This is a genomic window from Bartonella sp. AP36NXGY (assembly GCF_042195865.1).
GTDB lineage: Bacteria > Pseudomonadota > Alphaproteobacteria > Rhizobiales > Rhizobiaceae > Bartonella.
Window position 1 is genome coordinate 1 of record NZ_JBHIPD010000002.1, and the last position, 57,671, is coordinate 57,671.

At 37.0% G+C, this 57,671-nt stretch carries 47 protein-coding genes, 3 tRNA genes and 2 pseudogenes (1 of these 52 running past the window's edge); 9 read left to right on the plus strand and 43 right to left on the minus strand.

Annotated elements, in window-relative coordinates; translation table 11 throughout:
- The 3 genes and pseudogenes from ACFINX_RS00975 to ACFINX_RS00985 form a co-directional block, all read right to left on the minus strand.
- A pseudogene (locus ACFINX_RS00975) lies at positions 1–76 on the minus strand (elongation factor Tu); the annotation flags it as partial.
- A 181-nt stretch (positions 77–257) separates the two neighbouring features.
- Positions 258–331 (minus strand) — tRNA-Gly (locus ACFINX_RS00980).
- Positions 332–362: 31 nt separating this feature from the next.
- Positions 363–446 (minus strand) — tRNA-Tyr (locus ACFINX_RS00985).
- A gap of 205 nt (positions 447–651) precedes the next feature.
- Here ACFINX_RS00985 and ACFINX_RS00990 point away from each other — a divergent pair.
- Positions 652–1,482 (plus strand): TrmH family RNA methyltransferase, encoded by an 831-nt coding sequence (locus ACFINX_RS00990; RefSeq protein WP_375612889.1) that lies wholly within the window; start codon positions 652–654, stop codon positions 1,480–1,482.
- Here the strand turns inward: ACFINX_RS00990 and ACFINX_RS00995 are convergent.
- The 6 genes from ACFINX_RS00995 to ACFINX_RS01020 form a co-directional block, all read right to left on the minus strand.
- Entirely contained in the window at positions 1,479–2,210 is a 732-nt protein-coding gene (locus ACFINX_RS00995; protein ID WP_375649652.1) for a rhomboid family intramembrane serine protease, read from the minus strand. The genes ACFINX_RS00990 and ACFINX_RS00995 overlap by 4 nt on opposite strands.
- An 876-nt stretch (positions 2,211–3,086) precedes the next feature.
- Positions 3,087–3,512 (minus strand): DUF2155 domain-containing protein, encoded by a 426-nt coding sequence (locus tag ACFINX_RS01000; RefSeq protein WP_375611302.1) that lies wholly within the window; start codon positions 3,510–3,512, stop codon positions 3,087–3,089.
- A gap of 89 nt (positions 3,513–3,601) precedes the next feature.
- Positions 3,602–4,000, minus strand: coding sequence for an NADH:ubiquinone oxidoreductase subunit NDUFA12 (locus ACFINX_RS01005; RefSeq protein WP_375638123.1), 399 nt, complete (start codon positions 3,998–4,000; stop codon positions 3,602–3,604).
- A 181-nt stretch (positions 4,001–4,181) separates the two neighbouring features.
- Entirely contained in the window at positions 4,182–5,681 is a 1,500-nt protein-coding gene (gene gatB, locus ACFINX_RS01010) for an Asp-tRNA(Asn)/Glu-tRNA(Gln) amidotransferase subunit GatB (protein WP_375611286.1), read from the minus strand.
- Between the two features lie 130 nt (positions 5,682–5,811).
- Positions 5,812–7,239 carry a trigger factor gene (gene tig / locus ACFINX_RS01015; RefSeq protein ID WP_375612892.1) on the minus strand — a complete coding sequence of 476 codons (1,428 nt, stop codon included), beginning with the start codon at positions 7,237–7,239 and terminating at the stop codon, positions 5,812–5,814.
- Positions 7,240–7,374: 135 nt separating this feature from the next.
- Positions 7,375–7,457 (minus strand) — tRNA-Leu (locus ACFINX_RS01020).
- Between the two features lie 133 nt (positions 7,458–7,590).
- Here ACFINX_RS01020 and trmFO point away from each other — a divergent pair.
- Positions 7,591–9,000: a methylenetetrahydrofolate--tRNA-(uracil(54)-C(5))-methyltransferase (FADH(2)-oxidizing) TrmFO gene (trmFO, locus tag ACFINX_RS01025; protein WP_375638120.1), complete on the plus strand. Its 1,410-nt coding sequence runs from the start codon at positions 7,591–7,593 to the stop codon at positions 8,998–9,000.
- A gap of 1,047 nt (positions 9,001–10,047) precedes the next feature.
- Here trmFO and ACFINX_RS01030 read toward each other — a convergent pair.
- The 8 genes and pseudogenes from ACFINX_RS01030 to ACFINX_RS01065 form a co-directional block, all read right to left on the minus strand.
- The gene (locus ACFINX_RS01030; RefSeq protein WP_375611283.1) at positions 10,048–10,326 is read right to left on the minus strand and encodes an HU family DNA-binding protein; all 279 of its coding nucleotides are present in this window, start codon (positions 10,324–10,326) and stop codon (positions 10,048–10,050) included.
- Positions 10,327–10,555: 229 nt separating this feature from the next.
- Entirely contained in the window at positions 10,556–12,982 is a 2,427-nt protein-coding gene (lon, locus tag ACFINX_RS01035; protein ID WP_375628987.1) for an endopeptidase La, read from the minus strand.
- Positions 12,983–13,165: 183 nt separating this feature from the next.
- On the minus strand, positions 13,166–14,440 hold the full coding sequence (gene clpX / locus ACFINX_RS01040) for an ATP-dependent Clp protease ATP-binding subunit ClpX (protein ID WP_273723371.1): 1,275 nt from the start codon (positions 14,438–14,440) through the stop codon (positions 13,166–13,168).
- 182 nt (positions 14,441–14,622) lie between these two features.
- On the minus strand, positions 14,623–15,255 hold the full coding sequence (gene clpP / locus ACFINX_RS01045) for an ATP-dependent Clp endopeptidase proteolytic subunit ClpP (protein ID WP_375611281.1): 633 nt from the start codon (positions 15,253–15,255) through the stop codon (positions 14,623–14,625).
- A gap of 147 nt (positions 15,256–15,402) precedes the next feature.
- Positions 15,403–16,211 (minus strand): annotated as a pseudogene (locus tag ACFINX_RS01050) (hypothetical protein).
- Positions 16,212–16,221: 10 nt separating this feature from the next.
- Complete coding sequence (gene trkA, locus ACFINX_RS01055) at positions 16,222–17,598, minus strand: Trk system potassium transporter TrkA (RefSeq protein ID WP_375611279.1); 1,377 nt, start codon at positions 17,596–17,598, stop codon at positions 16,222–16,224.
- A gap of 4 nt (positions 17,599–17,602) precedes the next feature.
- A complete protein-coding gene (locus ACFINX_RS01060) occupies positions 17,603–18,961 on the minus strand; it encodes a sigma-54-dependent transcriptional regulator (RefSeq protein WP_375611278.1) in 1,359 nt (452 codons plus the stop codon).
- Between the two features lies 1 nt (position 18,962).
- A complete protein-coding gene (locus ACFINX_RS01065; RefSeq protein ID WP_375638119.1) occupies positions 18,963–21,230 on the minus strand; it encodes an ATP-binding protein in 2,268 nt (755 codons plus the stop codon).
- A 172-nt stretch (positions 21,231–21,402) separates the two neighbouring features.
- On the opposite strand from ACFINX_RS01065, the gene rirA reads away from it, so the two are divergent.
- The 3 genes from rirA to ACFINX_RS01080 are packed head-to-tail and all read left to right on the plus strand — an operon-like array spanning position 21,403 to position 23,546.
- Positions 21,403–21,846 (plus strand): iron-responsive transcriptional regulator RirA, encoded by a 444-nt coding sequence (gene rirA, locus ACFINX_RS01070; RefSeq protein ID WP_375611276.1) that lies wholly within the window; start codon positions 21,403–21,405, stop codon positions 21,844–21,846.
- Positions 21,847–21,870: 24 nt separating this feature from the next.
- Complete coding sequence (locus tag ACFINX_RS01075; protein ID WP_375613044.1) at positions 21,871–23,061, plus strand: bifunctional 2-C-methyl-D-erythritol 4-phosphate cytidylyltransferase/2-C-methyl-D-erythritol 2,4-cyclodiphosphate synthase; 1,191 nt, start codon at positions 21,871–21,873, stop codon at positions 23,059–23,061.
- A complete protein-coding gene (locus tag ACFINX_RS01080; protein WP_375628982.1) occupies positions 23,058–23,546 on the plus strand; it encodes a CinA family protein in 489 nt (162 codons plus the stop codon). Before ACFINX_RS01075 ends, ACFINX_RS01080 begins: the two co-directional genes overlap by 4 nt.
- Before the next feature lie 599 nt (positions 23,547–24,145).
- Here the strand turns inward: ACFINX_RS01080 and ACFINX_RS01085 are convergent.
- The 15 genes from ACFINX_RS01085 to tpiA form a co-directional block, all read right to left on the minus strand.
- Positions 24,146–24,607, minus strand: coding sequence for a type II toxin-antitoxin system RatA family toxin (locus ACFINX_RS01085; RefSeq protein ID WP_273791149.1), 462 nt, complete (start codon positions 24,605–24,607; stop codon positions 24,146–24,148).
- A 2-nt stretch (positions 24,608–24,609) separates the two neighbouring features.
- Positions 24,610–25,572 (minus strand): lipoyl synthase, encoded by a 963-nt coding sequence (gene lipA / locus ACFINX_RS01090; protein WP_375612897.1) that lies wholly within the window; start codon positions 25,570–25,572, stop codon positions 24,610–24,612.
- Positions 25,573–25,639: 67 nt separating this feature from the next.
- Entirely contained in the window at positions 25,640–27,100 is a 1,461-nt protein-coding gene (lpdA, locus tag ACFINX_RS01095) for a dihydrolipoyl dehydrogenase (RefSeq protein WP_375668178.1), read from the minus strand.
- A 222-nt stretch (positions 27,101–27,322) separates the two neighbouring features.
- Positions 27,323–28,666 (minus strand): pyruvate dehydrogenase complex dihydrolipoamide acetyltransferase, encoded by a 1,344-nt coding sequence (locus ACFINX_RS01100; protein WP_375638117.1) that lies wholly within the window; start codon positions 28,664–28,666, stop codon positions 27,323–27,325.
- Between the two features lie 14 nt (positions 28,667–28,680).
- Positions 28,681–30,048, minus strand: a complete 1,368-nt coding sequence (locus ACFINX_RS01105; RefSeq protein ID WP_375668179.1) for a pyruvate dehydrogenase complex E1 component subunit beta — start codon at positions 30,046–30,048, stop codon at positions 28,681–28,683.
- Between the two features lie 16 nt (positions 30,049–30,064).
- Positions 30,065–31,105, minus strand: a complete 1,041-nt coding sequence (pdhA, locus tag ACFINX_RS01110) for a pyruvate dehydrogenase (acetyl-transferring) E1 component subunit alpha (protein WP_375668180.1) — start codon at positions 31,103–31,105, stop codon at positions 30,065–30,067.
- A 135-nt stretch (positions 31,106–31,240) separates the two neighbouring features.
- Entirely contained in the window at positions 31,241–31,552 is a 312-nt protein-coding gene (locus ACFINX_RS01115) for a septum formation initiator family protein (RefSeq protein ID WP_375612902.1), read from the minus strand.
- Between the two features lie 181 nt (positions 31,553–31,733).
- Entirely contained in the window at positions 31,734–32,186 is a 453-nt protein-coding gene (locus ACFINX_RS01120; protein ID WP_375668181.1) for a TM2 domain-containing protein, read from the minus strand.
- A 383-nt stretch (positions 32,187–32,569) separates the two neighbouring features.
- A complete protein-coding gene (locus ACFINX_RS01125) occupies positions 32,570–32,980 on the minus strand; it encodes a TM2 domain-containing protein (protein ID WP_375668182.1) in 411 nt (136 codons plus the stop codon).
- Positions 32,981–33,359: 379 nt separating this feature from the next.
- On the minus strand, positions 33,360–33,767 hold the full coding sequence (locus tag ACFINX_RS01130) for a TM2 domain-containing protein (protein ID WP_375668183.1): 408 nt from the start codon (positions 33,765–33,767) through the stop codon (positions 33,360–33,362).
- A gap of 92 nt (positions 33,768–33,859) precedes the next feature.
- A complete protein-coding gene (eno, locus tag ACFINX_RS01135; protein WP_375668184.1) occupies positions 33,860–35,146 on the minus strand; it encodes a phosphopyruvate hydratase in 1,287 nt (428 codons plus the stop codon).
- 71 nt (positions 35,147–35,217) lie between these two features.
- Complete coding sequence (gene kdsA / locus ACFINX_RS01140) at positions 35,218–36,054, minus strand: 3-deoxy-8-phosphooctulonate synthase (RefSeq protein ID WP_375668185.1); 837 nt, start codon at positions 36,052–36,054, stop codon at positions 35,218–35,220.
- Positions 36,055–36,090: 36 nt separating this feature from the next.
- Positions 36,091–37,719 carry a CTP synthase gene (locus ACFINX_RS01145; RefSeq protein WP_375668186.1) on the minus strand — a complete coding sequence of 543 codons (1,629 nt, stop codon included), beginning with the start codon at positions 37,717–37,719 and terminating at the stop codon, positions 36,091–36,093.
- A 129-nt stretch (positions 37,720–37,848) separates the two neighbouring features.
- On the minus strand, positions 37,849–38,301 hold the full coding sequence (gene secG, locus ACFINX_RS01150; protein WP_375612906.1) for a preprotein translocase subunit SecG: 453 nt from the start codon (positions 38,299–38,301) through the stop codon (positions 37,849–37,851).
- A gap of 82 nt (positions 38,302–38,383) precedes the next feature.
- Entirely contained in the window at positions 38,384–39,148 is a 765-nt protein-coding gene (tpiA, locus tag ACFINX_RS01155) for a triose-phosphate isomerase (protein ID WP_375668187.1), read from the minus strand.
- 154 nt (positions 39,149–39,302) lie between these two features.
- On the opposite strand from tpiA, the gene ACFINX_RS01160 reads away from it, so the two are divergent.
- Positions 39,303–41,192 carry a peptidyl-prolyl cis-trans isomerase gene (locus ACFINX_RS01160; RefSeq protein ID WP_375668188.1) on the plus strand — a complete coding sequence of 630 codons (1,890 nt, stop codon included), beginning with the start codon at positions 39,303–39,305 and terminating at the stop codon, positions 41,190–41,192.
- Between the two features lie 912 nt (positions 41,193–42,104).
- Here ACFINX_RS01160 and ACFINX_RS01165 read toward each other — a convergent pair.
- The 9 genes from ACFINX_RS01165 to tatA all read right to left on the minus strand — a co-directional run bounded on the left by ACFINX_RS01165 (position 42,105) and on the right by tatA (position 50,849).
- Positions 42,105–42,965: a phytoene/squalene synthase family protein gene (locus ACFINX_RS01165; RefSeq protein ID WP_375611260.1), complete on the minus strand. Its 861-nt coding sequence runs from the start codon at positions 42,963–42,965 to the stop codon at positions 42,105–42,107.
- An 876-nt stretch (positions 42,966–43,841) separates the two neighbouring features.
- Entirely contained in the window at positions 43,842–44,228 is a 387-nt protein-coding gene (locus tag ACFINX_RS01170) for an Mth938-like domain-containing protein (RefSeq protein WP_375611259.1), read from the minus strand.
- Between the two features lie 462 nt (positions 44,229–44,690).
- Entirely contained in the window at positions 44,691–45,143 is a 453-nt protein-coding gene (gene yajC / locus ACFINX_RS01175; RefSeq protein ID WP_375668189.1) for a preprotein translocase subunit YajC, read from the minus strand.
- 698 nt (positions 45,144–45,841) lie between these two features.
- Positions 45,842–47,020 carry a peptidoglycan DD-metalloendopeptidase family protein gene (locus ACFINX_RS01180; RefSeq protein WP_375668190.1) on the minus strand — a complete coding sequence of 393 codons (1,179 nt, stop codon included), beginning with the start codon at positions 47,018–47,020 and terminating at the stop codon, positions 45,842–45,844.
- 155 nt (positions 47,021–47,175) lie between these two features.
- Positions 47,176–47,835, minus strand: a complete 660-nt coding sequence (locus ACFINX_RS01185; RefSeq protein ID WP_375622329.1) for a protein-L-isoaspartate(D-aspartate) O-methyltransferase — start codon at positions 47,833–47,835, stop codon at positions 47,176–47,178.
- Between the two features lie 133 nt (positions 47,836–47,968).
- Positions 47,969–49,246 (minus strand): serine--tRNA ligase, encoded by a 1,278-nt coding sequence (gene serS, locus ACFINX_RS01190; RefSeq protein WP_375668191.1) that lies wholly within the window; start codon positions 49,244–49,246, stop codon positions 47,969–47,971.
- 61 nt (positions 49,247–49,307) lie between these two features.
- Positions 49,308–50,090 (minus strand): twin-arginine translocase subunit TatC, encoded by a 783-nt coding sequence (gene tatC / locus ACFINX_RS01195; RefSeq protein WP_375612913.1) that lies wholly within the window; start codon positions 50,088–50,090, stop codon positions 49,308–49,310.
- On the minus strand, positions 50,087–50,491 hold the full coding sequence (locus ACFINX_RS01200) for a twin-arginine translocase subunit TatB (protein WP_375638106.1): 405 nt from the start codon (positions 50,489–50,491) through the stop codon (positions 50,087–50,089). Before ACFINX_RS01200 ends, tatC begins: the two co-directional genes overlap by 4 nt.
- Before the next feature lie 55 nt (positions 50,492–50,546).
- On the minus strand, positions 50,547–50,849 hold the full coding sequence (tatA, locus tag ACFINX_RS01205; RefSeq protein ID WP_375612915.1) for a twin-arginine translocase TatA/TatE family subunit: 303 nt from the start codon (positions 50,847–50,849) through the stop codon (positions 50,547–50,549).
- A gap of 1,632 nt (positions 50,850–52,481) precedes the next feature.
- Here tatA and ACFINX_RS01210 point away from each other — a divergent pair.
- The 3 genes from ACFINX_RS01210 (at position 52,482) to pgsA (ending at position 56,374) form a co-directional block, all read left to right on the plus strand.
- A complete protein-coding gene (locus tag ACFINX_RS01210; protein ID WP_375665854.1) occupies positions 52,482–53,345 on the plus strand; it encodes a 23S rRNA (adenine(2030)-N(6))-methyltransferase RlmJ in 864 nt (287 codons plus the stop codon).
- A 395-nt stretch (positions 53,346–53,740) separates the two neighbouring features.
- Positions 53,741–55,720 (plus strand): excinuclease ABC subunit UvrC, encoded by a 1,980-nt coding sequence (gene uvrC / locus ACFINX_RS01215; RefSeq protein ID WP_375668192.1) that lies wholly within the window; start codon positions 53,741–53,743, stop codon positions 55,718–55,720.
- Between the two features lie 72 nt (positions 55,721–55,792).
- Positions 55,793–56,374, plus strand: coding sequence for a CDP-diacylglycerol--glycerol-3-phosphate 3-phosphatidyltransferase (gene pgsA / locus ACFINX_RS01220; protein WP_273723320.1), 582 nt, complete (start codon positions 55,793–55,795; stop codon positions 56,372–56,374).
- 329 nt (positions 56,375–56,703) lie between these two features.
- Here the strand turns inward: pgsA and ndk are convergent, their stop codons facing one another.
- Together ndk and bafA are read right to left on the minus strand one after the other, a co-directional pair.
- Positions 56,704–57,126: a nucleoside-diphosphate kinase gene (gene ndk, locus ACFINX_RS01225; protein WP_375668193.1), complete on the minus strand. Its 423-nt coding sequence runs from the start codon at positions 57,124–57,126 to the stop codon at positions 56,704–56,706.
- Between the two features lie 267 nt (positions 57,127–57,393).
- Positions 57,394–57,671, minus strand: the final stretch of a protein-coding gene (gene bafA / locus ACFINX_RS01230) for a BafA family autotransporter (RefSeq protein WP_375668194.1). It continues 2,299 nt past the right edge of the window; the window shows 278 of its 2,577 coding nt (coding positions 2,300–2,577); the start codon falls outside the window, past its right edge; it ends in the stop codon at positions 57,394–57,396.

Sequence of the window (57,671 nt, forward strand, 5' to 3'; positions counted from 1 at the left end):
TCTTCCCATGATCAACGTGACCAATCGTACCAATATTAACATGCGGTTTTGTTCGTTCAAACTTGCTCTTCGCCATTGCTATTAATCTCTTGTTTTATTCCCTATTTTTATTAGCACCTAGGGACAGTTCTGCAAAACTTAAGTCTGACCAGACTGTAAACAGCCCAATCACCACAACTCTTAGACGGAAAACCCCACCAAATCTATAAATGGAATATCCTCCATCATACCTATTTGCCCAATCATCAACAACCATTTGGAGCGGGTAGCGGGAATCGAACCCGCATATTCAGCTTGGAAGGCTGCTGCTCTACCATTGAGCTATACCCGCATGACCCACGTACTAACTCTCCTTCGATGAATGGTGGAGGGGGTTGGATTCGAACCAACGTAGCATACGCAACGGATTTACAGTCCGCCCCCTTTAACCACTCGGGCACCCCTCCATTACACCGATAAAGTCGCGCAATGAGACATCACGACAACCATCTTGAATACCCATTCAATTCAATCTGATTGCGAAGTGGTTATGACGATTACTATTGTATCTGTCAACAGAATAAATACAATTCTGTACAAATTTCCTGCTCATAATTTTAAATCATAGATTTTTTCTCTCTATTTTTCTTATTAACACGTTATAAAGAAGCTATGAAAGAAAAAACATCACAAAATTCTCATTATGCTCGTTTGCGTCGCCGATATCGCGATACAAAAGGCTCTCCTTCTCGATCTTTTACACACCCAAAGAAGAAAGCTGCTTCTTTACAGCAAGAGATCATCCATCTTTATGGCATTCATTCTGTTCAGGCTGCTTTAGAAAACCCAAAAAGAATTTTAAAATGTCTTTACGTTACACAAAATGCCTTAAAACGATTAAATATATCCGAATCAGATTATCCTTGCTCTGTTACATTATGCACCCCCAAATATCTTGATTCGCTTGTTGGAAGTGAGGCTGTTCATCAAGGTATTGTTTTGGAAACTCTCCCCCTCAAACCATGCAAACTGTCGGAACTAACCAATACTGATCTGGTCATTGTCATGGATCAAATTACCGATCCACATAATGTTGGCGCTATTATGCGCTCTGCAGTTGCATTGAAAGCTAAAGCACTTATTACAACTTGCCGTCACTCTCCCCACGAAAGCGGTGTTCTTGCGAAAGCGGCATCTGGAGCTCTGGAAATGATTCATTATATTACCGTACGAAACCTTGCTGAAGCTCTTCAAGAACTTCATCAAACAGGTTTTACAAGCTTTGGTCTCGATTCAGAAGGTGACCAACCTCTAGAAACAGCATTAACAGGGAATAAAATTGCTCTTGTTTTAGGAGCAGAAGGTAAAGGTTTACGTAAAAAAACACGCGAAACCGTTTGCGCTTTAACACGCCTTGACATGCCTGGAAATATTAAATCATTAAATGTTTCAAATGCAGCAACAATAGCTCTTTATGTGGCACATCAATATCTTAGATTCTAGTTTTTAATTTTTTGTGAAACATCAAAAAAACCAACCAACAAAAAACCCGCAAAAAACCCGCCAATATGAGCTTCCCATGCTATTGAGATGCCATTTTCTTCAAACAAAATAGAAGAAATACCTATGATCAAATCAGTCGTCAGCCATACACTCATATAAACAAGAACCCCCTTAGAACACAGAGCTTTTTTGACAGATAATAAAGGTCCTAAAAGTTTTTCGTTCTGCGCATTGACAGCTAGATTACCACTAGGAAAACCGTAACGTGCAATAGCACCCATCATTCCAGATACGGCACCTGACGCCCCAATAAGTGATATGGTACTTTCTTGATGAAATGTAAAATAAGTCAAAACAGAAATAACTGCCGTTAACACCCAAAAAATTAAAAAACGTAAAACACCAAAATGCCTTGCTAAAGGAGAACCGAAAACCAAAAGCCAAACCATATTAAGAGCAACATGTTTAAAACTACTATGCATAAATGAATAACTCACCATGGTATAACAAAATGCTACAGGATCCCTCTTAAACAATGCTGGTATAAATGAAAAAAGCTCAAGACTTTCAACATAAACATGATGAGAAAAAAAATACTGAGAAATGCAATAAAGACAAAAACAAAATGCTATCAAAACAACTATAATAAATGGAACATTCAATAAGGGTTCTTTAGGTTGTTTTGGCAATCGGGAAACATCATTATGGTGGTGACTAGAAACTTTCATTGTATAAAATCTCGTATTTTTTAGAAAATGGGTTATACTTTATACAAAATAAATATACCATTCCCAGTGATGCAGAATCTTCTCAACGCCTCTTCGAAACCCCTTTTTAAATTTTCAATAGCTCTATATGAAAACACGTGTATTTTATACAAAAGATTTTAAAAAGCATGGATATCAAGAATATGATTTACAAACTTAGTGGTATCCTACTTACTTAAATGTGAAGTTACCATGCAATATACAAGAACTTACGAATAGACAAACTCACTTATGAGGTGGTGTATAATAAAAATATATAAACATTATTTTCTTACTAGAAATATATTGATTATTGCATTTTTTAACCAAGCTATACTTCGATTGATAAACTTTAAAGAATCTTAAATCTCAATTTTTCCATTAATATGGCCTGCATTGCTTCTACGCTTTGAACGAAAAACGACATCTCTATGAGAAAAATACCAATACAGCGTTCTCTAGATATAATAATTAGTGTTTCATGATAAATTACTTACTTGATAATCTGTTTCCCACATACATGCAAAAGCGTCAGTTCATCTCTTTAACAAATATAAACAAGCCTTTCATTTCAACCTTTAACAGATATAATTCAAGAACTGTCTCTTATGAAACACTTAAAAAATATGTTGATTCTAATGATGCATCTTTGAATTTAAACAGTTCATGACGGAATTTTTTATTCCTTTTTTTAGACAGTGTTATTGACACATCCGCCACTTGTAACGCGCAAGAGAATAGTTTGGATTATTCAATATAAAAAAAATTAAATGAGGTAATCATAGGAATTTGCTATTAAGTTGTAAAATGATAAAGGACCATTATAAATCAATGTATTATAAATAGATAACACACTAATTATTGAAGAGGAAGATCTTGAGCATTCTGCTTGCAATCCTTTAACCACACATCATAAATAGGATGCTCAACAGCGTTCAAACCAGGACTATCTGCAAACATCCATCCTGTAAAAATACGCCGTATTTTTTTATCTAATGTTACTTCATTGACTTCAACAAAACCAGTTGTACGCGTGGGTTCATCTTTAGAGCTCGTATAACACGCACGTGGTGTTACCTGTAATGCGCCGTACTGATAAATTTTACCAAGAGTAACTTCAAAACGTGTGGTCCGTCCCGTGATTTTGTCAAGACCTGCAAAAACAGCAATTCCATTGCTAATACGCTCAGCCCGCACCCCATTATTTAAGGATAAAAACACTAAAATTTCCATAAAAAAAATATAAAAAAAATGCCTCGCCCCTAACAATAAAAAAAATCTCATCATATCAAAATCAATCGCACCTTAAAAAATAATTCTTTTCATAACATAGAGTCAAATAAGACAAAAATACACACGCACATTAAAACATGTTATTTTTTAGGTGACCACGCATCATAATCTTCATGCACACAAGAACGCTCTCCATTGGAGGTGATAGCCCCCTTTGGTCGATAGTTCTCATTTGTTCCTGTCATATTGGCAACATGTGGCTTTTCCCATTCATAAGGATGATAATCCTCTTGTGTTGGTGGACACTCACAGCGATGATGAATCCAGCCATGCCAACCTGGTGGAATAGTAGAGGCCTCAGAATAGCCTTTATAGATAACCCAACGGTGCGGATAACCATCCTTATGAAGTCCTCCTTCATAATATATATTTCCAAATTGATCTTCCCCTATCCGCTTACCTTTGCGCCATGTGAAAAAACGCGTACCAATGGTATTGCCATTCCACCATGTGAAGATTTGCTTAAAAAAACGAGCCATCTGCTATTCCATTCATTTAGTGCGTTCATGAAATTAATCGTTGGAATAAAATTATTAACGATTGAAATTATCGAAAAAGTTACTAGTAAATTCAACTACAATTCCAATTGATAGGTTAACGTGCTATCCTTTAATTTCAAGAAGATATCATATGTATGGCTTCTTCTCCACCCCATAAAATTTAATCTATGCCAAGTTTCATCTTAACCAATTCATTAACAGCTTGGGGATTTGCCTTACCACCTGTTACTTTCATTACCTGTCCAACAAACCAACCAGCTAAAGCAGGTTTGTGCTTTGCTTGCGCAACTTTATCAGAATTATTGGCAACGATCTCATCAACAGCTCTTTCAATAGCCTTTGTATCCGTTACCTGCTTCATATTTCGTTCTTCTACAATTTGGCGTGCATCTCCCCCCTCATTCCAAATAATCTCAAAAAGATCTTTGGCAATTTTTCCAGAAATAACTCCTTCTTTTATAAGATCAATAATGCTTCCCAATTGATTTGGCGATACTGGTGACTCTTCAATCTCACGATTATCTTTATTTAAAGCCCCTAAAAGGTCGTTAATCACCCAATTGGCAACTATTTTTCCATCACGCCCACGCGCTACCTCTTCAAAATAATCAGCAATAGCCTTTTCTGTCACAAGAATGGAAGCATCATACACTGTCAATCCCATTTCCTTAACAAAACGTGCTTTTATAGCGTCAGGCAACTCTGGTAAGTCTGCTGCCAAAGCATCCACAAATGCTTGATCAAATTCTAACGGTAAAAGATCAGGATCAGGAAAATAACGATAGTCATGCGCTTCTTCCTTTGAGCGCATAGAGCGCGTTTCACCTTTAGCGGCATCAAAAAGCCGAGTCTCTTGATCTATGACGCCTCCATCTTCTAAAATTGCGATCTGACGACGCGCTTCATATTCAATTGCTTGACCAATAAAGCGAATAGAATTCACATTTTTAATTTCACAGCGCGTTCCAAAATTTTCACCAGGACGACGAACAGATACATTGACATCTGCACGCATAGAACCTTCATCCATATTGCCATCGCAAGTGCCCAAATAACGAACAATCGTACGCAATTTTGTCATATAGGCTTTGGCTTCATCTGATGAGCGCATATCAGGCTTGGAAACAATTTCCATAAGAGCAACACCAGAACGATTAAGATCTACAAAAGACATTGTTGGATGTTGATCGTGCATCGATTTTCCAGCATCTTGTTCAAGATGCAACCTCTCAATTCCCACTTCAATATCCTCAAATTGGCCATTCGAATCTGGACCAACAGATATAATAATCTTTCCCTCTCCCACAATCGGATAGCGAAATTGAGAAATCTGATACCCCTGCGGTAAATCTGGATAAAAATAGTTTTTGCGATCAAAAACAGATCTTAAATTAATATGCGCCTTTAATCCTAACCCCGTTCGAACCGCTTGACGAACACATTCTTGATTAAGAACAGGTAACATACCTGGCATGGCTGCATCAATAAGTGATACATGACTGTTCGGCTCTGCACCAAATTTTGTTGATGCTCCTGAAAAAAGTTTTGAATTTGATATGATTTGCGCATGAACTTCCATGCCAATGATGACTTCCCAATCACCTGTAACTCCAGAAATAAAACGCTTAGAATCAGGAGTACGCGTATCAATGATGCTCATTGCCAATCCACTACCAATATTTTAAAATTTACTCATGGCTTATCTAAAACCATTCTCTCAGTGTAACCCCAGGACATAAATCTTACAACACAAGCCCGTTTCTATCGGGCTTGTTCTGTTTGCATAAATATTAAGCTTTTTTAGGAGCCTTTTTCTTAGCTGGTTTTTTCTCTGTAGACGTTTCTTTCACTGCAGACTTTTTCTTTGCCGGCTTTTCTTCAGGGATATCTGATTCGTCATATTCTTTCATCAACTCTTCAACCGTCACTTCTTTATCTGTGACTTTTATCTGTGCTAATAAATGATCAATGACCTTTTCTTCAAAAATCGGAGCACGTAGATTTTCAACAGCTTCCGGAGTCTTACGGAAAAAATCCATAATCTCTTTCTCTTGTCCAGGATACTGGCGAACCTGATCAAAAACTGCTGCTTTTAGCTCATCCTCACTAACTTTAACACCAACCTTCATTCCAATTTCAGAAAGCACCAAACCAAGACGAACACGACGCTGCGCAAGGACACGATATTCCTCCCGTGCCTTTTCTTCTGTAATACCTTCATCTTCAAAACTGCGCCCAGCCTTTTTCAAATCATCATTAACCTGAGCCCATATATTGTTAAACTCAACCTCTAAAAGTTCTTCAGGAATCTCAAAATTATAATCAGCATCTAAAGCATCAAGAATTTGACGCTTAACTTTTTGACGTGTCACTGAACCATATTGGCTTTCAATCTGCCCACGAACGACCTCACGTAAGCGATCTAGAGACTCTAAACCAACTTTTTGCGCTGCTTCATCATCAATTTTTAATTCATCTGGTTTAAAGACAGCTTTGACAGTAATGTCAAACTCTGCTTCCCGTCCCGCCAAATGTGCCGCACTGTAATTATCAGGAAATTTAACAAAAATCGTTTTTACATCCCCAGCTTTCACACCAACCAATTGCTCTTCAAAACCAGGAATAAATTGTTTTGCCCCAAGAATCAGTTGTGCATCACTATCTGCCCCACCTTCAAATGGAACGCCTTCAAGCTTACCTTGATAATCTATGGTAATGCGATCACCTTCTTCAGAATTCCCCTCTTTTAGAGAATAATTACGCGTAGAAGAAAGGACGCGATTGACTTGATCATCAATATCCTGTTCAGGAATAATTGCAATTTCACGGATAACCTTAATATGTTCAAAATCTTTAATGTCAATTTTTGGTAAAACTTCATACTTTAAACTAAAAGTAAAATCAGCTTTGCCATCTAGAATTTTTTCATCTTCATCTATATCAATTTTTGGCTGCATCGCTGCACGTTCATTGCGGTCCGCTAAAATAGAACGGGGTGCATCACTGAGTATCTCATTGAGAATCTCCGCCATAAAGGATTTACCATACATTTTTCGCAAATGCCCACTAGGCACTTTACCGGGACGAAAACCATTAAGCTTGATTTTTCCCTTGGTATCATCCAATCGTTCATTCAACTTTTCTTCTAAATCTTTCGCTGGAACCACGATCTTAATTTCGCGCTTCAGTCCTTCATTAAGCGTCTCGGTAACCTGCATTAAACACCTTCATTTTTCTAAGGAGAGGGATCAACCCACTCTAATAATCATTACATTCTAACACTTCGAGTGTTACATTTACCATGAAGCGGAATTTCAGACACGTAGAAATCCGTAGCACTTAAGGGATTGCTTTGGTGCGGATGGAGGGACTCGAACCCCCACGGTCTCCCGCCAGAACCTAAATCTGGTGCGTCTACCAATTTCGCCACATCCGCCAAACTGACAAGCTAATAACCTTATACAAGCGGCGTCTCTATACCATTAATTACAGAAAAAAAGCAAACAAATATATTAAAAAAAACAAAATCTACGCTTTTCATACACGGCTGCTTACGCTAAAAGTCGATTATGTTAAAGACATTTGATACTCCAATTCATATCATCGGTGGTGGCCTTGCAGGGTGTGAAGCAAGCTGGCAAATCGCTCAGTCAGGAATTTCTGTTATTTTGCATGAAATGCGCCCCCTAAAAAAATCAGATGCCCATAAAACCGATCATTTGGCAGAACTGGTTTGTTCAAATTCATTTCGTTGCGATGATTCATCAACAAATGCCGTAGGACTTCTCCATGCTGAAATGCGATTAGCGAAATCATTAATTATGAAAGCTGCTGATACCAATAAAGTCCCTGCAGGGAGTGCTCTTGCCGTTGACCGTGATGGATTTTCAAAAACCGTTACAACAGCACTAGAAAACCACCCTCTTATAACAATCAAACGTGAAGAAGTTCAAAAAATTCCTAAAGCTTGGCAACATGTTATCATTGCAACAGGTCCCCTTACCTCATCTGCACTTGCTCAAGAATTACAAGCAATAACCGGAACAGAATCGCTCTCTTTTTTTGATGCTATTGCACCTATTATCCATACCGACAGTATTGATATGAATATTTGTTGGTATCAGTCTCGCTATGATAAAATTGGTCCTGAAGGAACAGGAAAAGATTATCTTAATTGTCCCCTCAACAAAGAACAATATGAAACATTCGTTCAAGCGTTAAAAAATGCCGACAAAACAGAGTTTCGTGACTTTGAAAAAACACCCTATTTTGATGGGTGCCTACCCATTGAAATTATGGCTGAACGCGGACTTGAAACTTTAAGACATGGACCTATGAAACCTATGGGCTTAACCAATGCCCATAACCCTACAGTTAAACCTTATGCTGTTGTTCAATTACGCCAAGATAATAAACTTGGAACCCTTTACAATATGGTCGGCTTTCAAACAAAACTGAAATATGGTGAACAAATTCGCATTTTTAGAACGATTCCCGGTCTTGAAAAAGCAGAGTTTGCGCGTCTTGGTGGTCTTCACCGCAATACCTACCTCAACTCTCCAATCATTCTTGATCAAACCCTTCGTTTAAAACAAACAAAACGACTACGCTTTGCAGGACAAATTACCGGATGTGAAGGTTATGTAGAATCAGCTGCAATAGGGCTTCTTGCTGGACATTTTGCCGCTGCAGAATATCATCATAACTGTCCTTGCCTCCCCCCACAAACCACTGCATTCGGTGCCCTTTTGCATCATATTACGGGGGGGCATATTGTAATAGAAGAAACAGAAAGACAATCCTTTCAGCCAATGAATATCAATTTCGGACTCTTTCCCCCTATTACTTCTATTAAACATTCAGAAAAACGCTTACCAAGTAAAGAAAAAAAATTAGCAAAAAAGCAAGTTATAACAGCGAGAGCTCTCAATGATTGTATTCAGTGGTTAGCAAATAAAGAATCAAAGAGCTTCTGTTGATAAAAATCACACGATTCGCCTCTCTAATAAATCTCTATGACTCTCATGAAAAAGTCATTCTAAAGCCTTTTACTGTCTTCTCCAATCCATGAATACTTCTCTATGTTTCGTTATTTATTCTATAACGTAGATGCTATAAAAAACTTTATCGCTATAAAAAACTTTACCGCTATCAATGATTTAATATGATTTAATGACTAAAAACAAAATAATTATATAAACATATTATGAATAATCAAAATAAATAAATGGAAATACACAAGTAATACTGTACTATCTTTATTAATAGTTTTTATATTACGTAATGTATATTATTTTATAAGAGTAATTTTTCTGTTTTGTAACTTCCTCCCTCAAAATTTATGATCTTCTCTTATTTTAACTCTTGTATGATGAAGGAAAAATACTCGCTTGCATATCACAAGTGAAATAAAGATATGGAAAAAATATTTGTAGGATAGAGCTGGAGCTATCTCTCCCCTCTCAAATGCCAAGAAAAATCCCAATATTAAAAACCAAATCTGAATATCAAAAGATTTTTTTATTTCAGGATCTTATAATAAATCAATAAAATTATCCTCTTGGTGCGTCACAAGAAAGGTTGGCGTATAAGAGTAAAAGAATAAAACTATCCCTTATGCACTCGTCTCAGATATCTGGGGCTAGTCGCAACATTATAGGAACTGAGAAAATAGATAGCAAGGTGGCACCAACATGCACTTTTATTAAGCGTAAATGGTGATATATAATAACTTTTATGGACTTTACAGAGTTTTCCGCTTCATATTATTTACGGATCTTGTTTTGAAATAAATACCGTAACACTTCAGCGTAATAAAAGTTAATATTACATTTTATAAGCCATACCCGCGCTCAATTAATACAGTACAATATTTCATTGAAAAGACTAAAAACAATATATTTCAGCAATACATGAAAATAAAAAATATCGCAAGGATCTCAAAGTTTTATGTGAAAAACAAGCATAACACATGTGTTAAAAAAACCCGTTTATAAATAAATCGGGTTTTTTTAATGTAGCTTAAATTATTTTTTATTAACTGCTTCTTTAAGGCTTTTTCCTGCAGAAAATTTGGGTACAGAACGTGCTGGAATATCGATTTCAGCACCAGTTGAAGGATTACGCCCCTTTGTTGCAGCACGATGAGAAACTTCAAAAGTGCCAAAACCTGGAAGACGAACATCTCCCCCTGAAGCCAAAGCTTCTGTTACAGAAGCCATAAAAGCATCAACAACAGCACCAGCTTGCGCTTTCGAAACACCTGCCTTTTCAGCAACGGAGCTAACGAATTCACTTTTATTCATAAAATATTTCCTTTCCCTATATTACCTGAACATGACTTAATCATGTTATTGGTCAGTTTATTGAAAAGTACAGCAAACAGAAGTCTTATTTTTATCCAAAACATTGTTTTTTTAGCAATAATCACAGTTATTCACGGAATTTTTCACTTTTTCCAACAAAAAACAGAATAATAACCTCAACAACATCTTCTACCACCTAAAAAATGCCGTTATAAATGAGATAAGTGAATCAGTGCGCAATCTGTATTCCTTCACTATCACTGCTCTCTGACCGGATTGGCACAGCCCCTGTAGAGGGTTCTTTCCATTCAATAGTGTCTGGAAAACGAACCAAAGCGTGTTTCAAAACTTCACTCACATGATTTACCGGAATAATTTCCATATTATTTTTGACATCATCAGGAATATCAACCAAATCTTTTGCATTTTCTTCAGGAATAAGTACTTTTTTTATCCCTCCTCGAAGAGCTGCTAAGAGTTTTTCTTTTAATCCACCAATGGGTAAAACGCGTCCACGTAAAGTAATTTCACCAGTCATTGCAATATCTTTATGCACAGCTACTCCTGTAAGGACCGAAACAATTGCTGTCACCATTGCAATCCCAGCCGATGGGCCATCTTTTGGTGTCGCACCCTCTGGAACATGAACATGGATATCGCGTTTTTCAAAAAGTGGAGGTTCAATACCAAAATCAACAGCACGAGAACGTACATAAGATGCTGCCGCTGAAATGGACTCTTTCATAATATCACGTAAATTTCCAGTTACAGTCATCTTCCCTTTGCCGGGCATCATAACTCCTTCAATAGTCAATAACTCTCCACCGACTTCTGTCCACGCAAGACCTGTTACAACACCAACTTGATTTTCTCCTTCAATCTGATTGTAATGATAACGTTTAACACCCAAGAAATCATGAATATTACTTTCTGTAACTTTTACAGATTTTTGATGTGTTTTGAGAATTTTTGTAACGGATTTGCGAGAAATTTTCATGAGTTCACGTTCAAGGTTACGAACGCCTGCCTCACGTGTATAAAACTGAATAATTGACCTTAGTGCTCCATCAGAAATACTGAGTTCTTTTTTAGACAAACAGTGATCTTTTAGTGCCTTTGGTAAAAGATGCTGTTTAACAATTTCCATTTTCTCACATTCAGTATAACCAGCGATACGAATAATTTCCATACGATCCATTAACGGACCTGGAATATTAAGCGTATTGGCAGTTGTGATAAACATGACATCAGAAAGATCATATTCAACTTCCAAATAGTGATCAATGAATGTACCATTTTGTTCAGGATCAAGAACTTCTAATAAAGCGGATGAAGGATCGCCACGAAAATCTTGGCCCATTTTATCAATTTCATCAAGCAAGAAAAGCGGATTAGATTTTTTTGCTTTTTTCATAGACTGGATAATTTTTCCAGGCATCGAGCCAATATATGTTCGGCGATGTCCACGAATTTCTGCTTCATCTCGGACACCTCCCAATGAGATACGAACATACTCACGTCCCGTTGCCTTTGCAATAGAGCGCGCTAATGATGTTTTCCCTACACCTGGAGGACCTAACAAACAAATAATGGGACCTTTTATCTTTGACGCGCGACTTTGTACGGCCAAATATTCAATAATTCGCTCCTTAACTTTCTCAAGACCAAAATGTTCATTATTCATGACCTTTTCAGCAAAATCTAAATTGTTTTTAATCTTAGATTTTTTACCCCAAGGCATTGCTAATAACCAATCAAGATAGTTACGTACAACTGTCGCTTCTGCAGACATCGGAGACATATTCCGTAATTTTCTCAATTCTGCTCCAGCTTTTTCCTGCGCTTCCTTGGATAGTTTTGTATTCTTGATACGCTCTTCTAATTCAGAGAGTTCATCTCGGCTATCATCACCTGCTCCTAACTCTTTTTGAATAGCCTTCATCTGCTCATTGAGATAATATTCTCGTTGGTTTTTTTCCATTTGCCGTTTAACATGCGAACGAATACGTTTTTCAACCTGCAAAACAGAAATTTCTCCTTCCATGAAGGACAAAACACGTTCAAGACGGGCCCGCACAGGTAAGAGCTCTAATATTTCCTGTTTTTCTGCCAGTTTAATCATCAAATGAGAAGCAATCGTATCGGCAAGCTTAGAAGGATTATCAAGCTGGCCAATCGCATTCACAACTTCAGGAGAGATTTTTTTATTAAGCTTTACATAGTTTTCAAAATAAGTAATCACTGACCTTGAAAGAGCTTCAATCTCAACATCACTCTCTCTAGGTTCTTCTGTAACAGTTGCAAAAGCCTGATGATAACCTTCACTTAAAGAAAATTGACTAATTTTTGCACGTGCAGTTCCTTCAACCAAAACCTTTACAGTACCATCAGGAAGCTTTAAAAGTTGAAGAATATTAGCAAATGTACCAATATGATAAACATCCTCTGATTTTGGATCGTCATCAGAAGCATTTTTTTGTGTCACCAATAGTATTTGCTTATCAACCGCCATCGTTTCTTCAAGAGCACGAATTGATTTTTCGCGGCCCACAAAAAGTGGAACAATCATATGGGGGAAGACAACAATATCACGAAGAGGTAAAACAGCATAAACCCCATCTCTTACTTCATCTGTCTTTTCATCAATATATTGCATAACTCTCCTTTCTGGAGCCTATGAGCTATCTACAACAATTAGCCCACCTTTAGAAAATCTCAGCTCTTCACTGTACATGAAGTGGTAATTACTCATACATAAATCAAGCATTATAATGATATTATTAGAAACACCTATCAAATACCGTTCACTACCACCTTTTATATTGTGCATCGCACAATGTCATGCTGATACATTTTCTTTATCTTCTGCACGTTCTGAGTAAATATAAAGAGGACGCGCTTTACCATCAACGACATCACTCGAAATAACCACTTTTTGAACGCCTTCAAGAGCCGGTAGCTCAAACATCGTCTCAAGAAGGATCTTCTCCATAATAGAACGTAAACCACGAGCACCAGTTTTACGTTCAATTGCTTTCTTTGCAATAACACGTAAAGCATCTTCATGAAATGCTAACTCAACATTCTCCATTTCAAAAAGACGCTGATATTGCTTTACTAACGCATTTTTAGGTTGGGATAAAATTTGCATGAGGGCGTTAACATCTAAATCCTCTAAGGTAGCGACTATAGGAAGCCGCCCAATAAATTCTGGTATTAAACCAAATTTAATAAGATCTTCAGGCTCTAAATCACGAAAAATTTCACCGACACAACGCTCATCCGGAGCCTTAACAGTCGCAGAAAAACCAATAGAAGTTTTTTCACCACGCCCTGAAATAATCCGTTCTAAACCTGCAAAAGCTCCCCCACAAATGAATAAGATGTTTGTGGTGTCAACCTGAAGAAACTCTTGTTGCGGATGCTTACGTCCACCTTGAGGAGGAACAGAAGCAATCGTTCCTTCCATAATTTTTAATAATGCTTGCTGAACTCCTTCCCCCGAAACATCTCTTGTAATAGAAGGATTGTCTGCTTTACGAGAAATCTTATCAACCTCATCGATATAAACAATACCACGCTGTGCACGTTCAACATTATAATCTGCTGCTTGAAGGAGCTTAAGAATAATATTTTCAACATCTTCTCCCACATAACCCGCTTCAGTCAAAGTGGTCGCATCCGCCATCGTAAAAGGCACATCAATAATACGTGCTAATGTTTGTGCAAGATAAGTTTTACCACAACCCGTTGGACCAACAAGAAGAATATTTGATTTAGCCAACTCAATATCATTGCTTTTAGACTGATGCGCCAACCGTTTATAATGATTATGAACAGCAACAGAAAGAACACGCTTTGCATGCTGCTGACCAATAACATAGTCATCAAGAACTGTTATAATTTCCTGTGGCGTAGGAACACCATCACGCACCTTAACCCCAGAAGACTTATTTTCTTCCCGAATAATATCCATGCAAAGCTCTACACATTCATCACAGATAAATACAGTAGGCCCCGCAATGAGCTTACGCACCTCATGCTGACTCTTGCCGCAGAACGAGCAATAGAGAGTATTTTTTGATTCGTTCCCGCTATTGCTAATTTTGCTCATTTTTCTTTCCTTTCACCACAATATATGAACACTTTGCCTTTTCAAAGGAAGCCTTTCATCATGAAAACTAAAAGACATATAGAAAACCATGCATGTCTCAATACTTTTAGGTGTTTCTCTTATTTTGCGATATTTTTTATAAAACTCTTGATTTAAAGTAGCTGTTTTTTCTATAAAAATTCTTAATCTTTTTCTTCTTTTTCAGTTTCTGCACGGTATTGTATAACATCATCAACTAAGCCAAACGCTTTGGCTTCTTCTGCTGTCATAAAATGATCGCGATCGAGAGTTCTCTCTATAACCTCATAATCTTGACTCGTATGTTGAACATAAATTTCATTTAAACGCCGTTTCATCTTTATAATATCTTGCGCATGTCGCTCAATATCTGAAGCTTGACCTTGAAAACCACCAGATGGTTGATGCACCATAATACGTGCGTTTGGCAATGTAAAACGATGACCTTTTGCTCCAGCCGTTAATAATAAAGACCCCATAGATGCCGCTTGCCCCATGCAAAGCGTAGAAACAGGAGGGCGAATAAACTGCATAGTATCATAAATAGCCATACCAGATGTTACGACACCACCTGGAGAATTAATATAAAGACTAATTTCTTTTTTAGGATTTTCCGCTTCCAAAAAAAGCAATTGTGCACAAACAAGCATTGCCATACCATCTTCAACAGGTCCATTAATAAAAATAATCCGTTCCTTTAAAAGACGGGAAAAAATATCATAGGCCCGTTCACCACGATTTGTTTGTTCAATAACCATAGGAACAAGGCTTAATGCTGTTTTCATTGGATCACTCATATTTTTACTTTCCGTTCATATAACAACCGCTCTTTACACATTCAATGTTTTTGTCCATATGTTAACATTACTCTCTTGTGCAAGCTACAATCAAGAGATTGTATAAGATAGATTAAAATCTCAATAGTTAAAATAGCAATAATAACTCTACCTAAACAAATGATGAACATCCGGAATGCGAGATACCGCCCAATGGTAAAAACTTCCTTCCTGAGGTCTTTTCGTGGTCTTTGTCTTTCTGTGAATATGAAAACCTATCAAGCGTGAATCTGTAAGCGGCTTTACGCCAAAAGCTGGTTCAAAAATACGTTCAGTTTTTCGCCCAGTCCAATAATAAAAAGTTTCCTTTTCCTTTGCTTCATGAAAAAAAACATATTGTTTTGCTAATCGTGAAATACCATCATTGCCAAATATTGTAACGCCAAGATTTCCCGGTAAAATCGGCATTTTTTTCCTCTTTAACCAAAACGGTCTCCAAACACGACGCTTAAACCCAAGCCAATGAGGAATAATTTCTGCACCTGCCCAATAATCCTCAAATATTTTTATAATAGGGTTATTGGGCGGAAAATAAAGTGCAGAAACGCCTACTCTTGTATTATTTTCTCTTGCCAACCAAACCTTATCCGCATCTGGATGAAATTGTTTAACAAGGTAAACATCTGTATCTAACCAAACACCTTGTTGATATTTCATCAGCATAACACGAAAAAAATCCGAGAACTGAACAATTGTACACCCTAATTTATCATCAGAAAAATCGGAATCAAGGCGATAAATTGCTGAGCGTGGTAAAATTGATTCGGCTTCATGCAGCTCAACACCAGCAGGGAGATTATCTATTTTTTATCATAACTAAAAAGCTTAACGCGCTGTCCAGTTTTAACCATTGAAGACAAACAAAGCCTATCTACCAATCTTAATTGTCCACTATACCAAAAAGTACAAATATCCATAGATAATATATCAAAAATATTCTAAACTTACGCGAAAGAGTTGTTCAACATCACGAACCCTATCAGCAAGAGCAAAAATCACTATTCTATCACCAGACAAAATACGCGTATCTGCCGAAAGCTGTATTATTGTCTTATTGCGATAAATTGCACCAATTCTCAAACCATCTGATAAATTGAGCTCTGATAATGACTTACCAACCAATGAAGATGTTTGCATCACTTCAGCTTCAATAATTTCTGCTCGGCCATTAAAAACTGAATGAACAGAACGAATACGCCCACGGCGCATTTGTTGCAAAATTCTCGATATTGTAACGCTATGGGGATTAAGATATGCATCCACACCAACAGCACGACTAAATTCTTGATAGGCAACATTATTAATCAATACCATATTGGCTTTGCAGCCCAATCTTTTAGCAATAATAGCGCTTAAGAGATTAACCTGATCTTGATTGGTCAATGTAATCATTAAATCGGACTGATCAATTCCCGCATCTTGAAGAATCACTGGATCTAACACGTTACCGTATAAAACTGTTGTTTTTTCAAGCTGATCAGCAATTGTGAGGGCTCTTTCTCTATGCGCTTCTATGATCTTCAATTTTAATTTATGGAAACGCTTTTCAATAGCCTGTGCAACATAAAGGCCAATGTGGCCACCCCCTGCAATAATCATGCGGTGGGCATCTTGTTCTTTATGACCAAAAAGCCCAACAGCACGACGCATCTGTTCACGAGAAACAACAAGATAGGTTATATCACCAACGCGTAGTTGCGTTTCTGAATGTGCAACCAATAATTCCGCGCCACGTTTAATAGCAGTAACCGTCGTATGAAGATCTGGAAAAAGCTCTGTTAATTGACGCAAAGGTGTATTAATAACGGGACAATCTTCCATGCATTCCAAAGCTAGTGCCACAATATCATCATTACAAAAATAAAGAACATCTATTGCACCAGGTAAAGCAATACGGCGCAAAACCATTTCCCCAACTTCAACTTCTGGCGAAATAACCACATCAATGGGAATATTCTCTCTGGAAAAAAGCGTCTTATAACGTGGTTCTAAATAAGATTGTGAGCGAATACGAGCAATTTTTGTGGGCACATTAAATAATGAATGTGCTACTTGGCAAGCTACCATATTAACTTCATCAAACAAAGTGACAGCAATCAACATATCAGCTTTGTCTGCATCTGCAGCCAAAAGAACTTCAGGCCGTGAACCGTGACCAACAAAACCTCTCACATCCAATGTATCGCGAATCTTTTCAATTAATCTCGTTTCAATATCAATAACAGTAACATCGTGATTTTCAGCAGCAAGACGCTCTGCTATCCCATAACCAACCTGTCCTGCTCCACAAATAATAATACGCATCGCTTTAAGAAACTCCAAGCGCTTTAAGTTTACGGTGCAAAGCTGAACGCTCCATGCCTATAAATTCAGCAGTACGTGATATATTTCCACCCAAACGCCCAATCTGCGCCACTAAATATCTCTTTTCAAATAATTCTCGAGCTTCACGTAACGGCAAATCCATTATACTTTCATCTGAATCCATTTGAAGACGTGGCAAAGAATCACTTACTTCACTGGGAAGAAAGTCCGCTGTTATAGGACCATCACCATCCCGCACAAGAATAAGAAGACGCTCAATATTATTACGTAATTGCCGCACATTACCCGGCCAAGCGTGCGTTTGCAAAATAGCAATCACATCATCACTGATTGCACGCGGTTTAATCCCAACCTGCTGTGATATTGTTTTTACAAAATGATGTACAAGTTCTGGAATATCTTCACGACGCGCTGAAAGGGGCGGAACAACAATAGGAACAACGGAAAGACGGTGAAAAAGATCCTCCCTAAAGCGCCCATCAGAAATGAGGTTTTCAAGATTTTGCGCTGTCGAAGAAATGATACGGACATCCACCTTAACACGTTTTGTGCCGCCAATTCTCTCAAATGTTTGCCCCGTTAAAACCCGAAGAATCTTCCCTTGAGTCTCACGCGGCATATCAGCAATTTCATCAAGATATAAGATACCGCCATGAGCTTCCTCTAAGGCACCAATTTTACGCTCTCTTCCCTCCATTTCGCTGCCAAACAGCTCTATTTCCATTCTTTCCGGAGTAATCGTTGCAGCATTTATTGTAACAAATGGCCCATTCGAACGCGTTGAGAGCGCATGAATAGCTCGTGCAACAGTCTCTTTTCCTGCCCCTGAAGGACCTGTTATCATGATGCGACTATTGGTTGGTGCTACTTTTTCTATGATTTGACGCAAATTTTTTATAACTGTCGATTTTCCGAGCAACTCTAATGTCTCGTTCGAACGCTTTCGCAATTCTAAAAGCTCACGTTTTAAATTTGAATTTTCAAGTGTTCTCTCTGCAACCAATACAAGTCTATCAGCTTTAAAAGGTTTTTCAATGAAATCATATGCCCCTCGCTTTATAGCGGAAACAGCCGTCTCAATATTACCATGACCAGAGATCATAACGACCGGAAGAGCCGGATATTGTGTTTTAATTTCATCAAGCAGTGCTAAACCATCGAGACGACTACCCTGTAGCCAAATATCCAAAAAAATGAGCTTTGGAATACGCTCACTAATTTGAGCCAATGCTTCATCAGAGTTACAAGCAACACGCGTTTCATAACCTTCATCATCTAAAATACCAGCAACAAGCTCACGAATATCTGCTTCATCATCAACAATCAAGATATCTGATACCATACTATTCCCCTATCTTATGATTTATGGCTTGTATAATATTACCCTGCTTACCCCCATCCGCTGGAAATATCAAACGGATCATCGCACCACGACCTTCATAAAAACTCTCCGGTGCATCATGAAGCTCCATGAAACCACCGTGATCTTCAATAACTTTGCGCACAATAGCTAACCCCAGCCCTGTTCCTTTTTCCCGCGTTGTTATATAGGGTTCTAATAACTTTTGTCTTTGCTCTTTAGGAAGTCCTTTCCCGTTATCAACAACATCCACAACCACCCATTCTTCCTGACGATAAGAACGGATAAGAATATGACCGTGAATATTTTCCTCTCGCATAACTGAATCTATGGATTCGCTCGCGTTTTTGATAACATTGCAAAAAGCCTGTACAATGAGACGGTTATCAAATGCACCCATAAGTGGTAGAGTTCCTAAATCTTGCTCAAAATGAATATCATGTCGCGTCACCTCTATCAAGAAACATGCTTCGCGCAACAATTCTCGTATATCTAAAATATGCATTTTGGGTTTGGGCATACGTGCAAAAGAGGAAAACTCATCAACCATACGCCCAATATCTCCAACCTGCCGAATAATTGTGTCAATACACCGCTCAAAGACCTCTCTATCTTGTGTAATAGCTTTGTTATAACGTTTACGAATGCGTTCAGCGGATAACTGAATAGGTGTAAGAGGATTTTTAATTTCGTGTGCAATACGCCGCGCAATATCCGCCCACGCCGCTGTACGTTGCGCTGCAACAAGGTCTGTAATATCATCAATTGTTAGAACCCAAGATTGCCCTTGTCCATCATCCTCCTCCATCGTAACTTGGACATTACAGACACGCTCTTTTCCTGCAACGTTTAAAGTGACCTGCTCACGATGGTTTTTACGATCCAATGAACGCACAAACTGAAAAACCTGCCAAATTTCAGCGCTTAAAGATAAAAGACTTTTTCCAACAACGCGCTCTGAGCGAATATCAAACATCGCTTCAATAGACCGATTGATAATGGTGATATCACCATTATCATCTATACCTGCTACTCCCGCTGTTACACCCGATAACACAGCTTCAGAAAAACGCCGTCTTTCATCAATTTGATCACGCACTGCAATCAATTCATTACGCCGACTTTTCAATTCACTGACCATGTAATTAAAAGTTTTGGATAATTGCCCAATATCTCCATCTTTTGCTCGTACTGGCACGAAAATTTCCATATTTCCAGAAGCAACATCATCGGCAGCACTAATGAGAAGACGAATAGGACGTACTAAGCGATCAGCAACAGCAATAGCAGCCCAAATGGCTGATAAGAATAAACTAAAAAAAAGACACAAATAAAGCATACCAAATGCAATCTGTGTCAGCAGGCGATTCTCATTTAAATCACGATAACGATCTGTATTAACTTCTGTCAAACGCAAAGCAGATAAAACACCTTTATCAACGTCACGCACCAAATATAAAAATGTGTTTGGAATATTGGTAAATTTTAAAATAATACCAAAATAATCATGAATGCCTGGTTGAAAAGAAAAAGGTCTCGCACTGGTTGCACGTTCAATAAGATGAGAAGGAGGAATTGGCAGTTTATCTTCATCACCAAGAGCACTCGATACAAAAATAGCTCCACTAGAACTTAACAAAAATGCACCACGCAAATTGCGTCCTAGAGCATGACGCGTCAATTGCATCCTATATTCAGCTGGATTACGTTCTAAGAGTTTTTTGTTATCAAGTGCAAATGCCATCGCGTAGGATAAATTTTTTAAATTTTGGAGCATTTCATCTGCATAAGCATTTGCTAAATCAATAGAAGAGCCCACAATTTGCCGCGTTGTTGTATCAAACCATCGATCAAGTCCCAAATTTAGTGCTGGACCCGATACAAGAGCTACAGCAACAGCTGGCATTGTCGCAACAAGTGCAAACAATGAAATAAGGCGCACATGAAGACGCGATCCTGCACGCCTTGAACGCCAAGCACGAATGATCGGTATCATCTCATAAAAAACGATGACAATAAGCCCTAAAACCCAAAAACTATTAATTCCTATAAGAATAAGGGTTACTGTTCTACTGGGAACAACAGGAGTTAATCCAATAAGAATAATAAATGAAACAGAGGCCGTAAGTAAAGCCAATACAATAATTGTAATCCCTAAAAAAATATATACCTTACTTAAACGATACAACTCATCGTTATAAGTATTTTTATCTATGTCTTGAAGATTCGTCACAGATGTTATATTCGTCATGAGCTTACATACCCTTATCCCATTATTCTCATATAACCTTTTGTAGCAAAAATTGACAATACTAATACTACATTTAAAATAGGCAAATATAGTCAACGAGAAAAAACTTCTACATTTTGCAAAATATCTTTAAAATAGACTGTGTTCGACGATACTTTACGAAGGAAATGAGATGCGATTAACAAAACAAACAAATTATGCTCTTCGAATGCTTATGTATTGTGCAGATAATCAGGGAACTCTCAGTCGTGTTCCAGAAATTGCTAAAGCATATGCCGTTTCAGAGCTTTTTTTATTTAAAATCCTTCAGCTGCTTGTTCAAGCAGGTTTTATACAAACAGTGCGTGGACGCAATGGTGGAGTTAGATTGGCTAAACCCGCAGCAGAAATTTCAGTCGCGGATGTTGTGAAAGTAACAGAAGACAACTTTTCCCTCGCAGAATGTTTCGATACTGCAGAACCAACTTGCCCCTTGTTTGATTTTTGTGGTTTAAATACCGCACTTCAAAAAGCATTAAATGCTTTTTTTGAGGTGTTATCCGTGATATCCCTTGCTGATCTACAACAACCATCCTTTCAAAATCATTTTAAAATTAATGACAAAAAAGCAAACTAAGATTATAATACAAGGAGATTAAGTATTTCTATTGCAGCAATAATATTAGCCGCTGGACGGGGTGAAAGAGCAGGATCTCCCCATAAAATTCCAAAACAATATCGGCTTCTAGGACAAAAGCCAATTATTTATCATACCGTGCATTGTTTTTTGCAGCATCCAGCTATCACAACAATTATTCTTGTTATTCATCCAGAAGATCGTCAAATCTGTGAACAAGCTATTGACGATTTTAAAGAGCGCCTTATTATCGTTGAAGGAGGCAATACACGTCAAATCTCTACCTTATATGGACTTCAGGCACTCAAAAAATTTGCCCCCCAATATGTGCATATTCATGATGGTGCACGCCCTTTTATCGAAAACAAGCTTCTTAATAACATTCACAACACTATCACGCCTCAAGAAGGTGTTCTTCCTGTTCTGCCCATCTCTGATACCCTTAAACGTATAAATAATCAGCATGTTTTAGAAACAATTCCCCGTACCCATCTTTATAGTGCACAAACTCCACAGTGTTTTCCCTTTGAACATATCTTAGCGGCCCATAAACAAGCAAAACAAGCTTGCAAACAAGAATTCACTGACGATTCTGCAATTGCCGAATGGTTTGGAATTCCTATGCGTACCGTTCCTGGAGATCCTAACAACATAAAAATTACATGGCATGAAGATTTTAATACTGCACATTTATATCTCCAAAAGAAAATGCAAATATTTCCTGATATTCGTACCGGCAATGGTTATGATGTTCACTCTTTTGAGGATGGTGATTTTCTTATATTATGTGGTATAAAAATCCCTTTTCATAAAAAATTAAATGGACACTCCGATGCGGATGTTGCTCTTCATGCATTAACAGATGCCCTTCTTGCAACTCAAGGTGCTGGAGATATCGGTACACATTTTCCTCCCTCTGATCCTCAATGGAAAAATGTATCATCAGAAATTTTTCTCCGTCATGCTCTTGATATTATAAAACAAGCAGGTGGTCGTATCGCCAATGTTGATATCACAATTATCGCTGAAAATCCTAAAATTAGTCCATATCGTCATGCCATGACAGAAAATCTTATAACAATACTTGCAATAACACCTGATCGTATCTCTATCAAAGCAACAACAAATGAAAGGCTTGGATTTATTGGTCGTGGTGAGGGAATTGCTGCTCTTGCAACAGTGAGCGTCCTTTATTCAGGAGAAATTCCCCAATGACATATCTTTGTGAAAAACAAGCACATGAAGTTCTTAATACCTTTCGCCAAAAAGGTTTGCTGTTAACAACTGTAGAGTCTTGTACAGGGGGACTCATTGCTGCATGCCTCACAAATATAGCAGGATCGTCAGATGTTCTCGATTGTGGATTTGTTGTTTATTCAAATGAATCTAAAACACGCCTTGTTGGCGTTTGTGCTGAACTTATAAAAACCTATGGTGCCGTTTCAAAAGAAGTTGCTCTTGCAATGGCTGAGGGTGGATTAAAACATTCACAAGCTGACATTGCAGTTTCTGTAACAGGAATTGCTGGTCCAGGAGGTGCAAGTCTTGATAAACCTGTAGGACTTGTGCATTGCGCAGTAGCTTATAAAAACCACTCCCCCCTGCACAAAGAAATGCACTTTGCTCATCTTAATCGCAATGCTATCCGCCATGCAACTGTTGAAAATGCTTTTAAAATGATTCTGGAATTGCTTCACTGAATTCCCCATACTAATTTCAAAATTCTTTATTCCCCATCGAGTCTATAATCGTCAACATCTTGAAAAAATTTTATTGTATCACAACTTGAAAATGAACGATCTGACTAGCCTAAAATTATCTCACTTTAGTCCTGTGTAGGTTGAATTAATCAAATTTATTCACTTACACGCCACAAGAGAAAAAACTGTATAAATAAAATGATTAATGAAAGGGAAACTTGTACCTCTCTCTCAAGTGCTAAGAGCTGGTACAACATCTTGAGAGATGGCAAATAAATGATACAGGAGAACTTCTTCATAAGTGTACAGATGTAGATTTTATATACTTTTACGAGAATCTATACTATTTATTATGAGCACTATTATGAAATGGGTATGACGCAAGCATGTTCTATTTGGGCGTTTTGTTTAACGAGTGTGCATCCATTAAAAAAGAGAGAAACAAAAGCATGAAACTGTGCATCATCTTCATCATTTAAAATGATATTCCCTCAATATGCTTTTGAAAGCTGAATTAAAAACAAATAGTAAAGATGGAAACCGGTTTTCACCTTCACGCTGTTTAAGCAATAGGTATTGTTAAAAAATAACAGAATAGACTATGTTACCGTAGAGCCATAAATCTGATGCGCACGCTTCTCAAAAGCCTCGGTAAATTTACGAAACGCAATATCAAACATTGAGCCCATCACTAATCCAAGCGTTTTACTTTTAAATTCATAATCAATAAAAAACTCTACATTACATGCATTGGTATTTTCAATATCATGAAAGGCCCAACGATTTTCAAGATATTTGAATGGACCATCAATATATTTAACTTCTATAAGACTTTTTTCCGGCTGAAGAAATACTTGAGTCGTAAAAGTTTCACGAATAATCTTATAGCCAACGGTCATATCCGCAAGAAGCAATATTTTTTTTCCATATTCTTTTCGAGAACGTATTATTAAAGACTCACACATTGGTAAAAATTCAGGATAACGCTCAATATCTGAAACCAGATCAAACATTTCACTGGCACTATGGGTGATCTGCCGATGTATTGTAAAAATCGGCATAATTATCTCTGTAAGGAAAATTTTTCATCACGCGCTTTTTGCAAAATGGCAAAATCATCTCCAGCATGATGAGATGAACGCGTTAGAGGATTGGAGGCCATATGTAAAAATCCTTTTACTTTACCAATCTTGGCAAAAGACTCAAATTCTTCAGGAGGCACAAAACGAACAACTGGATGATGTTTTCGTGTAGGCTGCAAATATTGTCCAATTGTCATAAAGTCAACATCAGCAGCGCGCAAATCATCCATCAATTGCAAAACTTCATTTCGCTCCTCCCCAAGGCCAACCATAATTCCCGATTTTGTAAAAATTGTTGGATCAAGTTCTTTAACACGTTGTAATAAACGAATTGAATGAAAATAACGTGCCCCTGGACGGACCTTCAAATATTTAGAAGGAACTGTTTCTAAGTTATGATTAAAAACATCAGGCTTAGCAGCAACAACAACTTCTAAAGCGCCATCCTTATGACGAAAATCAGGTGTAAGAACTTCAATTGTTGTTTTAGGAGTTTTTTGACGAATCGCATAAATAACTTTTGCAAAATGCTCAGCACCACCATCAGCAAGATCATCACGATCAACAGATGTAATGACAACATGTTTTAATTCCATCCGTGCAACAGCATCAGCGACACGTTCTGGCTCATTATCATCAACGGCAAGTGGAATACCTGTTGCAACGTTACAAAAAGCACAAGCACGCGTACATATTTCACCTAAAATCATAAAGCTAGCATGCCTCTGGCTCCAACATTCGCCAATATTAGGACAACCAGCTTCTTCACATACAGTCACTAACTTATGCGTACGTACAATACTATGTGTTTCCTTATAAATTGGTGATGTTGGCGCTTTTACACGAATCCAATCTGGCTTTTTTTGAACGCTTGTATCAGGACGATGTGCCTTTTCAGGATGACGCAATCGTCTATTTGCAACTCTATCAACAACCGTAACCATTTAAGCCTTTGCCTTATAAATACGAAGTAACAATCAAAAATATAAAATTTTTCATACAATCCAGTCATCAAGCGTTTAAAACTTGACCATAAGCATCTAATACACTTTCTTTCATCATTTCCGATAAGGTCGGATGTGGAAAGACAGTATGCATTAATTCTTCTTCTGTTGTTTCAAGATTCATAGCAATAACAAAACCCTGTATCAATTCTGTTACCTCAGCCCCTACCATATGGGCCCCGAGAAGCTGTCCTGTTTTTTTATCAAAAATCGTTTTTACTAACCCCTGATCATCACCCAAAGCAATCGCCTTACCATTCGCAGCAAAAGAATAACGACCAATACGTATATCATAACCTGCTTCTTTTGCTGCCGCTTCTGAAAGCCCTACAGAGGCAACCTGTGGTGTACAATATGTACACCCTGGAATTTTTCTTTTATCAAGTGGATGAGCGCTTTTCAAACCTGCAAGATGCTCAATACATATCACACCTTCTTCTTCTGCTTTATGGGCCAACATAGGAGGGCCTGCTACATCACCAATAGCATAAATACCTTCCACCCCCGTCCAACTCCATTCATCAGTTACAATGCAGCCGCGATCGGTTTTTATTCCCAAAGCTTCTAAACCAAGATTCTCAATATTACCTTGCACCCCAACAGCGGAAATCAACCGGTCAACAGTCATTGACTCTATTTTACCTTGAACATCAATATGTACACTTACAGAATCGGAAGATTTTTCAACCTTTGTTACTTTTGTTTGACGAAGAATGCGTAAACCTTTTTTCTCTAACTGTTTACGAGCAAACGTTGAAATTTCAATATCTTCAGCAGGCATGATATGGGGCATCATTTCAACAACAGTTACTGTCGCCCCCATATCATGATAAAAAGAAGCAAATTCAATGCCAATAGCCCCAGACCCTATAACCAAAAGCGATTTTGGCATTGCTGGCGGTATCATAGCTTCAAAATAAGTCCAAATGAGTTTTCCATCTGGCTCAATACCAGGAAGGACACGAGGATGTGCGCCCGTTGCAATAATGATATGCTTTGCTTGATAAGTTCCCTCCCCTAACGTCCCTTTAGGGACTGGATTTTGCGGTTGCATAATCGGTTTGGAGGATGAAAAAACCATAATTTCCGCAGGAAGGCTTCCCTTTGCTTCTTTAGTAAGCTTTGCTTCACCCCAGATAATATCAATTTTGTTTTTTTTCATTAAAAAACCAACACCAGCATTTAAACGTGCTGAAACACCCCGTGAACGTGCCACAACATCTTTGATGTTTGCCTCAATTGAACCATTAATTTTTAATCCATAATTTGTCGCATGTTCAGCAAAATGTTTCATTTCCGCTGAACGTAGAAGGGCCTTTGTTGGAATACATCCCCAATTTAAACAGATCCCTCCCAAATGTTCACGTTCAACAATCGCAGTCTTAAAGCCACATTGTGCTGCACGAATTGCGGTTACATATCCGCCTGGACCTGATCCAATCACAATTACATCATAAAGATTTGCCACAGTAATTCCTCCATGGATATATATATAAAATGGATATGCATTTTTTGAACTTAAGACTGTAAAACAATATGAGAGAATTATCTTATGTCTTTGCTTTAAGCTTCACGTAAATGCTTTATCCAAACCAGAAATAGCAATAACATTGCTCTTTAAACTCTTTAAATTTGTTTCTATTCTCTTAACACGCTTTCTCACAATTTATGTGAAGAACGGTTAAACAGTTCAAACCAACATTGCTAATGGATTTTCAATCATCTTCTTAAAAGTCCGCGCGAGCTCTGCTGCTAAAGCACCATCGACAGCACGATGATCCGCAGAAAGCGTAACTGACATAACTGTCGCAACAACTAATGCACCATTTTTAACAACGGCGCGTTGCTCCCCTGCTCCAATCGCAAAAATCGTCGCATGCGGTGGATTAAGAATAGCAGAAAAACTTTTTATACCATACATCCCCATATTTGATACAGCTGTTGTTCCACCCTGATATTCTTCCATTTTTAACTTGCCCTCGCGCGCACGCTTTGCAAAATCCTTCATCTCTTTGGAAATAAGTGATAACGGCTTTTCCTCTGCATGGCGAATAATCGGTGTAATTAATCCATTGGGAATAGAAACAGCAACCCCAACATCACAATGTTTATGATGAATCATCCCACCTTCAAGCCAAGAGACATTCGCATCAGGAACCGCTTTCAAAGAAAGTGCGACAGCTTTGATCACCATGTCATTAACAGAAAGCTTATAAGTAGGCTGAGTTTCTTCCTGCCTTTTAACCATTGGTGCAGCAGCATTCAGTTGTGTACGCAGTGCTAATAGCGCATCAAGTTCACAATCTACCGTTACATAGAAATGTGGGACTCTCTGTTTTGATTCCACCAAACGTGTCGCGATTGTTTTACGCATATTATTATGGGGAGCGAAGCTATATTCATCCTCTTTGAAGAGTTTCAATATCTGTTTGTCCGAAGCACCTGTAGCTATTAGCTCCCCTATCGATGATGAATAAGACACTTTAGACATATCGCTGCTCACAGCTTTTTCTACATCGCGCTTAATAATGCGCCCATGCGGACCACTTCCAGAAATAAGGGATAAATCAAGACCTGCCTGAGATGCTAATCGCCGCGCTAAGGGAGAGGCAAAAAGACGAGCTTCCTTTTTATCTTGCTGTATTAATTGCCCAGTTGATGATTCATGAGACATTTTTATTCCCTTTGAGTCCGTCTGTTTCAGAGAATCTGTCTGTTTGATGCCCTCTGATTCTTGTCTTGTAGAAGAAGAGATTTCTTCTGTAACTTTTGCAGCTTCAGCTAAATCTTCACCTTCTTCTGCTAAAACAACAATTAAAGCATTTACTTTAACGCCTTGTGTTCCAGCAGGAACAACAATTTTAGCAACCCTACCTTCATCAACGGCTTCGACTTCCATTGTCGCTTTATCCGTCTCAATTTCAGCAATAACATCACCAGAGGAAACCTTATCTCCCTCCTTAATATTCCATTTTGTTAAATTTCCCTCTTCCATCGTAGGGGAAAGCGCTGGCATTGTAATTTTAATGGGCATTATGCTTTCCTCCGTTATGCTCTGTATGTCACAGCCTTAACGGCCTCAATAATTTCAGCAGTATTAGGCAAAGCCAACTTCTCAAGATTAGCGGCATAAGGCATCGGAACATCTTTACCAGAAATCGTAGCAATTGGCGCATCAAGATAGTCAAAAGCCTGCTGCATAACACGGGTTGCTATTTCAGTTCCCACAGATGACTGAGGAAATCCCTCTTCAATTGTTACCAAACGACCTGTTTTTTTAACTGACGAAAGAATTGTTGGAAGATCCATCGGGCGAATGGTTCGTAAATCAATCAATTCAACATCAATACCAAGTTTTTCAATTTCTGGTAACGCTTGAACAGCATAATGCATCCCAATTCCACATGCAACAATTGTCACATCTTGTCCAGACTTATGAATACGCGCCTTACCAATAGGTAAAACAAAATCATCGAGTTGAGGAACATCAAATTGATGCCCGTACAAAATCTCATTTTCAAGGAAAACAACAGGATTATCATCACGAATAGCAGCTTTCAGCAAACCTTTTGCATCTGCAGCGCTATAAGGCATAACAACTTTCAGACCTGGTATATGACTATACCATGCTGCATAACATTGAGAATGTTGAGCACCAACACGGGCAGCCGCACCATTGGGACCTCGGAAAACCATAGGAGCGGTCATTTGTCCACCAGACATATAACGTGTCTTGGCTGCTGAGTTAATAATTTGGTCCATCGCCTGCATCGCAAAATTAAAGGTCATAAACTCGACAATAGGACGTAACCCACCAAAAGCAGCCCCGACAGCCAGCCCAGCAAAGCCGTGCTCTGTAATTGGGGTATCAATAACTCGGCGTTCTCCGAATTCTTCCAACAAACCTTGACTAACCTTATAGGCACCTTGATATTGCGCAACTTCTTCCCCCATAAGAAAAACTGTTTCATCACGCCGCATTTCTTCAGCCAAAGCCTGATTAAGCGCTTCACGAACTGTCATTGTAACCATTTGTGTTCCCGCTGGAATATCAAAATTAAGAGATGTATCAAAAGTAGGAGCAGCCTGCGGAACTGACAAAGGCAGAGAAAGAGCAGATTCCTTAGTTTTTTGTGCTGTATCAGTAGGTTGCGAAATATCCTCAGCACGCTCACCTTCTTCTAACAAAATTGCAATAACAGTGTTAACCCTTACGCCTTCTGAACCTTCAGGCACAAAAATTTTACCAAGAGTACCTTCATCAACGGCCTCTACTTCCATTGTAGCCTTATCCGTTTCAATTTCAGCAATAACATCGCCAGAGCTAACCTTATCACCTTCTTTCTTGAGCCATTTAGACAGTTTACCTTCTTCCATAGTTGGTGAAAGCGTCGGCATCAAAATATCAATAGACATACTTGCTTCCCTCGCATCAAACTAAAATATCAGTATAGAGCTCAGAAGCATCTGGCTCTTGATCACTTTGTGCAAAATCTACCGCATCAGCAACAATTGCACGGACCTCTTTCTCAATAGATTTTAAATCGTCTTCGCTCGCCCAATTTTTTTTAAGAATCCGACTTTTTACTTGATCAATCGGATCGTGCTCCTCTTTTATTTTTTGGACTTCTTCCTTTGAACGATATTTTGCTGGATCAGACATGGAATGACCACGATAGCGATAGGTCTGCATATCAAGAATGATCGGTCCTTTACCTGAGCGTGCCCAAGAAATTGCTTCATCAGCAGCTCCTTTTACTGATCGAACATCCATACCGTCAACAACAATACCTGGAATTTCAAAAGAAAGACCACGTCGTGAAAAATCAGTTTCTGCAGATGCACGTGAAACTGACGTTCCCATAGCATACTGATTGTTTTCAATAATATAAACAACGGGAAGCTTCCAAAGTGAAGCCATATTAAAACTCTCGTAAACCTGCCCCTGATTTGCAGCACCATCACCAAAATAAACCAATGTCACATTATCTTTACCAAGGTACTGATTCGAAAATGCCAAACCTGAACCAATGGGAACCTGCGCACCAACAATACCATGTCCCCCATAAAAGTTCTTTTCTTTAGAGAACATATGCATCGAGCCACCCTTCCCTTTGGAAAAGCCACCTTGACGTCCCGTTAATTCTGCCATAACACCACGCGGACTCATCCCAACGGCTAACATATGACCATGATCACGGTAAGACGTAATAACCTGATCACCTTCTTTTGCCGCTTTCAATGTTCCTATAACAACGGCTTCCTGACCAATATAAAGGTGACAAAATCCCCCAATAAGCCCCATACCATAAAGTTGTCCTGCTTTTTCTTCAAAACGGCGAATTAAAAGCATTTCACGATAAGCATCAAGTTCTTCTTCTTTTTTAAAATCTGCTATTGGTGCTTTCTTTGTGGTGCTTGATAATGCAGTGCGCGCCGCCGACGCAGAATTTTTTTTAAGTCGTTCTGCCATATTAAACTCCCTTTTATGATTATTTAGGAATAACCTTTACGAACAAAAGTTACAAGCCTTATCAATCGGCTTAAACAATATCATTGCTGATTGTTGTTTAAATTAAGCGATTTTTCATTTACCTTTGGTATCATTTCAAGGTATTAAGATTGTCAATTCATTTGGCTTAGAAAAGTTCAAATTCTTTCGAACATACTCATCCAACATATCTTTTTCTATATGCCCATTGCGTAAAAGAGAAATACGCTTTTCCATGAATATCCGCTCAGCTTCTATTTCATGAAGCTCCTTTTCTAATTCGCTAATATGCTGATTAACTTCACTGCGTGAATACAATCCATACTCACCATGATAAATGTGATAACTGAAATAGCTTAAGACTCCCACCGTCATAAGAGGTAGTACAAAGCGTACTTTGATTGATCGACGTTTCTGCTTTGTCCACATAAAATAGCACAGTCTTTACAGCACAAATTTTTTGATATTTTGCCCAACTATGCATGATTTTGATTAATACCTCATTACCAAATCTACACCAAAATAATTTGTTATTTCAATTTACCCCCCCTTAATACGATCAAAGTAAGCTGAATGCCCCACTTTTTATATTATAAATATTGGATATCCTCTAAGTTGTGATTTTGCACCCATCTTTGTCCTTAAAACTTCCTGTTAAAATGACTATAAAATCAATCAATACCCAAGGTGTAATTATCAAAAAAATTCCTATAAGCCCTACCGGCATAAATATTACACTTATTATACTTATTACACTTATTATATTTATAAGAAGCATTGCAATGCCCGTTCCAACTTTACCAACCATAAAACGATGAAGTCCTAGTCCACCTAGAAAAAAACAAACGACCGCTAACGTCACTTTTGATTGCTGTGACTGACCTTCAGTTGAGATAGGGAAAATAGATTTAATGGTATCCCCTTCACACACAAAATCAACGACGTCACCAATTTTCGGCGGCGTTTTTCCTGACCAATCCCAATTCGCAAACTGATAGCGCTTACCATCAGCCCCTGAAATGAAATAATCTCCTTGATCATGACCAATAATCTTACCTTTCATCTTCACCACCTATAAAATTGTTATTCATAAAGAAGCTTTTCTTCTAATATGATAATATGTTGAATAAACCTCACAGCATGAATACAGTCTGTATTCACCGTGATATATGACAATTTAAAAAGCTAAAAATTCCCCAACAACTTAAAATTCCCGCAATTACAAGTGGTAATACAAAGCACGCTGTTCGATTTGCACCTTTGCTTTTTTCATATGAAATAGTACAGTCTTTTTCAATAGTTTTATTTAAATATTCATAATTTTCTTTAATATTTCACATTTAAAGACATATATTAAAATAATTTACATTATTAAATTAATATATTGACAACATTAAAAGTAAAGAAAGTGCCTCACTCTTTACATTTTATGTTATTCTAAAATTTCTACCAATTTATAATTTTATCCCCGTTTTCATCCCTAAAATATCCGGATAAAATAACTATAAAATCGATAAACGACCACGGTATAGTAACTAACAGCCCTATACCTGTTATCGTTATAAGAAGCATTACAATACCCGTTCCAACTTTACCAGCCATAAAGCGATGAATTCCCAATAAACCAAAAAACCAACAAACAAGTGCTATCGCCAATCTTGATTTTTCTGACTGAGTTTTACTCACGAGAGGGAGAACAGATTTAACAACATTATCTTCATATACAAAGTCAACGGTATCACCCACTTTTGGTAATTTTTTTCCTAACCAATCGAAACTTGAAAATTGATAACGCTTACCGTCAGCTCCTGAAACAAAATAATCTCCTTGATCCTGACCAATAATCTTACCTTTCATTCTTGCCCACCTATAAAGCTGCTCCTCATGTGTTATTCATAAAGAGATTAATTTCAATTCGATAATATGCGGATTAACCTCACGGTGTAAATACAATTCGTACTCACCATGATAAACATGAAATTAAAATAGTTCGGAACTCCCCAATAATCTAATATTTCCCGCTGCTATAAGCAGTAACAAAAAACATGCTTTAGTTGATTTATATCTTTGCTTTACCCATATAAAATAGCACTGTCCTTTTCAATATTTCTATTCAACTGTGCATAGTTTTTAATCTCTCCTTAAAAAGGTATAGAGACATAATTCGGCATTAATCAACTTAATATATTTATAAAAATAAAAAGCGAGCTAAATTACTTTTTTTATTATAAGATTTTCACAAATCTGTAATCTGATTCCCATCTTTATCCGTAAATCTTCCACCAAGAATGACTATAAAATCAACAATTGCCCAAATGCCGGTAATTATCAATCCAAACAATGATAAAGATAGAACTAGCATTAAAGCACCAGTCCTAACTTTACCAACCATAAAGCGATGGACACCAAAGATACCTGCAACCCAACAAAGCAGTGCGAACATTATCTTTGTGTTCTCTGTACCTGGTCTCAACAATGGGAAAACAGAACTGACAACACCTCCTTCACAGACAAAATCAACAGCATTACCAATCCTTGGTGGATTCTTTCCCAACCAATCCCAAGTCGCAAACTGATAACGTTTACCATCATCACCCGAAACGAGATAATTTCCTTGATCTTGACTAATAATTATACCTCTCATCTTAATCCCTATAAATTTAAACACTTAAAAATTATTGCGTATATGCCTTTGATAAGAAATATCAATTTCATAATCTAAATGATCTTATACTTTCATATTTTGTGCTCAGAACTATACACTAAATCACCAGCATAACGCGCTTGGGCTCCTAGCATTTCTTCAATACGAATAAGTTGATTGTATTTGGCTAATCTATCCGAACGTGCAAGAGAACCTGTTTTAATTTGTCCACAATTCGTTGCAACCGCAAGATCTGCAATGAAAGAATCCTCTGTTTCGCCTGAACGATGAGATATAATGGCACGATAACCTGCTTTATGTGCTACTTCTACAGCATCAAGTGTTTCACTCAATGTACCAATTTGATTAACTTTTATGAGAATAGAATTGCCTACCCCCATTTTGATACCATCACGCAAACGTGCTGAATTCGTTACAAACAAATCATCGCCAACAAGCTGACATTTTTCTCCAATTGTGTCAGTGAGTAACTTCCAACCTTCCCAATCATCCTCTGCCATTCCATCTTCAATTGTAATAATAGGATAATTTTTCACAAGATGCGCTAAATAATCTACCTGCTCTTGGGTGTCTCGGCATTTCCCCTCACCTTTATAAAAATACGAACCATTTTTATAAAATTCGGTTGAAGCACAGTCTAAACCAATGGCAATTTGTTCACCTGGTTTATAGCCACATATCATGATAGATTCCATAATAAAATCAATTGCTTGATCAGCACTTTTAAATTGAGGTGCAAAACCACCTTCATCACCAACATTGGTATTATAACCCGCATCTTTTAAACGCTTTTTCAATGCATGGAAAATCTCAGCGCCATAACGGATAGCTTCTTTTACAGTAGGAGCTCCTATAGGAATAATCATAAACTCTTGAAAATCAATCAAATTATCAGCATGAACACCACCATTAATAATATTCATCATGGGGGTTGGAAGAATATGCGCTTGTGTACCACCAATATAACGATACAAAGGTAAATTTAATGAATCCGCAGCTGCTTTTGCAACAGCTAATGAAACACCAAGAAGTGCATTGGCACCAAGACGGGCTTTGTTTGGCGTTCCATCCAAAGCAATCATTGCTTGATCAATAGCAATTTGATTTGTTGCATCCCGCCCACCAAGTTCTTCAAGAATTTCGCCATTAACTGCAGCAACCGCTTTTTCAACACCTTTCCCTTGATAGCGCAAACCACCATCACGAAGCTCTATAGCCTCGTGTGCTCCTGTTGAAGCTCCCGAAGGAACCAGAGCGCGACCAAACGCACCATTTTCCAAATGAACATCAACTTCTACCGTTGGATTACCACGGCTATCAAGAACTTCACGTCCAATGATATCGACAATTATAGTCATATGTGTTTCCTTATCCAATAAAAGTCTCGATTCATTTATAATGCCCTATTAATGAAATATTTTTTCTCTTCTCAACTCAACTTTTTTGACAGATAATCAAATTCCATTAAAGTCTCAAGCAATCTTTGTAAATCATCAACTTTAACCATATTGGGTCCATCAGAAGGTGCATTATCTGGATCTTGATGTGTTTCTAAAAAAATACCAGCTACCCCAACAGAGACAGCTGCACGCGCTAAAATTTCAACAAATTGACGCTGCCCACCAGATGAAGTCCCCTGCCCCCCAGGTTCTTGAACAGAATGCGTTGCATCAAAAATAACAGGAGCACCAAATGAACGTAAAATAGGCAACGAACGCATATCAGAAATAAGTCGGTTGTAACCAAATGACGTGCCTCGCTCACAAAGCATAACATTCGGATTACCACTGTAAACAACCTTTTTTAAAACATTCTCCATGTCCCACGGCGCTAAAAACTGACCTTTTTTAATGTTAATAACACATTCTGTTTTGGCGGCTGCTACCAAAAGATCTGTTTGACGACATAAAAAAGCCGGTATTTGTAAAATATCAACTGTAGAAGAAACAATTGTACATTGCTCTTCTGTATGCACATCAGTTAATATGGGACAATTAAACTCTTTTTTTAAATCAGAAAAAATGGACATTGCTTTTTCAAGACCAATACCACGTGCCGCCCCCAAAGAGGTTCTGTTGGCTTTATCGTAACTTGATTTATAAACAAACCCGATACCAAGCTGATCGGTAATTGTTTTAATACGACCAGCCATTTCAAAAGCATGATCACGACTTTCCATCTGACACGGCCCTGCAATTAATGAAAGAGGCATTTCATTTGAAAAAATCATATTTCCAACTTTCACACGGGCATTTGGTTTAGTCATTTTATCCCTCAAAAGCAAAGTAACCCAATTTATGCATTAAACTAATCGACTTTGTTCTACAGCAGCTTCAATAAAAGAAGAAAAAAGCGGATGTGGATCAAAAGGACGGGATTTTAATTCTGGATGATATTGAACAGCAATAAACCATGGATGATCTACATATTCTATCGTTTCTGGTAAAATACCATCAGGAGACATCCCAGAAAAAATCAAACCACACTGTTCTAACTTATCCTTATAATCAATATTGACCTCATAACGATGACGATGTCGCTCGACAATCTTGGTCACTCCATAAATTTTAGCAATATGACTCTCTTCTTTTAATTCAGCAGCAAAAGCACCAAGGCGCATTGAACCGCCGAGATCACCATTTCTTGTACGTTTTTCAAGAACGTCTCCTTTAAGCCATTCTGTCATTAAACCTACAATTGGATTGTCTGTTTCGCAAAACTCACTTGATGAAGCATTCTCAATCTGTGCAATATTGCGCGCAGCTTCTATACAAGCTAATTGCATCCCAAAACAAATCCCTAAAAATGGAACTTTACGCTCTCGCGCAAATTGAATTGCTCGAATCTTCCCTTCTGCCCCTCGTGCCCCAAAAGCACCTGGAACCAAAATTCCATGGGCTTTTTGTAAAGCTGAAACAGAATCTTCTTTTTCAAAAAGCTCCGAATCAATCCACTCAATATTAACCTTCACTCTATTCGCTAAACCACCATGCGCAATCGCTTCAATAAGAGATTTATAAGCATCCTTTAAGCCCGTATATTTTCCCACAACAGCAATCGTAACTTCTCCTTCAGGATGGTGAATACGATGCGTAATATCTTCCCAACGATCCATTTTGGGGGAAGGTGCCGAATCGATTCCAAAAGCGCAAAGAACTTCAGAGTCCAAACCCTCCTTATGGTATGCCATAGGAACATCATAAATTGTTGGCATATCTAATGCCTGAATGACTGCATTGGAGCGAACATTGCAAAAAAGTGATAATTTGCACCGTTCTGTTTCTGGAATAGATCGATCTGCACGTACAAGCAAAATATCAGGAGAAATACCAACTGCTTGCAATTCTTTGACAGAATGTTGTGTTGGTTTCGTTTTTAATTCACCTGCTGAAGGAATATAAGGCATTAATGTGAGATGGACATAAACGACATTTTGTCTCGGTAGCTCATTGCGAAGCTGACGAATCGCTTCTAGAAAAGGCATTGCTTCAATATCACCAACCGTTCCACCTATCTCACACAAAACAAAATCAAATTCTTCATTTCCCATCGTAATGAATCTCTTAATTTCATCTGTAACATGAGGGATAACTTGGACTGTTGCCCCCAAATAATCACCACGCCGCTCTCGTTCAATGATATTGCGATAAATACGCCCTGTTGTAATATTATCTTGGCTATTTGCAGAACGCCCAGTAAAACGCTCATAATGACCAAGATCAAGATCCGTTTCTGCACCATCATCGGTCACAAATACTTCACCATGTTGATAAGGTGACATCGTACCTGGATCAACATTTAAATAAGGATCAAGTTTGCGAAGACGTACGCGATAGCCACGAGCCTGTAATAACGCTGCTAACGCCGCCGCTGCGATGCCTTTTCCAAGGGAAGAAACCACACCACCAGTAATAAAAACATAACGTGCCATGGGCTTATGGTGATAAGCAATTTATAATGATTTTTCCAGCAAAAAATGCAAAAAGAAACAATTTTTCTTCTAAAATAAAAAAGGCGAAAAAAATCACCTTTTTTAAAAAGTCTATGTTTTCTTAAAAAACTATTTTGTACTGTTATCGGGAACTGTATTTTCAAGAACCTGAGGAACTGGACTTTCTGCTTCAGGATTTGTGGACTGTTTCTGTTCCTGCGAAGAATTCGAAGTGCCTCCTAGCTGTTCAAGAATAGAAGGGGAAGACTCACCATCTGACGATGGGACTGATCCTGAGTCTTTATTGGTAGAATTCTGTTCTGAATTAACCGGTATACGCTTTAAGATATCAGAACTAGAATTTGATATATTACTCACCACGGTAAGTCCAATAGACACAACAAAAAAACAACAGGCTAAAATAGCAGTCAAACGTGTTAAAGGGTTTCGAGATCCACGAGTTTTCATCAACCCTGAGCTATTACTCACACCTAGCCCACCACCTTCTGAAGGTTGAATTAATATAACACCAACCAAAGTAATCACAATCAAAAAATGAATAACTATAAGTACTGTTTGCATAAACCCTGCTCTTCAAATAACTCTTTAATAGCTATTTACACATAAATAACGCACAATCCAAGGGGAAACTCAAATTTCTCTGCTATAGTTTACGACAAACATCGCAAATAGTTAAAAAATCAATCGCTTTTAAGCTTGCTCCACCTATCAAAGCACCATTAACATGAGCAATGCTTAAAAGCTCAAATGCATTGGATGGTTTTACGGATCCACCATAAAGCAAACGTATCTTATTGCCTTCATCACCAAAACGAGAGCGCACCCTATCACGAATGAAATGATGTACTTTTGCAATATCTTCTGGAGTCGCTGTATTGCCGGTGCCTATCGCCCAAACTGGTTCATAAGCGATAATGGTATTCTCTGCTGTTGCATCATTTGGGAGAGATTCTTCAAGCTGCTGCGTGAGAATATCCAGTACTTTATTATTATTACGCTCCTCCAATGTTTCACCAATACATACAAGAGCCACAAGACCTGCTCGCCACGCAGCTTGCACTTTGGCACAGACAATCGCATCATTTTCCTGGTACACTGTACGACGTTCTGAATGCCCAATAATAACATGACTTGCTCCCGCTTCTTTAAGCATAAAAGCTGAAATATCTCCAGTATAAGGACCATGATCATCAAAGTGACAATTTTGTCCTCCCAAAAGGAGATTTTCACCATTCAGCGTATTAGAAGCACGCGATAAAAGCGTTGCTGGAACACAAATAAGCGCCTCAAAAAGATGACCTAGATCAGAGCTAACGCCTGCAGCAATAGCACGCAACTCTCCAAGCGATTCACTCGTTCCATTCATTTTCCAATTTCCAGCAAGAAAAGGCCGAATATTTGGAGACATATTTTCACCTCAAGAGCTTTTACAATATATTGTTTATCTGTAGTTACCAAATTATAAAATGAAAGCAAGTCTTTAAAGCTTGCATCTTTCATCTCTTTATTGCAAATTCCATTACAGCTTTGATAATAACTCATATTAAAAATGGACTTGAACAATGCTTGACATCATAAGAAATGCTACAAATTCTTGGATTTTTAGAATTTTCCTTGCTATTTTACTCTTATGCTTCATTCTTTTATGGGGGGTACCGCAGTTACACAAAAAAAGTGAAAGAGATCTTATTACTTCTGGAAAGTCCACAGTAACTGTCGATGATTATCGTCTTGCACTCGCCGATCAAAGCGCACGTTTAGCATATGCTGCTCATCTTGGACGAATGTTTACAACAAATGAAATGCAGCAATACCAAATTCCTGCTTTTGTATTTAATCAATTACAACAAAATGTACTGCTTGATGAACAAGCACGTAAAATGAAAATAAGTCTTTCAAAAGATACAATAGCTCATACGATTGGTTCTGATAAGATGTTCCAGGTAAATGGCACTTTTGATAAAAACTTGTTTTATAACTATCTTCAGCATTTACGTATTAGTGAAAGTGCTTTTCTTAATTATTACACCAAACAAGAAAAGCGTAATCAGCTTATTGCTGCTTTACTTTCTGATATGAAGGCACCAAATCTCTTTTATAAAGCACTTGCTCTTTATCAAGGAGAAATGCGTATTGCTGATTATCTCGTTATTGATCTAAAAGAAAAGAAAACAATTGCTGATCCTGATTACGAAACATTACAAAAATGGTTTGAAACACATCAAAGTCAATTTCGTGCTCCAGAATACCGTACTGTCTCTTTGCTATCTATGGAACTTAATGATTTTGTAAAACCTAAAGATATCTCAACAGATGAGGCGAAAGCCTATTATACACAAAATGCTTCACGTTTTGTAACGCCTGAAAAGCGTACATTCGAAGAACTGCGATTCCCCTCACGCGAAGAAGCCGATAATGCAGCAAAAAAAATAGCTGATGGATTGAGTTTTGATGAACTGGTAAAAGCTGAAAAAAAGACTCTTAATGACATAAAAAAAGGTCCTCTCGCAGAAAATGAACTTCCTAATCATCTGACATCTGAAATTTTTGAACTTCAACAAGGCCAAGTCAGTCCTGTGATAAATGACTTACAGGGACCTGTTCTCATTCGCGTTACGCATATTGAACCTTCAAGCTCTCTTCCTTTTGAAAGTGTAGAAGAAAATATTCGCCAAATACTTGCCAAAAATCGTGCTACTGATGATATCCGTAACAATTATGTAGCCATTGAAAATGCTCGTTTTGAGGGTGCTTCTCTCAAAGAGTTAGCTGACCAATACAAGTTATCTTTGCGCACAATTACTATTGATAAAACGGGAAAAACGCTTGAAGGTGCAATACTCACGGATTTACCTCAAAAAGATATTTTACTGAATGCCATCTATCAATCAAACGAAGGAGTCGATCTTGATCCTCTCTCTTTTCAAAATGGTGGATATCTCTGGTACAAGGTCGATAAAATTATTCCTGCCCGTGATAAGACACTTGAAGAGGCTAAGCTAGATGTTCTTTCTCAATGGAAAAATGAGGAAATCCAACGTCTTCTTGATGAAAAAGCCCAAAATGCTCTCAAACAGCTCACGGAAGGAAAAAGTCTTGTTGCTCTTGCTCATACCCTTGGTGTTACAAAACAAACAACACCAACCCTCCGGCGTCAAGACGCATCTGAAACCCTTGGCGTTGAAGGGATTAAAGCATTATTTGCTGCTCCCAAAGGTCATTATGGCATCATAAAAGGTCCGGTTGCAACAAACCGTATCATTTATCAAATAAAGACTGTAACCATGCCTAAAGATATCACGTCTCATAATCTTTCAACTGAGGTCCGCGCCAATATAGATATGATGATAAGAGAAGATCTCAAGCTAGAAATGCTACAAGTTGCCAATAAAGAACATCCTTTGGAAATTAATAGCACAAATTATAATCAGATCTTTAACGCTCTCCAATAAAAAGATTGTGCATAATTTTAAGAACTTATTGATAAAGTTTTCATCAGCTCTTCGTCTATAGTTGAAGAGGTAAGACGGATTTCTTGTCTGCATATCTTAGGATCAGCGTTTGTATAATGATTCATTTTCTCGCAAAACAGTGCATGTATGGATTTGCGAGAAAATAGTCAATGGAATGTAGAATCGTTTTTGCAATGCATTAAAAAACATTATCCATCCAAAGGTCGTAAAGGTTGCCGCCCATTAAGCTATAAACATCATCCCTATCGTCATTCATTCATAGCTCATTATATTGCTACTCTTAATATTCATTCATAGGGAGCGTATTGCTTCTTCCTTAAATGATTTCATTTACACATCCAACTTATAATAGATAAAAAAACTATTTTTAAAATTCATTATAAAAATGGAGAAATCTTTTTCTATTCAAGACTCTCATTCAATATAAGAAAAAACGTATTATCATTATAAATCAATATATTCATCAATCATAACAGTCATCAATTATGATGTTATAATTTCTCAAAAATAAGAGTTTTTTATAGACTTATAGACTGCTAAGATAACTTCTCTCATAAAATAGAAATTTTATTTCATTTGCAAATGAGCTACAATCAATACATTCAGAGTACTTAAAAGTTCTTCATCAAACAAACCAATGTATTAAGATTTATCTCATGTTTTTCTTTCTCTGCATCTCACCCATCCAATACACTGAATAAAACATATTACTGATGAAGAAATACAGCGTATTTTCAAGATCATAAAATTTCTTATTCTTCTGTGTTCATAACAACCAAAACATCAACCTTTTTTATAACAAAAAAATGGTTTGGAATCACAATGGCTCCTTTTATCTTCATATGAGAAAATCAGTCTTCATGTTACGCATTCCAACGTAGTAATATTCTTTTACAGTATCTTTGGAAAATTGCCGCTTATTGCTGCCCTTGTTATCAACCAATAGCGATACATCAATGGCAAAGTTGCACTCTCTTGAAAAATTGCTGCCCCCAGCTGTATAGCTTTTTGAAGAGAAGCTGGTACAATGACCAATGGAAGAAAAGCTGGCTTAAGAACTCTAGGTAAAGTACAAGAATACTCGTAAAATTGGGTATAATGATCGCGCGATAATGCTACCATAGCTTCAACAATACAACCCTTTTGTTGATCGCTGAGACGATGAGATTCCAAATCTTCCCTATTCACTCCTACAGCCTTTAATATATCAGTGGGTAAATAATATTGATATCGTGATTGCATGAATGATAAAAGACGCAATACACCGCTTAATCCTTGAGAAATCCCTCCATGTTCATAGATATCTGTAAACTCTTGTGCAGTTTCAGGATCTAATATCTGACAAGAAAGCTGTAAAATTATGCCTGCTGTCTCTCCACAATAATGCTCTAGATCATGAAGTGTTTCTATTGGATTGTGATAAAGATCTAAAATTTGCGCATCACAATAACGTAAAAAAGCTGTCTTAGGTAAATTAAAAAGAGTGATTGCTTTTAATAAATCATTCAAAATCGGATTGTTTCCACTCGTTTGCATTTCACCATGAGCAATAGCATCATACCACCAACGTAACCGTATTTCTCCTATGAGTGGGTCATGTACACTTTCGCGGATACGAGAAACTTCAGCATTAAATACATAAAGAGCAGCCAATGCTTGGCGCTTTTTTTTAGGTGCAAATAAAACCGATATATAGCGATCACGATCTATGGTACGTAAAATATCAAGACAATAAGGAAGAGAGCCTATCATTCTATGAACCTATTAACGTCCCTTTTTTAGTAATTAAATTAATACCCTCTTTTTATTCATATTAAAAAATGAAGGATAAGCAAATATAGTTCAGAAAATAAGATTTTTAAATGTGTCTCTTAACTGTATTATGAATTAAAATTTCTTTTCTAGTCCCTTTTCGTTTTAGAAAGAAAAAAATTAAATAAATAATTTTTCTGATAAAACTTATCTTATCGGGCTTCAAGTTTTCATTTGCAATAAAAAGCTAAAAACCAATCGTAACATGCATAGTAAAACTTGAACAACAAACAATGCAAAACACTTTTTCAGTGGATAGATGACAATGTTATTTTATAAAAAATGCACTGATCACAAAAACTTCATCAATCATTGACCTTCTCCCCATCCTAAAAGACAAAGGTTCTTACCAACACCAATTTGTAAAAAATCCAATTGCTCTCGGTGCGTTTCTGTTACTATAAACGCATTGATTTATAATCATAATTTTGTGTTTTGTATATTAAATTAGAATCCCAAATATCGTAGATATGCTTTCATTTCAAACCAATTCCATGTTACATCAATAAAAACTATTCCCTTGCACGTCATAAGCGGAACTGGCTTGTAGGTAAAAACTGTATAAGAAAGAATTAAAATGCCTCTTATGAACTGTCTTAAGTCCCAAGAGCTGATCACTCATGTGATTCATTAGGAACTATGAGCAAACTTTGTCCTGAATACTTGCTGCTGTATTTAAAAAACACTTAATGTGTTAAGTTATGTATATTCTATACCCTTATATCACCGCCTTAAATGACAGTATTTTACAGCGCAGAAAATAATCACACAAGTCTTTCATGCTAGACCAGAGCCTTTGTTTTATTAAACAATACTCTATTCTACCGCAAATAATAACGCTGCAACAGCGCGATCTTCAGCCAATAAAACATTAAATGTACGCACCGCCGCTCCCGTACTCATTGTATCTGATGAAATACGTTTTTCCCATAAAAGCACCCGTAACTCTTCAGGTAATCGTAATAATTCAATTCCAGTACCTATTAATAAAACTTCGATTTCAGAAGCTTCTTCTAAAATACGAGATATATCCCTTTGAGTGGGAACAGGCCCTGCCATCTCAATGCCATAAATACCTGATGGTACACAAATAATAGAACCTCTATGAGACATATCAGCAAAACGAAACCCACCATTTCCATAAGCATCAATAGGTGCGCGACTTGGAAAATGTGCTTCACGAATTTGAATTGCATCGAACATGAATATGCACCTTTTATTTTTGAATAATCCAATTGTCTTTGCTTCTTCTCATCATAAAAATTAAAATAAGGCTGATATAAACATTGATATGTTAAACATAGCCTAGTATTGAAGTAAAAATTTTTATATAATGCCCTAATCTTCTCATACAACAAATATATGAAAATTTGGGAATAAACCGCGGTAAAATGCTATACCTGCTTAAATAAATCTATCTTTTAAAAAGTTTCCTCAGCTTATTTACTCACAAATTGCTTTTTATAAAAACAATGATCTTGTTTAAAAAACAGAAAAAAATTGCGTAATATTCTATAAATAAAACAACTATTTTAATAATCTAAAGAAAACAAAAACTCCATTTTCTGTAGCCACTATAAAAGCCTCTTTTTCAATGAAATTGTCTTGATCTTGCCAAGCTTTTTATAAAAATGCTTAAAAAATGTAATAAACTGCCATTACACCTTAAGATGCATTTTCCTTTGATATAGCTTTTTTCTCTTCAGAGATACTCATATCTTCTTTCGTTGTCGTTTTAGATTTAGACTTTTGTGGTCTTTTTGCTTTAGCATTAAGTTTTGATTTTTTTTCTGCAACCGGCTCACCTTTAACGCGCACATCAGCTAATGTTGAGCGAATAACACGAATATTCATACTCTCACCAATTTCAACCTCTAATTCACCACTCTCGTCGTGAACCTTCGTAACCTTGCCGATAATACCACCACCCGTTATAACTGTATCACCACGACGTACTGCATTAAGCATTTCTTGGCGTTTTTTCATTTGGGCACGCTGTGGACGAATCATAAAAAAATACATAATTGCAAAAATTAAAATGAATGGGACAGCGTTAGCAAATGAAATTCCACCGGAAACATCGCCTGCAACTTGAGCATAAGCGTTCGTCATAAACATTTTTATCTCCTATAGTTAAACCTCAGGTATTTCCCACTCTATTAAAATGAAATTCCGATACAGAAAAAATTCCTAAAGAATTTATCATAAAAAGCAATAACTACATAATCTAATCACAGCTTTACAAAAATACAATAAATCCTTAAGAGGCAGAATACCAAAATACAATGAGAAAAATCTTAAAAAATAGATTCACTTTCCCCTATTGTATATCCTACAATATAAATCTTTTCACTAACTCAATAAATTATACAAGATAATTTTTCTAATGAACAAACTTTAATTTATATAGATAATTTATCGTTTTTGATATCGAACGACAGATCTAAATACAATAAAATGCTCTCATTTCAAATCTTCTGAATTAATCAAAACGATTTTCTTGACGTCACACATATGAGTCACACATATGAAATGAGCCTGTCGATAAAAACTTTTTAAGAAAGGCGTGAAATATCTTTTTTCATGCTTCTCTCAAATGCAAGAGCAATTGGAATACTCAAAGCTGACAAACAGTATGATACTATTGTCTTACACTTTCATAAATACAAAGATGGTAATATCTAACGACCCCAACGAACGACTCTCCTGAAACCAATGATTTTTTGCTGCTATGTTATTGATTTAAGAAAATCAATTGTTTTTCATGAATTTTCTATAAACTGTAAGACTATTCAAATGTCAAAGTTATCAATAAATTAGTTTTCTAAATATTTAAGGGGATCAACAGGTAATGAATTCTTACGCATCTCAAAATAGACACGTGGCGTTTTAACATTTCCTGAAACACCAGATTTAGCAATCTCATCACCGCGCCTTATCCTTTGTCCTTTGTTAACAACAAGCTTACTATTACATCCATAAATAGTGATAATATCATTTTCATGTCGAATCATCACAACATTACCAAGCTCTTTTAGTCCATCTCCCGCATAAATAACCACACCATTTTCTGCCGCCTTTACCGAAGACCCTTCAGGCACTGCAATATCTATTCCTCGATTCATTACTGTTCCCTTTTTTTGACCGAACTGGCTTAATAAACGCCCTCGTACTGGCCAACGCATCTTAGAAATTCCTGTGGCTTGCGGAGTCGTCATATTATCTGTATTCGTAACAGTACTTGACAAACCAGTCTCATGTTTCAATTGCGTCATCTGTTTAGAAAAATTTTTCTCAGAACTTGATTTGTTTATCTTTGCAGAGGGTGGCGTTGTTACAGGAGCTTTATATATAGGAGAGGACTTCTTGTTTTTTATAGAGGACATCACAGATTGGGATGCAGATTCTGTTGTTGACACTGCCCAATCGTTATTATTGTGTGCATTTGAAGCTGCTAATGTACGCCTGCTTGGAACAACAAGGACCTGACCGATATAAATGGAATTGCTGTTTATACCATTTGCTAATTTTAATGCCTCAACACTAACCCCTACTTGTCGTGCAATACTGAGCAGTGTATCTCCACTCTGGACAATATAAGAATTCCGCCGAAAAATAGGAGATTTATCCATTTGTGAACGAGAAAGTGTTCCAAGATTACGTGGAGGGGCGCCCATAACGCGACCATCAGAAGAAGTTATCCTACCTTGATGTGGAAAATTATAGGGGGAATTATCATCTCCCCATGAATCATCGCTTGATTCCACAGGTGGCAATTCAGTGCTTTGTATCATACCACTACCGTATGATAGCATTCGCGGGTCTGTATACATAGTGCTTGATATATTTGATTGAGATGATACCGTACGATGAGAGAACGTATTGGAAAAACGCTGTGTACCAGAACTACAACCAGCAACAATAGTTACCACCGCTAACAAAGTTATTCTCTGAAAATTATGCTGGAAAATATTATCCAAAGCTTTTAGACACATCGTTTTGCTCACTCATCAATAATCAACTCATTCCATTAAAGCTTTTTTAAATTACCGAAGAGTTAAAATGAGATGTTTTATTCATAAATATCTTTATATAAGATCAAAATGAATTTAACGTAGACAATTTGCAGAAACGTCTTAGCTTTTAAAAATTAAAGTATCTCTGCAATGCCTTTAATAAAAGGTTGGTAACGCACTTGGAACAGTTCTAAACACTCAAATCGACTACCAATTTTTGTATAGCGCGTCACCGTTTGTACCCCTTCGTCAGGTCCTATCGCCTGAATGAGAATTCCATTTTCAGCTAAAAGTTCTAAAAATTCCTTTGGTTCATCAAAACGTGATGGCCAAATAAGAATGCGATCAAATGATCCTAAGCCTGTCACATTATGACTTCCATCAATCTGCCGTATAACAATATTTTCAATTCCTAAAGTTTGAAATTTTTGGCGTGCTAAATCAACAAGCGTTTTATAACGATCAATCGTTGTCACACGGTCACTCAGACATGCCATAAGAGCAGTACAAAAACCAGATCCTGTACCAATTTCTAAGACACGATGCCTTTTTTTCAACGATAATGCCGAAAGAATTAAGAGTTGTTCTTCCAAACGTTCCATATATTCACCACACTCAAGGGGAATAACTTTATTATCATAAGCACTATTGAACCAAGGAGCAGCAACAAACTGTTGACGCGGAATTTTCTCTAATGCCGAAAAAAATCGCACGTCATCAATGCCTTTGCTACGCATTTTCAGTACAAGAGCGGCTAACTCCTCACGAAATTGTAAAATACCCTTTTGCCCCATAGTATCATTCAATCTCCAATGGAGGTGCACTTTTATCATACTGACAAACTGCTTCTTTTAAAATGGCAAAAACTTGCGTCTGTGTATCATCACCTCTTGGCAATAAACGCATATTGTCTCTCCTTTCGTAAAATTAAGCAGTAATACAGCGCATGCCTCCCATATAAGGTTGTAAAACATCTGGAATAATAATTGATCCATCAGCCTGTTGATAATTTTCAAGTACGGCAATAAGACAACGTCCAACAGCCGTACCAGAACCATTAAGGCTATGAACAAAATGCAATTTTTTATCGCCTTCTTTACGATAGCGCGCATTCATACGGCGACCTTGAAAATCTCCACAAACTGAACAGCTAGAAATTTCACGATAACATTCTTGACCAGGAAGCCAAACCTCGATGTCATAGGTTTTACGCGCTGCAAACCCCATATCACCCGTAGAAAGAACCACTGTGCGAAAAGGCAAACCAAGCCGCTTTAATATATCTTCTGCACATTCCGTCATACGTTCCAATTCAATTAAAGACTGCTCTTCACTGGTAATCGAGACCATTTCAACTTTCCAAAATTGATGCTGACGCAACATACCGCGCGTATCACGACCGGCTGCTCCCGCCTCTGAACGAAAACAGGGAGATAAAGAAGAAAATCGCAGTGGTAAATCTGATATTTCAAGAATTTCATCGTTGACCAAATTGGTTAATGGCACTTCTGCTGTGGAAATAAGCCATCGACCATCTGTTGTACGAAAAAGGTCTTCAGCAAATTTCGGTAATTGTGCTGCTCCGTAAACAATCTCATCACGAACAAGAAGAGGTATTGAGACTTCTGTGTAACCATTCTCATTGACATGCACATCAAGCATAAACTGGCCTAATGCTCGTTCTAGCCGTGCTAATGCCCCTGAAAGTACTGTAAAACGTGTTCCAGACAAACGACTAGCTCGTTCAAAATTCATCTGTTTGAGATCTTGACCAAGATCAAAATGTTCCTTTGGTGTAAAATTAAATGTTGGAGGTGTACCAAAATGTCGAATGACGACATTATCACTTTCATCTTTACCTTCTGGAACATCATCTAATGGAATATTTGGAAGTGCTGAAAGAAGTTTCTCAAGACTCTCCGTCAGCTGTTTTTCTTCCACTGTTGCAGAGGAAAGAAAAGCTTTAATCTCTTCAACTTCAGCCCTAAGACGTTCAGCCATTTGCTGATCCGATACCGCTAAAGCCTGTCCTATTTCCTTTGAAACAGCATTGCGACGTTCCTGCGCCAATTGCACCTTAGCAATATGCGAGCGACGTGCAAGATCAAGTTGTATTAACCTTTCAGCTTGTGGCTCAAGACCTCTACTTACGAGTGCTTTATCTAATTTCTCAGGATTGTCACGAATCCACTTAATATCAAGCATAAAAATTCCTCATTTATATTGTTTTTATTCATTCCTTATCGCATAAGATTATACACTTTTCTTAAGCGGATTTTCTTCTCTTTTCTATACTGTAAGCAATTAAAATTGAAATCTCGTAAAGTGCTATCGTTGGTAAAGCCACTGCAAACATCGTAAAAAAATCCGACGGCGTTATGATTGCCGCTATGATAAAAGAGAGTAAAATAGCCCATTTTCGTTTAGACGCCAAATCATGAGATGTTACAAATCCAATTTTTGTTAAAAGACTGATGACAAGAGGTAATTGAAAAATCAAACCAAAAATTAGGATAAACGATGTCATAAAGCCCAAATAATCAGAAATACGCACTATAAACTCTATTTTTAAATGAACATCTGGAAGAAATTGTTGAGAAAGGCTAAACCATAGTATTATTGGCGCTAATAGACCATAAACAAACGCTCCCCCAATACAAAATAAAATAGGCCCCCCAATGAGAAATGGTAAAAAAGCCATACGCTCATTTTTATAAAGCCCTGGTGCAATAAAACTATAAAACTGAAAAGCCGTATAGGGAAAAGATAAAATAATTCCCCCAAAAACAGAAAGCTTCATCTTCGTTAAAAAAGTTTCCCATACTTGCGTTGATTGTAAACGAATCCCCTCAGGATTACCCTCTGCTATTTTCATTGCCCACTGATATGGCCATAGTAAAAAATTTAAAATATAATCTTTAACAAGAAAACACATCATAAAAGCGATCATAAATGCAACCAAGGCAGAAATAATTCGCTGACGAAGTTCAATTAAATGTTCTAAAAGTGGAGCCATATTAGCATCAACTTCATCTTTCTTAACATTCATGACATATCTTCTTTATCTTTAGAAGCAATAGATACTGTCGTATCTTTATTGGTTACGTTTTGATCACATTCCAAAATTTCTTTATCTTTTTTTGATTTATGATGTGTTTCCTTAACATCCCAATTATCGTGGATATCCTCTAATATATTTTGAGTGGGATCAAAAGTTTCTGCCAACTTCTTGCTTGAATCGCTAATATCCGAACATACTTTTTGCAAATTATCGCGCTCGATTTGTTTTATTACATCATCAAACTGATGACGAAGTTCATTTGCTGTTGAATACACATACGCTCTTATCTTTGCTACTGTCTTTAATATTTTAGGTAAATCTTTTGGTCCAACGACAATGATGAGAACAAGTAAGATTACGATAAACTCTGGTCCGTCAATCCCAAACATCTCTTAATTCGACTTTCTCATCAAAAAATATTGCACAATGATGATTGCGTTTTTGTTACTGTTTTTTAGCAACAGATGTTTTGCTTTTTTTAGAAGCAGAAGAAACCTTTCTGCGCGCTGTTGCATGTTTTACCGATAACGGCTGAGATTGTTGAGATTCTACATCAATCATTTGGGAAGTAGGAGCCATTTCAACTTTATCCTCAATGCTATCATCTTCTTCTTTCATATTTTTTTTGAAGGCTTTAATTCCTTTAGCAACATCGCCCATTAATTCAGAAATTTTACCGCGACCGAAAAGCACAAAGATAATCAATAAAATTATAATTAAATGCGTTGGTGAAAAAATATTACCCATTATTCTCTCTAACTTTATGCTTTTAAATTTGATTTCATTTATTCATGCTTCCTCTGAAGGAGGTATCAAATATAATATCTTACTTATATATTTTCTTCTTAACTTAAAAGCAATTACACGCTTTTATTGCAAAAAGAACTTTTTATCCTCTCATCCTTTTTTAGCGTATTATAACACAAACCATTCAAAAATGATAAACCACTTCATACAAAGTTCAAAACACTTAAAAACTTTTCTAAAATAACTTCATCTGATCTCTTAGGTTACTCATCTTCCTGTAAATACTATAGCCAATGTCTTTCCTTTTAAACAATGTTGTACGTATCATTACAAACATTTCCGCCAAATTATCCTTTACTGATAAAAATCATAACATGCTGTAAAACATTTTACGTATTCAATTAAAAAAATCAGAAAGAAAAATCTCTAAAAAACTTTCTTAACACATCATCAGTCTCTTCAAAAACGATCATCTTACGCACAACATTTACTCTTTGCGTTGGGGTGGGAATTTTATCATCCATTATTCCATATACAATACGAAATATGAGCCATCATCGTATTCAATTAAATATCTGTCGTGTAAATAAAACTATTAGCGGAAAGAGTAAAAATGTACTTTATGAACCAACTCAAGTGCCAAGAGGTATGGCAATACTGCTAAAAAATAAAAAAGGTACCAGCTTGTGCCTTTATTCAGTAAAATACCTCCATATAACCAGCTCTCTAAGCCACTGTATGCTCTAACTATTACAAGTCTCCGGATTCTGGGCATGCGTTCTCATAATATCATGTGTTTAACCTATCTCAGTATTGAAAACAGAATGGGCATGAATAGAAAATTACATTCAATCAAAAGCATGGTATAGAAGCATAATCCATATAAAAAGAATTTCTTATCCTAGCCTTTTTTATAAGATTACCTCATAAAGCCGCTCGATAATACAGTGTTAGAGATAGATAAACCTATTTACTTTAGTTTAAAATTCCTCATTTTGATTGAGATAGCTTGCAGAGCACATATCAATTTTCAAAAGTTTTATTTTAGCATCATACACAATAACCTAGCTATTTAGCGTGTATAATGTAAAGCTTCGGCTCCGCTTAAAACAATGAAATTCATTCACACTTTTACAAAAATCTATCACTATAACACCAGCACTTTATTGCTCTATCCATAATTTTACGCTTGCTAAAAAACTTATAAATGTAACAATGTTTTTATCAAGCATTTGAAATTCTTTAATCTTTAAACAAAATGAATTTGAAAGATACCCTTCAATTTTTCAACAAACTTCACTAATATTCTCGTTAATTGAGTTTTTTTATAGTTTTCCTGAAAGAGTCCGCGGTCATAAAAAAATTCTCTTACAACATAAATATCTCTATTGAAATGTTTGATCTCTTCTTGTCTATCTTTCATATAAAAAAATTAAAATTTTAACGATTAATCTCATTATATAAAAATAGCTCTGTGAATAAATGCTCTGATGACATTAATATTTTTTCTGTAGTGTATAATGTGGGAGTGAGGGTATTGTTTGATTTCTACAAGAGTATTTTTATGGATATCAATTCTATTATTCTATGCTAATAATCCGGTACAGTTATACATATGATAGAGTTTATTCCATGAATTATCGGCATATTTATCATGCTGGCAATTTTGCTGATGTTTTTAAACACATTATTGTCACTCGCATTGTAGAATATCTCAAACGCAAAGAAAAAGCTTTTCGCGTTATAGATACGCATGCTGGAATCGGTATTTATGACCTTTCTTCTTTAGAAGCACATAAAACAGGAGAGTGGCGCGAAGGTGTCCAACGACTTTTTTCAACTCCTATCCCAGAAGATTTAGGAACACTCCTTTGTCCATGGTGTGACATCATTGATGCCCTCAATAAAGGGGAAAAAGAAATTGTATTTTATCCTGGATCTCCTGTTCTTATTCGTCAATTATTACGGAAACAAGATCGCCTCACCGCAATAGAATTGCACAATGAAGATTATCATATTTTAGCAAAAAACTTTGCAGGAGATTATCAGACAAAAGTTCTGCATTTAGATGGTTGGCTTTCCTTAAATGCTCATGTACCACCAAAAGAAAAACGTGGGTTTATCCTTGTTGACCCTCCCTTTGAAAAAGCTGGAGAGTTTTCCCGCCTTATTGAGGGATTAACGAAAGCCTATCGTCGCTTTTCTGGAGGAATCTACGCTTTATGGTATCCTGTTAAATATGATAAAGAAATTGAAAGTTTTCTTCACGCGCTTTATCAAACCGGAATTCCTAAGATTCTACAGCTTGAAATGCGTATCCGAAAAAGTTCAAGTCCACCGACAATGAATGGAAGTGGTATGATTATTATTAACCCTCCCTACCTTTTGGAAGAAGAAATGAAAAAACTCAGCCCCTTTCTTATCAACCGTCTGGGACAAGATGAAAATGCCCAAATAACGCATAAGTGGCTTCAAAAAGAACATCTATTATGTTAGACTTTTCTCTGTATTTTCCCTACATTAAAATATCATATTGCAAGACACAAAAGCACTAATTAACAAAGTTTTTTGATTTTTGGGATCATATCAACATATAATAATAAGCGAACAACGATTAGCGTGAATTAATGTTTTCTCTTTTAAAAAAATCTATGCTCTTATCATCATGAATTTCCTATTCCAATCATTTTAATGAATAAATTGGGCGAGTTTATAAAGCTACTTTAAATAACAACTCTCATATTTTTCATGAAAGATCAGCTCTCTAAAATCATACTCTTATGCTATAAGATATTATTTATAGAAAAAAATTATAAAGACATAAATAATCATTATTTAATAAAAAAGAATATTTCATATATTAAACAAACAACATATTCGTAATAAACGGAATGGTCCTGAAAAATAATACAAATTATCCGCAAAATGAACGGGAAAATCTTTCTTTTCTCTCTAATATTACATGGCATAATGCCGATCAAAGCAATGAGAAAAATCAATTCCAAGGTATCAAATTCATACAAGAGTTTGTTAGACACCTTCCGCATAAGCCAGGGGTTTACCGGATGATTGGTGAAAATGGTGATATTCTCTATGTTGGCAAAGCCCGTAATCTCAAAAAACGTGTTTCAAACTATACACGTGAACAAGGACACAATAATCGTATTACCCGCATGATTCGTGCAACATATCATATGGAATTTATCGTCACCCATACAGAAACAGAAGCACTCCTTTTAGAAGCCAATCTCATCAAAAGATTGCATCCACATTTTAATGTACTCCTGCGTGATGATAAAAGTTTCCCTTATATTATGATTACAGATGATCATCGAGTGCCTGCACTTTACAAACATCGTGGTGCTCGAATACGAAAAGCTCACTATTTTGGTCCTTTTGCTTCTGCTGGTGCAGTGACACAAACAGTTCATGTTTTACAACGCGCCTTTTTATTACGAACCTGTACTGATTCAGTTTTTGAAAACCGTACACGCCCCTGTTTGCTTTATCAAATTAAGCGATGTTCTGCACCTTGTACTCATGAAATTAGTGACAGTGATTATAAAGAACTGGTGAAAGGAGCAAAAGCGTTCCTTTCGGGAAAAGATCAATCTATTAAAAGCGATATGGTTCAAGCTATGCATAAAGCCGCAGAAAATCTTGATTTTGAACAAGCAGCTTCCTATCGTGACCGCTTATCAGCCCTTTCTCACATACAAAGCCATCAAGGTATTAATCCTCAAACGATAAAAGAAGCGGATGTATTTGCAATTGCGCAAAAAGAAGGAATGACCTGTATTCAAGTGTTCTTTTTTCGCATGGGGCAAAATTGGGGAAACCGTGCCTATTTTCCTAAAGCAGATCCCTCTTTTTCCCGCACTGAAATTTTAGCGAGTTTTCTTGCCCAATTTTACGATGATAAACCACTTCCCAAAAGCATCCTTTTATCTGAAGAAATTGAAGAAAAGGCACTTCTTACAGAAGCATTTAGTCTCAAAGCAAACCACAAAGTATCCCTCTCTTTACCTAAACAAGGTGAACGGAAAACTCTTGTTAATCGTGCCTATCTCAATGCTCATGAAGCACTTGAACATAAGCTTTCTGAAACAGCCACCCATACAAAATTGCTTCAAGGTCTTGCTAAAACATTCCAACTACCTTTTCCTCCACGCCGGATAGAAGTCTATGACAATTCTCATATCATGGGAACAAATGCTGTAGGAGCTATGATTGTTGCTGGTCAAATGGGATTTATTAAAAATCAATATCGAAAATTCAACATTCGCTCAACAGATATCACGCCTGGCGATGATTTTGGCATGATGAAAGAAGTGATTAAACGAAGATTTTCACGCCTTATCAAAGAGTATGATCTGCCAAATAGAAGTCATGACATAAAAGATGATGATCTTTTTCCCATTTGGCCTGACCTTATCTTAATCGATGGTGGTGAAGGACAAATCAACAGCGTACATGCAATACTTGCTGAATTACAATTAAATGATCTCTTCACAGTTGTTGGAATCGCCAAAGGTGTTGACCGTCATGCGGGACGTGAACGATTTTTTATAAAAGGTATTCCCCCCTTTACACTTCCTCCACGTGATCCTATCCTCTATTTTTTGCAACGTCTGCGTGATGAAGCACACCGTTTTGCGATTGGAACTCATAGGATAAAACGAAAAAAAGCAACATTCAAAAACCCACTTGATGAAATCGAAAATATCGGTCCGACAAGAAAGCGTGCATTGCTTCATCATTTTGGAAGTGCCAAAGCTGTTGCTAGTGCCTCATTTGAAGATTTAAAAAAAGTTACGGGAATCTCTATGACAATTGCACAAAAAATTTATAACCATTTTCATGAAAAATAGGCTTGTTTCATTACCTTCGCCTTGTTACGTTTAGGAAATATATTCTCTTTCACAAGAATTAAAAATGGCTCCATGAAAAATCATACTTTTTCTTTTCCAAATATTTTAACTTATGCACGAATTGTTGCAGTCCCAATGGTTGTTGCATGCTTTTTTTTAGAAGGGCGACTACAATCAAGTGATATCACTCGCTGGATTGCTGTTTCTATTTTTATCGTTGCATCCATTACTGACTTTCTTGACGGTTACCTTGCTCGTATTTGGGAACAAACATCCAATATTGGTCGCATGTTAGATCCAATTGCCGATAAACTTCTCGTCTCTGCTTGTTTGCTCTTGCTTGCCGCAGACAGTACCATCGCTGGGTGGACACTATGGGCAGCTATTATCATTCTTTGCAGAGAAATTCTTGTATCAGGATTACGTGAATATTTGGCTGAGTTAAAAGTTAGTGTTCCTGTCTCTCGTCTTGCAAAATGGAAAACTTTTGTACAGATGATCGCTATTGTATTTCTTTTAGCTGGACCAGCCGGTAATAAAATTTTCCCTTACACAGTAGAGTTTGGCATTACTATGTTGTGGATTTCTGCCCTCCTTACATTGTGGACAGGGTGGGATTATTTTCGTGCAGGTTTAAAACACGTTATCCTATGAAGAGTATGGAGATTTATAATGATAATTTATCTTTTTGTACTTAAATAAGAGATAAGAATAGCATAAGATTGATTTATTTTTATTAATGATAAATCAATCAAACACTGTTTTGCACATTACAAATAAGGGGGACGTGTAGATAAAAGCTATTCAAAAAAGAGTAAATAGGCTTTATATTTTCGTAAAAGCAGCTGTAATATTAAAAGCTAAAAAAACGATTAATGCTCTATATGCTTTCAAAAAAATCTATAATCTTATAAGCAAAAAACCGAAACATAGTGTTTCGGATTTTTGCTTCTTATATACGCTTTATTATTATAAACGCTTTATTAACCAACAATTTCTACCTCAGGAAACCAAAAGGCGATTTCTGTTTTTGCCGTTTCAGCACTATCGGATCCATGGACAGAATTTTCGCCAATCGATAAAGCATGAACCTTACGAATTGTCCCTTCTTCTGCATTACTAGGATTCGTAGCCCCCATTACTTCACGGTTTTTAGCTATTGCATTTTCACCTTCCAAAACTTGTACAACGGTTGGACCAGAAGACATGAATTCAACCAATTCACTAAAAAAAGGACGTTCTTTATGAACAGCATAAAATTTTTCAGCCTCACGTTTGCTCATCCAGACACGTTTAGACGCAATAACACGTAGCTCCGCATCCTCAAGCATTTTAGTAATTGCGCCAGTCAAATTACGACGGGTTGCGTCTGGTTTAATCATCGAAAAAGTACGCTCTAAAGCCATTTAACCACCTTTATTTCATTTATAATATTTTCTAGCCATTTCTATAGCGAGCAAGGAGCCCTTTGCCAAGTGACTCTGCAAAAATCTACACAAATTCTCAAAAATATAGAATGAATTATAAAGAAGACTTTAATAAAAATACCTGCAATTGCTCATCCCATCATAAAGATGCGCTACCGCCCCTCAGCAAATGTTGAACTTCTTTTATATTCCTCAACACTTTCCATCAAAATTATCATTGAGATCAATTAAAAAATAACCATATCGTTAGAAACGATAGCGTACACCTAAAATACCCTGAAAGGACTGTTTTGTTTTACGCCCTTTAATATAATGTGCCTCACCATATAACTTTAACTTCTCACTCACTAAACTGCTTAAACCTATTCCTAATTTACCTGCATTCCCCGATAAGTCAGTGGTAAATGGATGGCGTTGATTAATTAACGTTTGATTGTCATCTTTATTCTCACGCAACCATGCTGCTGTAATATACGCAAGCGATGAGGAATCCATGTGAAAACCAAATTCATATCCTAAAGATA

Excerpts from the sequence above, each read along its gene's own strand:
- ACFINX_RS00990 (WP_375612889.1), top strand. The coding sequence starts at position 652 with ATGAAAGAAAAAACATCACAAAATTCTCATTATGCTCGTTTGCGTCGC.
- ACFINX_RS00995 (WP_375649652.1), bottom strand. The coding sequence starts at position 2,210 with ATGAAAGTTTCTAGTCACCACCATAATGATGTTTCCCGATTGCCAAAA.
- ACFINX_RS01000 (WP_375611302.1), bottom strand. The coding sequence starts at position 3,512 with ATGAGATTTTTTTTATTGTTAGGGGCGAGGCATTTTTTTTATATTTTT.
- ACFINX_RS01005 (WP_375638123.1), bottom strand. The coding sequence starts at position 4,000 with ATGGCTCGTTTTTTTAAGCAAATCTTCACATGGTGGAATGGCAATACC.
- gatB (WP_375611286.1), bottom strand. The coding sequence starts at position 5,681 with ATGAGCATCATTGATACGCGTACTCCTGATTCTAAGCGTTTTATTTCT.
- tig (WP_375612892.1), bottom strand. The coding sequence starts at position 7,239 with ATGCAGGTTACCGAGACGCTTAATGAAGGACTGAAGCGCGAAATTAAG.
- trmFO (WP_375638120.1), top strand. The coding sequence starts at position 7,591 with ATGTTAAAGACATTTGATACTCCAATTCATATCATCGGTGGTGGCCTT.
- ACFINX_RS01030 (WP_375611283.1), bottom strand. The coding sequence starts at position 10,326 with ATGAATAAAAGTGAATTCGTTAGCTCCGTTGCTGAAAAGGCAGGTGTT.
- lon (WP_375628987.1), bottom strand. The coding sequence starts at position 12,982 with ATGCAATATATTGATGAAAAGACAGATGAAGTAAGAGATGGGGTTTAT.
- clpX (WP_273723371.1), bottom strand. The coding sequence starts at position 14,440 with ATGAGCAAAATTAGCAATAGCGGGAACGAATCAAAAAATACTCTCTAT.
- clpP (WP_375611281.1), bottom strand. The coding sequence starts at position 15,255 with ATGAGTGATCCAATGAAAACAGCATTAAGCCTTGTTCCTATGGTTATT.
- trkA (WP_375611279.1), bottom strand. The coding sequence starts at position 17,598 with ATGCGTATTATTATTTGTGGAGCAGGACAGGTTGGTTATGGGATAGCA.
- ACFINX_RS01060 (WP_375611278.1), bottom strand. The coding sequence starts at position 18,961 with ATGGTATCAGATATCTTGATTGTTGATGATGAAGCAGATATTCGTGAG.
- ACFINX_RS01065 (WP_375638119.1), bottom strand. The coding sequence starts at position 21,230 with ATGACGAATATAACATCTGTGACGAATCTTCAAGACATAGATAAAAAT.
- rirA (WP_375611276.1), top strand. The coding sequence starts at position 21,403 with ATGCGATTAACAAAACAAACAAATTATGCTCTTCGAATGCTTATGTAT.
- ACFINX_RS01080 (WP_375628982.1), top strand. The coding sequence starts at position 23,058 with ATGACATATCTTTGTGAAAAACAAGCACATGAAGTTCTTAATACCTTT.
- ACFINX_RS01085 (WP_273791149.1), bottom strand. The coding sequence starts at position 24,607 with ATGCCGATTTTTACAATACATCGGCAGATCACCCATAGTGCCAGTGAA.
- lipA (WP_375612897.1), bottom strand. The coding sequence starts at position 25,572 with ATGGTTACGGTTGTTGATAGAGTTGCAAATAGACGATTGCGTCATCCT.
- ACFINX_RS01100 (WP_375638117.1), bottom strand. The coding sequence starts at position 28,666 with ATGCCCATTAAAATTACAATGCCAGCGCTTTCCCCTACGATGGAAGAG.
- ACFINX_RS01105 (WP_375668179.1), bottom strand. The coding sequence starts at position 30,048 with ATGTCTATTGATATTTTGATGCCGACGCTTTCACCAACTATGGAAGAA.
- pdhA (WP_375668180.1), bottom strand. The coding sequence starts at position 31,105 with ATGGCAGAACGACTTAAAAAAAATTCTGCGTCGGCGGCGCGCACTGCA.
- ACFINX_RS01115 (WP_375612902.1), bottom strand. The coding sequence starts at position 31,552 with ATGTGGACAAAGCAGAAACGTCGATCAATCAAAGTACGCTTTGTACTA.
- ACFINX_RS01120 (WP_375668181.1), bottom strand. The coding sequence starts at position 32,186 with ATGAAAGGTAAGATTATTGGTCATGATCAAGGAGATTATTTCATTTCA.
- ACFINX_RS01125 (WP_375668182.1), bottom strand. The coding sequence starts at position 32,980 with ATGAAAGGTAAGATTATTGGTCAGGATCAAGGAGATTATTTTGTTTCA.
- ACFINX_RS01130 (WP_375668183.1), bottom strand. The coding sequence starts at position 33,767 with ATGAGAGGTATAATTATTAGTCAAGATCAAGGAAATTATCTCGTTTCG.
- eno (WP_375668184.1), bottom strand. The coding sequence starts at position 35,146 with ATGACTATAATTGTCGATATCATTGGACGTGAAGTTCTTGATAGCCGT.
- kdsA (WP_375668185.1), bottom strand. The coding sequence starts at position 36,054 with ATGACTAAACCAAATGCCCGTGTGAAAGTTGGAAATATGATTTTTTCA.
- ACFINX_RS01145 (WP_375668186.1), bottom strand. The coding sequence starts at position 37,719 with ATGGCACGTTATGTTTTTATTACTGGTGGTGTGGTTTCTTCCCTTGGA.
- secG (WP_375612906.1), bottom strand. The coding sequence starts at position 38,301 with ATGCAAACAGTACTTATAGTTATTCATTTTTTGATTGTGATTACTTTG.
- tpiA (WP_375668187.1), bottom strand. The coding sequence starts at position 39,148 with ATGTCTCCAAATATTCGGCCTTTTCTTGCTGGAAATTGGAAAATGAAT.
- ACFINX_RS01160 (WP_375668188.1), top strand. The coding sequence starts at position 39,303 with ATGCTTGACATCATAAGAAATGCTACAAATTCTTGGATTTTTAGAATT.
- ACFINX_RS01165 (WP_375611260.1), bottom strand. The coding sequence starts at position 42,965 with ATGATAGGCTCTCTTCCTTATTGTCTTGATATTTTACGTACCATAGAT.
- ACFINX_RS01170 (WP_375611259.1), bottom strand. The coding sequence starts at position 44,228 with ATGTTCGATGCAATTCAAATTCGTGAAGCACATTTTCCAAGTCGCGCA.
- yajC (WP_375668189.1), bottom strand. The coding sequence starts at position 45,143 with ATGTTTATGACGAACGCTTATGCTCAAGTTGCAGGCGATGTTTCCGGT.
- ACFINX_RS01180 (WP_375668190.1), bottom strand. The coding sequence starts at position 47,020 with ATGTGTCTAAAAGCTTTGGATAATATTTTCCAGCATAATTTTCAGAGA.
- ACFINX_RS01185 (WP_375622329.1), bottom strand. The coding sequence starts at position 47,835 with ATGGGGCAAAAGGGTATTTTACAATTTCGTGAGGAGTTAGCCGCTCTT.
- serS (WP_375668191.1), bottom strand. The coding sequence starts at position 49,246 with ATGCTTGATATTAAGTGGATTCGTGACAATCCTGAGAAATTAGATAAA.
- tatC (WP_375612913.1), bottom strand. The coding sequence starts at position 50,090 with ATGAATGTTAAGAAAGATGAAGTTGATGCTAATATGGCTCCACTTTTA.
- ACFINX_RS01200 (WP_375638106.1), bottom strand. The coding sequence starts at position 50,491 with ATGTTTGGGATTGACGGACCAGAGTTTATCGTAATCTTACTTGTTCTC.
- tatA (WP_375612915.1), bottom strand. The coding sequence starts at position 50,849 with ATGGGTAATATTTTTTCACCAACGCATTTAATTATAATTTTATTGATT.
- ACFINX_RS01210 (WP_375665854.1), top strand. The coding sequence starts at position 52,482 with ATGAATTATCGGCATATTTATCATGCTGGCAATTTTGCTGATGTTTTT.
- uvrC (WP_375668192.1), top strand. The coding sequence starts at position 53,741 with ATGGTCCTGAAAAATAATACAAATTATCCGCAAAATGAACGGGAAAAT.
- pgsA (WP_273723320.1), top strand. The coding sequence starts at position 55,793 with ATGAAAAATCATACTTTTTCTTTTCCAAATATTTTAACTTATGCACGA.
- ndk (WP_375668193.1), bottom strand. The coding sequence starts at position 57,126 with ATGGCTTTAGAGCGTACTTTTTCGATGATTAAACCAGACGCAACCCGT.